This is a genomic window from Micrococcus sp. TA1, from assembly GCF_014199555.1.
Classification (GTDB): Bacteria; Actinomycetota; Actinomycetes; order Actinomycetales; family Micrococcaceae; genus Citricoccus.
The window spans coordinates 115,344-168,312 of sequence record NZ_JACHNW010000003.1 but is presented as its reverse complement, the minus strand read 5'-3'; the positions used below and the strand labels follow the sequence as shown (position 1 = coordinate 168,312).

Below are 52,969 nucleotides of genomic sequence, written 5' to 3'. Positions count from 1 at the left end.
CCGCCGTCACCCTGGCCGGGCCGCGGGTCTCCCAGCAGGGCTGGGACCGTGCCGCGGTGGAACGCTGGGCCGAGGCGCACGGACGGACGGTCGACTGGCCGGACGCGCCGGAGCAGACCCCCGCGGACCTGCAGCCCGCCCTCTGGACGTTCTGACCGCGCACCCGGCGGCGTCCGTCCTCCTGGTCGCGTGTGCTCCCGGCCGCGTGCCCTCCCGCACGGTGTCCGGTCAGGTGTCCGGTCCGGGTTCCAGCGTGTCCCCCGGTGCGTCGGAGGAGCGCCGCGAACCGCGTCGGCCGGCGATCACCAGGTCACCGGCAGTGCGCGCAGTCCGAAGACCACGTGGGACGAGCGGAACTCGACCTCCTCGAACGGGACGGCCAGGGCCAGCCGCGGGAACCGACGCAGCAGGGCCGGGAACGCGATCCGCATCTCCATCCGGGCCAGCGGTGCCCCGATGCAGTGGTGCACGCCGTGTCCGAAGGCCAGGTGCCCCGGGGCGCCCCGGGTGATGTCCAGCCGGTCCGGGTCATCGACCAGGGCCGGATCGCGGTTGGCGGCGGGCAGTGCGCACACCACCAGTTCGCCCTCGGGGATGGTGTGGCCGGCGATCTCGACCTCGGTGGTCGTGGTCCGGGGGATGCCGGCATGCACGATGCTCAGCCACCGCAAGAGCTCCTCCACCGCCGGGCCGACCATCGCGGGGTCCTCGCGCACCAGCGCCAACTGCTCGGGGTGGCGCAGCAGAGCCAGGGACCCCAGCCCCAGCATGTTGGAGGTGGTCTCGTGGCCGGCGATCAGCAGCAGGCTGGCGAGGCCGACCAGCTCGTCCGTGCTCAACTCGTCAGCGTGCTCACGCACGAGCATGCCGAGCAGGTCCTCGCCCGGTGCGGCCTGGGCGCGGGCGACCAGCTGCGCCATGTACTCGCGACCCTCCCGGGAGAGCGCAAGGAGTTCCTCGGGCGGGGTGGAGATGTCCAGCTCCCGTTCGGTGCGGTGCTGGAACTCCGCGCGGTCCTCGAAGGGCACGCCGAGGAGCTCGCAGATCACCAGCGACGGAATGGGCAGGGCGAAACCGGCGACGAGGTCCGCCGGCGCTCCGGCCTCCTCCAGCGCGTCGAGGTGCTGTCCCACGATCTCGATGATCCGTGGCTCGAGCCGGCGCATGCGGCGTGCGGTGAACTCGGGAGTGAGCATGTGCCGCAACCGGGTGTGTTCCGGCGGGTCGTGGGCCAGCAGCTGACCGGCCTGCATCTGGGCCTGCTCCTCGGGGCTCAGGGGGCGGCCCCCCGGCAGCTCGAACGAACGCTGGTCGGCGTTGCTGAATTGGACGGGATCGGACAGCACGGCGCGGACGTCCTCGTACCGCGTGACCAGGTATCCGGAGATCCCCAGCCCCGTGTCGACCTTGCGCACGGCACCGTCGTCCCGGAGCCTGCCGAGGTCCTCGACCGGATCGAATTGTTCTCGCCGCATGTGCAGCGGCGTCACTGCCGGGGACTCAGCCATCCCGCGCCACCTTCTGCTCTGCCTGGCGCATACGCTACCCACCCCTGCGGCGGCCGAACAGGGTGCGGTGACCGGCAGATCGACCCCGTCCGTCAGCGGGGACCGGACTGGGACCGGGGCGGGCCCCCGGCCGTCACGGGCCCCGGCCATTCCGGGGCGAGCATCCCGTAGACGAGGGTGTCCGTCCACTCGTCCTTGATCAGCCAGTCCTGCCGCAGCAGCCCCTCGCGGCGGAAGCCCAGGCGCTCGCAGAGCCTGGCCGAGGCGGCGTTGCGGGCGTCCATCCGCACGCGCACCCGGTGCATGCCGTAGTGGCCGAAGGCCAGGTCCAGCACCGCGCGGGCGGCCTCGGTGGCCAGCCCGCGTCCACCGGCGTCCGGGTCGAACACCCAGCTGGCCTCTCCCAGGGACAGCGAGTCGTCCACGGCCCACAGCGTGATGTCCCCCACGACGGCGTCACCGCCTTCCGTGTCCCGCTCCACGGCCACCAGGCAGACCGCGAACCCGGCCGCGGTGATGTGTAACCGCCCCCGGCGCCGGCCGACCTCGTCGCGGGCCCTCGCCGCGTCCCACGGGCCGTCCAGCAGGTAGCGGGTGGTGTCCTCCCGTCCGTAATAGCGCAGCAGCCCGCCGGCGTCGGCGTCGCGGAGGTACCGCAGCTCGAGGCGCTCGGTGCGCAGCGGCACGGGGGGCGGCGGGGCCGGCGTCGGGCGCGCGGGTGTCACGGCCGGCTGCTCACGCGGGGCCGCGACCGGGTGCCCGGTCCCGGGCGGCACGGGGCGAGGGTGCTCACGGGCCGGTGGCGGCCCGGTCACCGGCGAGGGCGCGGGTGAGGTCCACGAGGCGGCGCAGGACCTTCTCGAGGGAGCGGTCGTGGTGGTCGGTGAGGGCCAGCTCGCCACCGGGGAAGTCCATGCGGCGGACCAGGTTCACGGAGTCGCCCACCACGTGCATGTTGTAGGCAGCGGTGGTGATCCGCCAGGCCTCGTTGGCCCGCACGCCGCCCAGGCCGCCGTAGGCCACGATCGCCAGGGTCTTGTCCATCCACTGCCTCGAGAGCAGGTCGTAGGCGTTCTTGAACGCACCCGGGATGTTCCGGTTGTACTCGGGGCTGATGAAGACGAACCCGTCGCACTCGGCCACGGCGTCGCGCCAGCGGTGCACCTCGGCCGGACCGTCCTCGGCCTGCGCCCAGTTCTCGTCGGTCATCACCGGCAGGTCGAAGTCCCGCAGGTCCAGGACCGTCCACTCGACGCCTCCCGGGACGGAGGAGGTGTCCAGGGCGCGGGCGCGGTCGGCCACCCAGGCCCCCACGGACGCGCCGAGACGTCCTGGGCGTACCGATCCGATGACGATGCCGATCCTCATGCCGGGTCCTCCTGCGTGACTGGGGCGGATGTGCTGGCGGTGGGGGGGTTCCAGTATCCAGACTAGGGGGTGTGGGTCCGGTGAGCGGTCCGGCCCGTCCGACGTCGAAAGGCACATCATGGAACCCATCCGGCAGCAGTGGGGCGGCACCGGTGCGCTGATCGACGACCCGGTCGGCACCATCATCCGCCCGCACCGGGACTGATCGCGGTGACCGTGGTCTCCGGCACCGGATCCGCGCGGAGCTCGCGACGGGCACCGGGGTGGTGGGCCGACGCGGGGCGGGTGGTGTTCCTGCTGGCCGCGCTGCTGTCCTTCACCGGCAACGGGCTGAGCTTCTACATCGGGTCCTGGAAGGACTCCGCCCTGCCGGTGCATGCCGGCTTCGCGGGTGGCTTCGCCGGCGGCTGGGAGCACGTGGTGAACCAGCCGACCTACTTCACCTTCCTGTCCAACTTCCTGGTCGGCCTCACCTCGCTGTTGCTGGCCATCCGGCCGCACCGGACGTCGGACCTCTTCCACGCTGCGCGGATCGCCGGGGTGGTGTGCATCGTCATCACCGGGGTGGTGTTCAACGTGCTGCTGCGGGATGCCGACCCGATGACCCGGGTGGAGCAGGTCAATGACACCATCCAGCACGTCATCACCCCCCTGCTCACGCCGCTGGTCTGGCTGCTGCTGGACCGGAGGGGGCAGGTGACGTGGCGGCGGATCGGCCTGGCGTCGCTGATCCCGCTGGCCTGGCTGGCGTTCACGCTGCTGCGTGGGCCGTGGCTGGACTGGTACCCCTACAGCATCATGGACGTGCCCCGGATGGGATATTCTGGTGTGTCTGTCTACCTGGCGGCCATCCTGGCGTTCTTCTTCGCGGTGGCGGCGCTGATGTGGGTACTGGACCGGCTGGTGATCACCGGGAAACGGAGGTAGGGCCCTGTGAGGATCGCCGTCCTGGCGCACATGCACTACGCGATCCGGCCGCCGTACGCCGGCGGCCTGGAGATGCACACGGACCTGACCGTGGACCACCTCGTCCGGCTCGGCCACGAGGTGACGGTCTTCGCCAAGGAGGGCACCCGCACGGCCGGCACCGTGGTGCCGCTGGTCGCGGAGGACTTCGATCCCACGGTACGCACGGAACAGGACGTGGTGCGCCGCCGCGCGGTCCTGGTCGCCGCCATGTCCGAGGCCTGCCGGCAGGTCCGCGACGGAGACTTCCACGTGGTGCTGAACAACTCGCTGTCCCCGGTGCCCCTGCTCGAGTTGCGCGAGGCCCCGATGGTCACCGTGCTGCACACCCCCGCCACGCTCACCGAGGTCCTCGCCGTCCTCGACGACCCCGCCTGGACACCCCCGCCGAACCATCGCTGGCTGTCCGTCTCGGCGGCCAACGCGCTGGCCTGGAACCACCGGCTGCCGCGGATCGCGGTGGTCGCCAACGGCATCGAGCACTCCCGGTGGCACAGCACCGTCCGGCCCGTGCCGGGACGGGCCGTCTGGTCCGGGCGGATCACGGGGGAGAAGGGCCTGCACCTGGCCATCGAGGCGGCCCGGATCGCCGGGCTCGAGCTGCACTTCGCCGGCCCGATCTCCGACCGGGACTACTACCGCGACGCCGTGGAGCCGTTGCTGGGCGAGGACACCGTCTACCGCGGGCACCTGGGCCACGGTCAGCTGCCGGACCTGCTGGCCTCCGGGGAGGTCTACCTCGCCAGCCCCCTGTGGGCCGAGCCGTTCGGCCTGGCCACGGTCGAGGCCATGGCGATGGGCACGCCGGTGGCCGCCTTCCTGACGGGTGCCCTCGGGGAGATCGTGGGTCCCCGGGCCGGGGACCTGGCCATGCACCACTCGGCGGAGGCGCTCGCGGACGCGGCCCGGGTGGCGCGTACCAGGGACCGGGGGCTCGTACACCGCTGGTCCCGCCGGTTCAGCGCCGACCGGATGGTGGCGTCCTACCTCGGCTTCCTGCACGAGGCCGCCGAGCGTGCCGGCACCCTGCCGGCCCTCAGTCCCGGCTGGACCCCCTACGGGGACCAGCTGACCGCGCAGGTGCGGGACTCGATCGATGCCCCGCCGACCGGCCCCGACGACGACGGCTCGCCGGCCCTGCAGTCCGTCCAGACGGTGCAGTGAGCCCGGTCCCCGCATGAGCCCTGTCCCCGCATGAAACCGGTCTGCTCGTGAGCACCTCCCCGTCCCGCCCCCGGGTCCTCTACTACGCCCACGACCACGGCCTCGGCCACCTCCACCACGCCGCCCGCGCCGCCGGGACCGGGGCCTTCGACCTGACCGTGGCCACCTCCGCGGCCCGCGCCGCCGAGGTGCTGCCGGCCGCCACCGGGCTGCGGATGCTGCCCTCCGACGTCGTGCCCGGGCATCGCCAGCCGTCCGGATCCCGGCTGCACTACACCCCCACCGGTCCGGTCATCCGGGACCGGTTCGCCGCCCTGCTCGAGGCGGCCCGCACGGTGCGGCCGGACGTCGCGGTGGTGGACGTGTCCGTGGAGACCGCCCTGTTCCTGCGCCTGGCCGGCTACCCGGTGATCCACCGGCGCATGCACGGAGACCGGACGGACCCGGGCCACGAGCTCGTCTACGCCGAGTCAGACCACCTGATCGCGCACTACGGCGCCGGACTGGAGGAGCCGGGCTGGCGCCGGCGGTTCGGGGCGAAGACCACGTTCCTCGGTGCCCCGGACACCTCCGGCCGGCTCGGCCGGCGGGCCGGCCCGCGCGCCGGTGCCCCCTCGGCCGCCCGGACCACGAGGCCGGAGATCGCCGTGGTGACCGGCACCGGAGGCGGTGGGGTCCGGCTGGCCGACCTCGCGCGTGCCGCGGGCCAGGTGCCCGGCGCCCGTTGGCACGTCTACGGGCCGGTGCGCGGCGCGGACGGCGCCGTGCCGCCGAACATGGTGCTGCACGGCTGGACCGACGACGTCGCCGGCCGGATGCGCGCGGCGGACCTGGCGGTGGTCTCAGCCGGGTACAGCGCCGTGGCCGACGCGACGGGATCGGCCCGGCCCGTGGTGCTGGCCCCGGAGGAGCGCCCCTTCGACGAGCAGGACCACTTCGCCGCCGCCGCCCAGGCCGCGGCCGGGGTGCCCTGGTGCCGGTGGGGGGACGAGTCCGCGGACTGGGTCGGCGCCGTGGAGACGGCCCTGCGGGACCCGGCCTCGGCGGACCGGCTGGCGGCGGAGGTCCTCACGGAACCGGGGGAGTACCGGCACCGCTGGGAGGCCGCGGTGGGGCAGGTCCTCGGCTGACACGCGCGGCCACGGGGGTGCGGCGGCCGGGAGCCCGCCACACCCCACCGGCGGCTAGCTGAGGGTGGCCGTGTCGATGACGAAGCGGTACCGCACGTCCGAGGCGAGGACACGGTCGTAGGCCTCGTTGACCTGGTCGGCGGAGATGACCTCGATCTCGGCGCCGATGCCGTGCTCGGCGCAGAAGTCGAGCATCTGCTGGGTCTCGGCGATGCCCCCGATCATCGATCCGGCGAAGGAACGCCGGCCGCCGATGAGCGCCCCCGCGTTCACCGGCAGCGGCTCGGCCGGGGCCCCGACGTTGACCATGGTCCCGCCCACGGTCAGCAGGCCCAGGTGGGCACTGACGTCGATCGGGGCGCTGACGGTGTTGATGATCAGGTCGAACGAACCGGCCAGATCCGTGAACGTCTCCTCGTCGCTGGTCGCGTGGTAGTGGTCCGCACCCAGGCGCAGCCCGTCCTCCTGCTTCCTGAGCGACTGGGACAGGACGGTGACCTCGGCGCCCATCGCGTGCGCGATCTTGACGGCCATGTGCCCGAGGCCGCCGAGCCCGACGACGGCGACCTTCTTGCCGGGACCAGCGCCCCAGCGGTGCAGGGGCGAGAACGTGGTGATCCCGGCACAGAGCAGTGGGGCCGCGACATCGAGCTCGATGCCCTCCGGGATCCCCAGCACGAAGTCCTCGGTGACGACGATGTGGGAGGAGTACCCACCCTGGGTGATGGTCCCGTCGCGGTCGGTGACACCATAGGTGCCCACCATGCCGTCGAGGCAGTACTGCTCATCACCGGCCGTGCAGTTCGTGCACCGTCCGCAGGAATTGACCATGCAGCCCACCCCGACCCGGTCGCCGACGGCGTGCCTGGTCACCTCGGGTCCGACCTCCGTGACGATGCCGGCGATCTCGTGGCCCGGGACCAGGGGGTAGGACTGCGGTCCCCATTCGCCGCGCACCGTGTGGATGTCGGAATGGCAGATCCCGGCGTACTTGATATCGATCAGCACGTCATGGGCACCGACGGCGCGGCGTTCGATGGTGATGGGGACGAGGTCCGCGGCCGCGGCGGGGGCGGCGTACGCAAGGGCGGTGGTGGTCATGGGTTTCTCCTTGTGGGGTTCGTGTGGTGCCCGGGGGTGGCCAGGCGATGGTCTCGGCGGGTCGGCCGGGTGGGCAGGTGGAATCAGCGGACCCCGGGATCCGCGGACTGAGGGTCGTGGTGTCTAGCCCCTCCCGGGCTTCTTGAGGTCGTCGGCCAACGCGCGCGCCTCGTCCAGGAGCCGCTCGGCCCTGGACCGGTCACCGGCCTGGATGGCCTGCCAGTACTCGATCTTCACTCCGACGTACCGGCTCCGGAGGGCGACGGCTCGTGCCTCGGCCTCCAACCGCTCCCGCTGCGCCTGCAGCAAGGCGATCTGCTCGGGTGCCGCAGCCGGCCCGAGCCGGCCGTTGGCCAGGTAGCGGCGCATGTCCGCCACCGACATGCCCGTCGCACTCAGGCATGACACCCAGGTGAGCAGGTCCAGGTCCTCCTCGGTGTAGACGCGGTGCTTGCTGCTGGCACCCCGGCCGATCGGGGAGATCACTCCGATGGACTCGTAGTAGCGCAACGTGCTGGCCGGCAGTCCCGTCAGCGCCGCCGCTTCCCTGATCGAGTACGTGTGCCTGATGCCGGGTGCGCTCACCCCGTCAACGATAGGAACTTCAAGTGCTTGAAGACAAGGAGCCCGAGTCAGAAGGCCGCGGCCGGTTGCCGCGTTGCCTCGACCTCCGCGTCCGTGGGCGTCCGCAGCACGGCCAGTCGGTCGCCCTCGGGGTCCCAGTCGACCAGCCCGAGGTCGCGGAACTGTCCGAGCCAGCCCTCCATCGGCCAGCTGCCGTGGACCTGAAGGAACCGGCGGGCATTGACGAGGATGTCGGCGAAGTGGTGCAGCGGGGGCCGGTGGACGCCGTGGTGCTGGTGGAACACGGTGGCCCGGGAGGACCGCAGGGCCAGGCCGGCGTCGCGGGCGCGGAACGCGATGTCGGTGTCCTCGGCGCCGTAACCGCTGAAGGCCTCGTCGAAGCCGCCGAGCCGGTCGAGGTCCGCCGAGCGCACCGCCAGGACGAGTGTCCACACCAGGTGCCAGTCGTCCGTCGGTCCCTCGCCCAGGTGCGCCCGTGCCGGGTGGGACACGGAGAGCTCGCGCAACCGGTCGTCGTCGGGAAGCCCGGTGGCGGCGCCAGACTCCTGCACCCACTCGGGGACCAGGTAGCGCGGGGTGCCCATGACGAGCGTTCCCGGATGGGCCCGGACCGTCTCTGTCAGGGTTCCGACGGCGGCGGCGGACGGGATGCAGTCCACGTCCAGGAACACCAGGACCTCACCACCGGCCAACCGGGCCGCCCGGTTGCGGGCCGCGGCCAGCGGGAGCGTGCCGGGGGCGTCCACGTGCGAGGTCACCACCGGCAGGTCCGTGGCCGGCACCACGCCGTCGGGCTGGTTCATGAACACGACCACGACCTCGTCCGGGCGCGGGGTGGCGCGTTCCAGCCCGGCGATCACGCGGGCCAGGTGCTCGTCCCGGCCGCCGGTGATCACCAGGACGGAGGTGGTCGTCGTCGGGCCCGCCATCAGGCGCCCACGGTCTGCCGTGACCTGGCCGCGGCCAGGGCGCGGGCATAGAGGCGTTCGTGCTCGGCGGCCACCGCCTCGCGCTGGGCCCGCCGCGCCGATCGGTCGGCCGGCCGGATCGCGTCGCGGCGGTCGAGCAGGGCCAGCACGGCATCGGCCAGGGCGGCGGCATCGCCGGGGGCGAAGGTCTCGATCGCGGGGGAGGTGGCCTGGCCGGCGAAGCACCCGAGGTCCGGTACGGCCACCGGCACGCCGAGGTCCCGGCACATCTCCAGCCAGCCCGAGTGGGTGCCGAAGGCGTAGGGCAGCACGGTCACGTCCAGGGAGCGCAGGTCGGCGTGCAGTGCGTCGTCCCCGAGCCGGCCGTGCTCCCAGAGGTCGAAGCCGTACGCGGCGCACTCGGCCCGCAACCGCCCCAGAGCCTCGGCGTCCTGGGGGTCCTCGCGGACGTCCACGCGCACGCGGGCCGCCACCCCGCGCCCCCGCAGCCGGCGCACGGCCCCGGCCACACCGGGCAGGGCCGAGAAGGGATCGACGTTGGCCCGCAGGTCCTTGGCGTTCACCCCGATCACGATCTCCCGGTCCGCGGCCGCGGACCCGGGGCCGGCCCACCGGGCGCGTCGGCGTCCGGGGCGGTCGGCGGCCCGGGCGGGAATCCGGTCCAGGGGCACGATGTGCGGATGGGGCACCACGGTGGCCGCCCGGTCCCAGCGCGCCAGGATCTCCGCGGCCGCCGGACGGGTCAGCGTGAGGACCTCGTCGGCCGCCGGGATGAGGACGTCCAGCTGGGCCAGGTGCCGGGAGCGGTCGGTGAAGTGGGGGTTGTGCAGGTCGTGCACCGTGACCACCAGGGCGGAGCCGGCCGCGCGCAGCACGTAGACCACCTGCTGCAACTGCTCCGGGGTGTAGGAGTCGAAGCCGAAGTGCACGTGCAGGACGTCCGGCACGTTCTCGCGGAGCCAGTCGGCGTCCAGCGCGCGGGGCGGCCACCACTGGCCGGCCGGGGCTCCGGGGACGGGCGGGTCGGGACGGAGGGCGTAGACGGGCGGGCGGTCGGGCGGCAGCACGTGACGGCAGTAGGGGTGGTCGGACGGCACCATCTGCACCGTGTAGTGATCGCTGGGTGCCACCCGTCTCCTCTCGCGGTCCTGCCCGGGCCGACAGGGCACGGATCACCAGCATACTGTTGGAGGATCACGACGACGGCGGCACGGGCCGGCCGACCGGACGGCACCCGCGTGCCGCACCGGGGAGGGCCGGGACGGCCGGTGAGGGGAAGCCATGGGGGAAGACCAGGTCCCGGCGGACGCCGGGCGGGCGGAACACTACGCCGAGTTCTACGGCGTGCGGGAACTGCCCGGGCCGGAGGTCCTCGTGGTCCTGGGCAACTGCCAGTCCGAGGCGCTGCGGCAGCTCATCTCCTCCGGCCCCACGTCCTCGGCGGTGCCACCGAGCGTGCGGATCCCGCCGGTGTTCGAGCTCACCGCACAGGACCTGCCGCGCCTGCACCGCGTGCTGTCCAGGACCTCCGTGCTGGTGGCCCAGCCCGTGCGGGAGGACTACCGGGGTCTGCCCCTGGGCACCGGCCAGCTCGCGGAGCACCTGCCGGACGCGGCCACGACGGTGCGGATCCCGGCCCTCTATGACAGCTCCCTCTTCCCCTGGATGGTCACCATCCGGCACCCCGACCGGCCGGACGAGGACCCGCCCGTGGTGCCGTACCACGACCTGCGGACCCTTGCCGAGGCGGCCGCCGAGCTCGACGGCGGCTCGCGTGCCCCCGAGGAGCCGGCGCCGGTCCGCCTGCCCCTGGCCCCGGAACGGATCCGAGGACTGGCGCAGGCGTCCCTCGACCGGTTGCGCGAGCGCGAACGGGCCCACGCGACCCTGTCGGTGGCCGACCGGATCGCGGGACTGGCGGTGCCGGCCTTCCACACCATCAACCATCCCGCCAACGAGGTGCTCGCCCTGCTGGCCTCCGCGGTGCGGGCGGACCTGGGCGCCGACCCCGCCGTCACCGTGCCCGCCAGGACCCTGCTGGGCGACGTCCTGGCTCCGCTGGAACCACAGGTCCTGGCGGCCCTGGAGGTGACGGGACCGTCGCGGTCCGGCTGGACGATCCACGGGGACGAGGTGAGCGACGCGCTCGTGCGCTCGGCCCACCTGGACTGGTACCGGGAGAATCCCGAGGCGGTGCGGGCCGGCGTCGAACGCCACCGGCGGCTGCTGGCGGACCTGGGGCTGGGAGCATGAGCGGGCCGGAGGCACCGGACCGGACCGGGGGCCGGGACGGCGGGCGGCCGCATCGACCCCCGACGTACGTGGTGGTCGGGCCGGAACGGCACGGGGTCGTGCAGCACGCCCTGTCGATGGCGGAGGCCCTGCACGGGATCGGCGTGGACGTGCCTGTGGTCCGCCTGCCCGATGCCGCCGCGCTGAAGGACTGGTTCGCGCACGGGGGTGACCACGGCGGGCCCGTCCACCTCGACGTCACCGATGCCCTCTTCGGGGCCACCGCGAGCGAGGCCGCGGACGCGCTGACCGGCAGCCTGCCGGCCCGGACCACGTTCACCCTCCACGACGTGCCACAACCGGCCGAGGGTGCCGGCAGGTTCGCCCGGCGGGCGGTCGCCTACGCGGCCCTGGCGCGGTTCTCGTCCGGCACCGTCGTCTCCAGCCGGCACGAGCTCGCCCTGCTGGCCGCGCTGGAGGCCGGTGACGGACAGGACTGGCCCGGTGTCACGGCGGTGATCCCGCTGCCGGTGGAGGACCGCCGCGGGACGGCGACGGCGAGCAGCCCCCGGGAACCGGTGAACGGGCCCCTCGAGGGCCTGGGCGAGGACGTCGTCCTGCTCGGCTTCCTCTATCCGGGCAAGGGACACCTCGAGGCCGTGGACGCCCTGGCGCTGCTGCACCGCCGGGGCGTGCCGGCCCCGCACCGGGTCACCGCGCTCGGTGCGGTCTCGAGCGGCCACGAGGGCCTCGTGGACGAGCTGCAGGACCGCGCGCGGGCGGCCGGCGTGGGGTTCCGGGTCACGGGCTTCGTTCCCGAGGAGGACCTGGACGCCGCCCTGAGATCGGCCGGCATCCCGGTGGCCGCGCACCACAACGTCTCCGCCTCGGGATCCCTGGCGGCCTGGATGTCCGTGGGGCGGCGCCCCGTGGTGCCGGCCTCCCGGTACACGCGGGAGATGGAACGGCTCCGTCCGGGCACGCTGCACCTCGTGGACCCCGGAACCGCGGATTCGTCCCTGGTGGAGGCGCTCGCGGAGGGCATCGCGGACGCCGCGGCACGGCCGCAGCAGACCTGGGTGGACCCCGGGACCACCCTGGCCCCCGGGCCCGAGGACTGCGCCCGGGCCCTGGCCGCCTTCTGGCAGCGGGTGCACTCGTGAACCGTCCCGCGCGGACGCCGGTCCCGGGCAACCGCTGGGACCTGCTGCCGGACGCCGGCGGGGACCCGGCGCAAGGGGACGAGGGGATCCCGGAGGTGTCCGTCGTGGTGCCGTACTACCGGGACCAGGCCGGACTGGACCTGCTGCTGGCCGCCCTGGCCCGGCAGGACCTGCCCGCCTCCCGGGTGCAGGTGGTGATCGCCGACGACGGTTCGCCGGAGCCCCCGCGCCTGCCGGACCGGTTCCCGCTCGACGTGCAAGTGGTCCGCCAGCCCGACGCCGGCTTCCGCGCCTCCGCGGCCCGCGCGCTGGGCGCCTCGGTCGCCGAGGGGGAGGTGCTGGCCTTCCTGGACGGGGACATGATCCCGGACCGGGACTACCTGCGCCGGGCGCTCCGGTTGCCGTCGCGCTCGCCGGAGGCCGTCGTCGTCGGACGCCGCCGGCACCTGGACCCGGCACTGCTCCAGACCGGCTGGCAGCCGGGGGATCCCGTGCCGCAGGACCGCGTGCTGGAGGACCCGCAGTGGCTCGAGCGGGCCTACGCGGGCTCCCGCGACCTGCTGGACGCCGACTCCACCGCCTACCGGTTCGTCATCTCCGCGGTGCTCACCGTCTCCCGCCGGATCCACGACGAGGCCGGTGGCTTCGATCCGTCCTTCGTCGGCTACGGCGGGGAGGACTGGGAGTTCGCCCACCGGTTGTGGCGCACCGGGGCACTGCTGGCCCACGAACCCGCCGCGGTGGCCTGGCACGCCGGTCCGGACTTCGCCGGCCGCGAGGACCCGATCGCGGCCCGCCGGGTAAAGAACCGCGAGGCGCTCGTGCTGGCCGGCCGGATCTCCGCGCCGACCGCGCGCGGCTGGTCGCTCGGCCTGCGGGGCCGGACGCGCCTCGCCCTGGTGCTGGTGATGCCCGGCGGCCGCGTCGGGGCCGGTGCGGACGCCCGCGGCACCGTGGGGGCGGACGGGTCCGATGAGGCGGGCGGCGACGGGGGCGCGGCCGCCGTCGTGCTGTGTGCCGATGCGCTGTTGCAGGCCTTCCCGGGCGCCTCGCTGACGCTGGTCGGGGGCGTGCCGGACGGGGCGGGGGTCCTGGTGCAGGACCCCCGGGTGTCCGTGGCGCGCGAGGTGATGGAGCCGGGAGCGGGGGAGGAACCGGACTGGCTGCTCACCGTGACCTGCCCGGTCCGTCCCGCGCGGGGAACCGGGCGCCCGGATCCCGCCGCCGTGCAGGAGCGGCTGCTGGCGGCCGAGCGGGCCGGCCGGGACCGGATCGAGGTCACCGGGCCGGCCGGCGTCGTGGCCACCCTGGTCAGTTCGCGGGCGCGCTGGCGCCGCCGGCGATGGGGGGCCGAGGACCCGACCCCGACCACCGTGGTGGACCTGGCCGGACTGGGCTGGGAGCCGACGGGCGAGTCCCCGGACCTGGAGGCCTGGTGGGGCGGCTGGGGCTGAGCACCGGCAGCACGAGGGCCGGGCTCCGACCGGGCGGGTAGCGGGACCGGAAGGCGCGGGGGCGCGCTCAGCCCTGGAGCTGGCGTACCTCGACCCGCTGGCCGCAGGCTGCGGAGGCCCGGGCCGCGAGGTCGTGGACCTGTTCCGCCACCGCGACCTCCACGACCCACAGTCCGCCCAGGTGCTCCGAGGCCTCGGCAAGGGGACCCGGCGTCACGGTGGGCTCGGCGCCCTCGGTCCCGGCCACCACGAAGGACTCCTCGGGGGCCGTCAGGCCGCAGGCGAAGACCCACGCCCCCTCGGCCTGGAGGAACTCGTTGAACTCGCTGACCGCCTGGAACGCCGCGTGCATGGCCTCCTCGGAGTCATAGGGGCCGAGGGGCCGCAGCTGGGTGCCGGGGGCATGCCAGACGGAGATCATGAACTGGGGCATGGGGGTGCTCCTGGATCGGGGAGGTCCACTGTGGCGGGTGGACGGGAGTTGTCCCTCAGGATGTCACCGGCGCGCGGCCGTTGTCTCCGGTGGAGGGCCTGCGGGCCTCACGCCTGGGCGAAGACCGCGGTGACGGGCTCCTCGCCGTCCACGTACTCGAGCTGCTTGCCGATCGAGTTCCCGGTGGACAGGGCCACGCGGATGGTCTCCGCGACGTTTCCACGGGAGGTGTCCCGCAGCTCGCCGACGGTGGAGGCGGTGGCCCGTCGGATGCGCCCGGTCGGCTCGTCCGTGGTGAGGGCACCGGGGCCGAGGATGGTCCAGTCCAGCGCCGAGTTCCGCAGGTGCTCGTCGGCGGCCGCCTTGGCCGTGGCGTACGGGTAGAAGGAGTCGTCCTCCGGGATGCCGTGGTCCGGGCGGGCGCCGAGGTAGGACACCATGACGTACCGCGTCACGCCGGCCTGCTGGGCGGCATCCATCGAGCGGATGGCCGCGTCCCGGTCCACCGCGTAGGTGCGCTCCGGATCGCCACCGCCGGCCCCGGCGGCCCAGACGATTCCATCGTGCCCGGCGAAGGCCCGGGCGAGCTCGTCCTGGGAGGCGGTCTCGACGTCGAGCACCAGCGGCGTGGCGCCGGCCGCCTCGATGTCCGCGGCGTGGTCGGGGTTGCGGATGACCGAGGTGACCTCGTGGCCCTCCCGGGCCAGCAGGGGAGCGGTGCGCAGGGCCACCTTGCCGTGTCCGCCGATGATCAGGTACTTCGCCATGGTGTTCTCCTTCGCTCAGGGGTGTGCGTGCCGTGGTGCCCACTGTTCCATCACCCGCCGGAGGCCTCCAAAGGATTCGGCCGGGGGCAGAATAGGGGTATGCCTGCTGCCCTTCCCTCGTTGCGTACCACCTCCCGGGTCCTGGCGGCCGCCGCGGCACTGCTGCTCCTGGCGGGCTGCTCGGCTCCCGACGCCGGCCCCGGGACCACGTCCGCCACCTCCCCGGCGGCCGCGCCGGCCGCGCCCGGTGTGGCGACGGACCCCGCGGGGGCCGAGGCCCTGCTGGACGAGTACGGCATCGACGGCGGGAGCGTGGAGGAGGTCGTGGAGGCGCTGGACGCCACGCACGCGGACCGGGACAAGGGCCTCGCGGCCTCGGTGACCGCCGGCCAGGTGGTGCTGGCCGACGAGGACCGCCAGGCGGCCCTGGACGTGCCGCAGGACCGGTTCTACCTGGCGGTCGCGCCGTACGAGACCACCACCCACGACTGCTTCCACCACAGCCTGTCCGGTTGCCAGGGCGAGCTCGTGGACACCCCCGTGCACGTGACCGTCACCGGCGCGGACGGCACCGTCCTGGTGGACGAGGAGCGCACCACCTACGCCAACGGCTTCGTCGGCCTCTGGCTGCCGGCGAACATCGAGGGGACCATCGAGGTCCGCGCGCAGGGCGGGACCGCGACGGCGGACATCGCCACCGGCGCCGACGACCCGACCTGCCTGACCACCCTCCGGCTCACCTGAACCACTCCCTGGACAGCATCCCCATGACGTGGCAGTCGACCCACTGCCCGTCGAACCGCAGGGCCTCGCGCAGCGTGCCCTCGTGGGTGAAACCGGCCTTCTCGTAGACGTGCCGGGCCCGCGGGTTGAAGTCGTAGACCTCCAGGCCCACCCGGTGCAGGTGCTGGGCCTCGAAGGCGTGCCGGAGGGTCAGCCGGACCGCCTCGGTGCCGAGTCCGCGGTCCCGGGCCCCGGAGATCCAGATCCGGAAACCGCAGGAGAGGTTGTCCTCGTCGAGCTCGTTGAGCACCGACTCCCCGACGATCCGTCCGGAGGACCGCTCCCGGATGGCCCAGACGATGCGGTCCCGCGCGTGCGACCAGCGATCGTAAACCTCCTCGAGCTGTGCCACGCTCCACGGCGAGGCGGCCGCGGGTCCGGTGGCGGAGGAATGCACCGAACCGGTGAGCCGCCCGACCTCGGGATCGGACAACAGCCCGTGCAGGGTGGCGGCGTGCTCGCGGACGGCTGGCACCAGGCGCACGAGCTCACCCTCGAGGGCGGTCTTGACGGAGAAGTCCGGAGCGCGGGTACCGCTGGGCGGCGCGGTGACCGCGGCAGGGGCTGCGCCGTCGTCGGGGACGGGGTCCATCAGATGTTCGAGCCGTCCGGTGGCAGGTCGGCCGGCGGCTGGGAGGAGCCGCCGCCGTCCGGCGACGGCGGGCAGTTCAGCCCCAGCGTGTAGGCCGTCATGGACAGCGAGCCGTAGGAGTAGCCGTCCACCAGCACGTCCAGGCCCGGTTGCGCGGTGTCACCGGTGCCGCTGGTGCCACCTGTGCCCGCGGCGCCCGCGAGCCCGGCCAGGTACAGGGACGGGATGAAGTGGTCCGGGGTGGGCACCGCGTGGTTCCAGTCCGCGTGGGCGTCCAGGGTGGGCATCTCGGTGGGATCGGTCAGCAGGCGTTCCTTGGCGTCCTCGTTGAACCGGTGCGCCCAGTCGAAGCCGTCGTCGGTGCGCCTCCAGTCCATGCTGCGCAGGTTGTGCACGATGTTCCCGCTGGTGATGATCAGGATGCCCTGTTCGCGCAGCGGGGCCAGGTCGGCCCCGAGCCGCAGGTGGTAGTCCAGGGGCTTGTCCGCGTTGATGCTCATCTGGACCACGGGGATGGAGGCGTCCGGGAAGGCGTGGGTGAGCACGGACCAGGTGCCGTGGTCGATGCCCCAGCTGTCCACGTCCGCGCCGACCCACGTGGGGTGGACGGTGTCACTGATCTCCTCGACGAGCCCCGGCAGGCCGGGGGCGGGGTACTGGACGTCGAAGAGCTCCTGCGGGAAGCCGTAGAAGTCGTGGATGGTGCGCGGGTCCGGCATGGCGGTGACCGCGGTGGCGTTGATGTACCAGTGCGCGCTGACCACCAGGATGGCCCGCGGGGTGGGCACGGCCTCACCGAAGGCCTTCCACGCGGAGGTGTAGCGGTTGGTCTCCAGGGCGTTCATGGGATTGCCGTGGCCGAAGAAGGCGGCGGGCATGACCGTGGGCGTCGCCGGGTCGGTGGTCGTCTGGCTCATGGGGCCTCCGGGGTTCGGGGGATGACCTGCGGGTGGTCGCGGCCTGCTGCGGTCATCGTCCCCCGTGCCACCGGGCCGGGGCAAGGCCGGTGGACACGCACCGGCGGACCTGCGGGGAGGACCACTGGAGGGGGCACTAGCATCGGGCCAGGACGGTCCGTCGTCACCGTGACGACCGGTGACCGCCCCCGTGGCTCCGGGGGCCCGGACGATCGAGGACGAGCAGGGAGGAAGCGGCATTGATAACCGTCGAGAAGGTGCTGCGCCTCGGGGAGCTGGGCCTGGAGACCCTGGTCGAGGGGGTCATGAACCGCGCGGTGGCCTGGGTCGCCACGACCGAGCTGACGGACCCCACCCCGTACCTCAGCGGCGGGGAGATCGTCCTGTTCACCGGGATCACCAGTCCCACCGACGGCCCGTCCTGGAGCAGTTACGTCCGGCGGCTCGACGACCGGGGCGTCGTCGCCCTCGGGATGGGGGTGGGACAGCGGCTGACGTGGCCGGAGGTGCCCGAGGACCTCATCGAGGCGGCCCGGGGCACGGGACTGACGCTCTTCGCGGTGCCGGAGAAGACGACCTTCCTGCAGGTCATCCGGGCGGTGGCGGAACTGCGCGCGGCCGAGGAGCGCGCCGCACTGGAGACCAGCCTGGCCCATCAGCGCGCCCTGACCCGGGCGGCCACGGCCGTCGACGGCTCCACCCAGGTCCTCAGGACCCTCGCCACGCTGCTGCCCGGGGCGTGGGCGGCCGTCTGCACCGCGGACGGGGACGTCCAGGAGCGCTCCGCACCCGCCATCCCGCCCCTGCCGACCGACCGCCCCCTCGCGCAGCTCATCGGTCGCCTGCGCGACGGCGGGCTGCGGGGAGCCCTCCGGGAGACGGGTCCGGACGGCACCGTGGTCATCCACCCGCTGGGCGTCCACGGCGATCCCCAGGGATACCTCGTCGTCGTCCTGCCCCACCCCCTCGACCAGGCGCAGTCGGGCACCATCTCGACCACGGTGGCCCTGCTCTCCCTGCACGCCGAGCGGACCGCGGAACGGCAGCTCTCCCGCCGCCGGATCCGCGCCGGTGCGGTCGCACTGCTGCTTGGCGGTGACCTCCGCGCCGGCGACGCCCTGCTCTCGGTGGCCGGTGACGAGGGCTGGGGCCGAGGGGCGCGCGGGATCCGCGTCTGCGTCCTGCGCGGGGCTCCCGAGCTCATCCGGGAGGCAGGCCGCCGGATCGAGGGCCATACCGACCGGACCGGTCACCGGATGCTCTTGGGGACCCCGGTGCCGCGCGACGACTCGGAGGAGGAGGCCCCCGTGCTGGTGGAGGACACCCCCGAGGACCTGTCGGTGCTGCACCAGGTGGTGGCCACCGCGGGCCTGCGGGCGGGGATCGGGGGCAGCGTGACCGTCGACGCCGCCGCCACCAGTCACACCCAGGCGCTCCACGTGCTGGAGCGCACCGCCGCGCAGCACCGCGTCGGTTCCTGGGACGACCTGGCCGCGGGAGGGATCGCCGGACTGCTGCCGGCGGAGGCCGCCCGGGCCTGGGCCCGCGAGCTCCTGGACCCGCTCACCGCGCAGGGTCCCACCGGGCAGCGACTGCTGGAGACCCTGCGCGTCTTCCTGGCCCACAACGGCAACCGGCGCCAGGCGGCCGAGGAGCTCGGTGTCCATCGGAACACCCTCCTGCACCAGCTGCAGTCCGCCGAGCGCGCGCTCCAGCGGTCCCTGGAGGACCCCCAGTTGCGTGCCGACCTCTGGATCGCGCTGCACGTGACCGAGGGACCGGGCCTTCGGTCCCGGCCGGGCCCGGGTCGTCCAGCCTGACGGGCGGTGGGACTATGCCACGTGCACACCACCGCCCGAGAGATTGTGCACTACGTCACGTGATCACTGTCTAGGCTCGCCCCAGGAGTCCGCCCTGCCCACCGCGGGGCGCCGTCACATCATGAAAGGCCGGTTGTCATGTCCCTGACCGTTTCCCCCTCCCTCCCGACCTTCGACGCGCGGCTGCCCCAGCGCCGCGAACTGCTCACCGAGGTCCCCGGCCCCCGCTCGCGCGAGCTGCAGGAGCGGCGCGATGCCGTGGTGCCGCGTGGCCTGGTCTCGAGCCTGCCGGTCTTCGCCGAGGACGTGGACGGCGGCGTGATCCGGGACGTGGACGGCAATTCCTTCATCGACCTCGGCTCGGGCATCGCGGTGACCAGCGTCGGCGCGTCCTCACCGGCGGTGGCGGCGGCCGTGGGGGCACAGGCCGGCCGCTTCACCCACACCTGCTTCATGGTGACCCCGTACGAGGGTTACATCAGGGTGGCCGAGGAACTGGCGCGGTTGACCCCCGGGGACCATGCCAAGCGGACGGCCCTGTTCAACTCCGGGGCCGAGGCCGTGGAGAACGCCGTGAAGATCGCCCGCCTGGCCACCGGTCGCCAGGCCGTGGTCGCCTTCGACCACGCCTACCACGGGCGCACCAACCTCACCATGGGCCTGACCGCCAAGACCATGCCCTACAAGACGCACTTCGGCCCCTTCGCCCCGGAGATCTACCGGATGCCCATGAGCTACCCGTACCGCGAGGAGAACCCCGGACTGACCGGCCCGGAGGCGGCGCGTCGGGCCATCACTCAGATCGAGAAGCAGATCGGGGCGGAGTCCACCGCGGCGATCATCATCGAACCGATCCAGGGCGAGGGCGGTTTCATCGTTCCCGCCGAGGGGTTCCTGCCCACGCTGGCGGCCTGGGCCCGGGAGAACGGCGTGGTCTTCATCGCCGACGAGGTCCAGGCCGGCTTCTGCCGCACCGGGGCCTGGTTCGCCTCTGAGCACGAGGGCGTGGTGCCCGACCTGATCACCATGGCCAAGGGCATCGCCGGCGGCATGCCGCTCTCCGCGGTCACCGGCCGGGCCGAGCTGTTTGACGCCGTCCACCCCGGCGGGCTCGGCGGCACCTACGGCGGCAACCCGGTGGCCTGCGCCGCCGCGCTGGCGACCCTCGAGACCATGCGAGAACTGGACCTCTCCGCCCGGGCGCGGGCCATCGAGGCGATCGTCGTCGGCCGGCTGAGTGCACTGGCGGAGGAACTGGGCGGTGCGCAGGGCCCGATCGGTGACGTCCGGGGCCGCGGGGCGATGCTCGCGATCGAACTGGTGAAGCCCGGCACCACCGACCCCGATCCCGAGTCCACGAAGGCCGTGGCCGCCGCCTGCCTGGCCGAGGGCGTGCTGATCCTGACCTGTGGCACCTATGGCAACGTCATCCGCCTCCTGCCGCCCCTGGTCATCGACGAGCAGCTGTTGCAGGACGGCCTCGAGGTCCTGGAGGCCGCGCTCCGCGGCGCCAGCCGCTGAGTTCCCGTCGCCCCGTCACCCGCCGCCTCCGAGAGGACCGCGGCGGGTGACGGGGGCGAGGGCAGACTGACCCGCATCCTGCGGGCTCCACCGAGGGGGTTGTGCCGGGCGCATCATGCGCCGGGCACAACCCCCTCGGCGTTCCCGGGGCGGTGGCCCCGGTTGGATACGCAGTAGCACTCAGGGTGTCCCGTCGAGGAGAAAAATCACCCCTTGCGTAAACATCTAAGACTGTTAGTATTTCCCCATGGTTCGGAATGTGGCTCGCATCACATTTCGCCCGGCAACCGGACAGGCTGTGAGGAAACACCCCTTCAGACCCGCCTCGTTGCTGGGATTCCCGGCCTCTTGGACACTGCCCGCCACACGTGGGCGGTGACCTCTTAACCGGGAGGAAACACGCAGACCTCTAGTAGAAACACACCTTTGGTTTATTGAATCCACGCACCTCCACCGGCGGGTACGCCGTCGACGAGGTCATCCGGGGAAGCGCGAATCCCCGCGCCCTGCAGCTTTTCACCGTCTCAGCCGTCCAACGGCTCCAGGCAAAGGACTGAACATGGATCATTCTCCCGCAGGATCCGCACCGACACTGCCGGTCGCCGACGAACCCCAGGAGTACCGCAGCGAGTTCAAGCGCGAAATGGGCTTCTGGGGCAACCTGGCCCTCGGGTTCACCTACCTCTCTCCCGTCGTGGGTGTCTACACCACGATCGGTGCGGCCATCGCGATCTCCGGTGCACCGGCCTTCTGGTGGCTCGTCATCGCCGGCTTCGGCCAGCTCCTGGTCGCCATGGTCTTCGGGGAGGTGGTCTCCCAGTACCCGATCGCCGGTGGTATCTACCCCTGGAACCGCAAGCTCTGGGGCCGCAAGTGGGGATGGATGAGCGGCTGGGTCTACGCCGTCGCCATCTGTGCCACGATCGCCTCGGTCGCCTACGGCGCGGGCCCCTTCCTCGGCAGCCTGCTCGAGGTGGAGATGTCCCCGCTGGCCAACGTCATGCTCGCCCTGGGCATCCTGGTGATCGCCACGCTCATCAACTACGGCGGCACGAAGCTGCTGTCCAAGGTGGCGTTCTTCGGTTTCGTCGCCGAGATCGTCGCGACCGTCGTGATCGGGGCCTGGCTGCTCATCGGCGCCCGCAAGCACGACCTGTCCGTGCTGTTCACCGACTTCCGGCCGGCCGACCTGCAGGGGGACGCGCCCTTCGCGATGGCCTTCATCGGCGCGGCCATCATGGGCATCTACCTGTACTACGGCTTCGAGGCCAACGGGGACGTCGCCGAGGAGGTCGTGGACCCGGGCCGGGTCATCCCCAAGGCCATGCGCATGACCGTCTACATCGGCGGCATCGCCTCGATGTTCATCGCGCTGGGCCTCATCCTCGCCATCCCGGACTTCCGCGCCGTGATGGACGGCACCGCCACGGATCCCATCGGCGAGCTGTTCCTCAGTGTCTTCGGCGCGCAGGGATTCAAGATCGTGCTCGTGGTCGTCCTGGTCTCCTACCTCTCCTGCACCATCTCCCTGCAGGCAGCGGCCTCGAGACTGCTGTTCTCGATGGGCCGGGACCGGCAGCTGCCGGGTTCCGCGCTGCTGCGCCGGTTCAGCGAGCGCCGCGCCGTCCCGCCGTACTCGCTGGCGGCCGCCGGACTCCTTCCGGCCGCGTTCGTGGTGATCTCACTGCTGAGTGCGGATGCCCTCCTCGCCATCGTGTCCTTCGCCGCCCTCGGCATCTACCTGGCCTTCGCCTCCGTGGTCGCCGCCTACCTCCGTGCCCGGTTCAAGGGCTGGCAGCCCAGCGGTCACTTCCGGATGGGTCTCTGGGGCATCGTGGTCGGCTGCGTCGCCCTGGCCTATCAGCTGTTCGCGATGTTCACCCTCGTCCAGCCGATCCCCGGTGCCGTCTGGTACGAGGCCTGGCTGGTGGCCCTGGTCGCCATCGTCGTCCTGGTCGTGGGCCTGGTCTACATGACCTCGGCCCGGCCCTACCTCAACGAGCCCGCCAGCCTGGCGGACGGCCGGGACTACGCCGAACCGATCTCGCCGACGGAGGAGATCGTCGACATGGCGGTCCGCATCGACGGCGGCACGCCCCATCCCTATCCGCACCGCGATTCTCCCCGGGACGGACTCCACGCCGGCGCGCAGGCGTTGGCACCCGATTCGCTGACCCCCGACCCGTCCTGAGACCGGCACCCGAAAGGACCACCCCATGACCCTCACCACCGCCCACGACGTCCCGTACCTGGACATGTCGGACCCGCACTTCGCCATGGCCTCGGAGGCCGTCCGCGACGCCCGGGACGCGAACTGGTACGCCCGGACCAACTACGGCCTGGCCGTCCTGTCCTACGAGGACGTCTCGTCGCTGATGAAGAGCCCGAAGCTGATCCAGGGCTCGGCGGCCTGGCCGGAGCACAACGGCGTGCACAGCGGCGTCTTCCACGACTGGTGGAAGCGCAACCTGCTGGTCCTGGAGGGGGAGGACCACCACCGCATCCGCCGGCTGGCCAACCCGGCCTTCTCCCCGCGCAAGATCGCCGCTCTCGGGGATCGCTTCGAGTCGCTGGCCAACGAGCTGATCGACGGCTGGATCGAGGACGGCCAGGTCGAGTTCGTGGAGGGCTTCGCCGCCCCCTTCGCCACGCGGGTGCTGTGCATCATGCTCGGGATCGACGAATCCGAGTGGGGGACCATCAACCGCCTGGCCTCCACCGTGGGGGCCGCCCTCGGCGTGACGATCAAGGAGGAGATCGACGAGGTCGATGCCGCCCTGGTCGAGCTGCAGGAGTACGCGGAACGCCTGATCTCGGACCGCCAGCAGAACCCGAAGGACGACTTCGTCACCCGGCTCGTGGAGGCCAACCGCGAGGGCGACCGGCTGACCGACCCGGAACTGCGCAACCTGCTGGTGCTGCTGATCTTCGGCGGCATGGACACGACCCGGAACCAGCTCGGGCTGGCGATGCAGTCCTTCATCCGTCAGCCGCACCAGTGGGAACTGCTCGCCGAGCGGCCCCGGGAACTGGCCAAGGCCGCCGTCGAGGAGTCCCTGCGCGTCAACCCCACCACCCGCTGGGTGACCCGTGAGGTGGCCGAGGCCTTCGAGCACAAGGGGCTGGTCTTCGAACAGGGCACCACGGTGCACATGTTCACCTACGCCTCGGGCACCGACCCGGAGAAGTTCGCCAACCCCGAGCGCATCGACCTGGAGGCCGAACACGCGCCCCACTACGCGTTCGGTGGGGGCGTGCACCACTGCCTGGGCCACTTCGTCGCCCGCTCCGACATGCAGGCCGCCCTGCCGGCACTGGCCACCCGGCTGACCAACCTGAGCGTGGTGCCGGGCGGGGACGAGTGGATGCCGGACTCCGGCAACACCGGTCCCGTCCGCCTGACCATCGCCTTCGACCGCCGTGCCACCACGGCCGACGGGCAGCAGACGGCCTGAGCCCGACGCACCGGACACCCCCAGAGGAACAGATCCATGAGCACGACACACGTTGACAGCAGCCGCGAGGCGGCACGCGCCCCCCGAGACGAGGAGCAGAGCATGAAGGTCTGGGTCGACCGCACCCTGTGCGAGAACCACGGGCAGTGCGCCATCGCCGCACCGAACACGTTCGAGATGGACGAGGAGGGCATCCTCCAGTACACCGAGGGCTTTCCCGCGGGCGAACTGGAGTACATCGAGGACGCCATGGACGTCTGCCCGGTCCAGGCGATCTTCCTCAAAGGGGACCAGTGAGCCGTGAGTGAGCACCAGGAACCGCGCATCGTCGTCGTCGGGGCCTCCATGGGAGGGCTCCGGGCCGCCGAGCAGCTCCGCGCCGCCGGTTGGGACGGGGCCATCACCGTGGTCGGCGAGGAGGTCCACCCTCCCTACAACCGGCCACCCCTCTCCAAGGAGCTGCTGGCGCATCCCGGCTCGCCCGAGGACGCACTGGCGACGGTAGCACTGCGCCAGCGTCCGACCATGGAGACGGTGGACTGGCGGCTGGGCGTCCGGGTGGTGGCCAGTGACCTCCAGGGCCAGACGGTGACCCTGGCCTCGGGGGAGCAGCTGGCCTATGACGGCCTCGTGATCGCCAGCGGCATCCGGCCCCGCCGGCTGCACGTCCCCGGACCCACGGTCGGTCGCCACGTGGTGCGGACCCTCGAGGACGCCCTCGGCCTCCACCGGCAGATGCGCCCCGGAGCCCGCGTCGTGGTCGTCGGCTGCGGGTTCATCGGCTGCGAGGTCGCGGCCACGGCCCGCGAGCTGGGATGCGAGGTCCACCTCGTGGAGGGATCCCGTGGCCCGATGCACCGGGTCCTCGGCGAAGAGGTCTCCGTCATCATGCGCGACTGGCTGGTCGGCCGGGGGATCCAGATCGTCACCGGGCACTCGGTGGAGGAATACCTCACCGCCGAGGGCATCCAGGACGACGGTGGCCCGGCCCTCGCGGCCGGGGTGCGCCTGGCGGACGGGACCGAGATCCAGGGGGACGTCGTGGTCGAGGCCGTGGGCTCGGTGCCGAACACCGAGTGGCTGGAGGGCAACGGACTGGACCTGACCGACGGCGTCGTCGTGGACGATCGCCTGCGCGTGGCCGGGGCGGGGCACACCGTCGCACTCGGGGACATCGCCCGGTACCAGGACCCGTGGGCCGAGGGCGAGATGCGCCGGGTCGAGCACTGGCAGGGTGCCATCGACATGGCCAAGACGGCGGCCAGGACGCTCGTCGCGGACCTCACCGGTTCCGAACCGCCGGCAGCCTACGCGGCCGTCCCCAGCTTCTGGAGCGACCAGTTCGGCATCCGCATCCAGGGCATCGGCGCACCCCACCGGGCCACGGGCCTGGCGGTGCTCGAGGGATCACTCGACGCCGTCGAGGACGGCGTGGTCATCCGCTACGACCGTGACGGCCTCGCGGTGGGTGTCGTGACGATCGGCCTGCCGGCCGGGCGTCTCGTGCACTTCCGCAAGCTGCTCGGGCAGCCCACCCCGATATCCGACCGGACGGCCGAGACCGTCGGCGTCGCCTCCTGACCCCTGCGGTGCCCGTCCGGGCTCCGCTGAACAGATCGGAAAGACCATGACTGACACCATCGACCGCACCGTGGGCGTCGAGCCCCACCTGGACCTGCTGGACCACACCGCCAGGACCAACGGCTGCAACCTCACCGAGCTCTACCAGGAGCGCGTGGGCACCCTGCTCCAGGACAACGACGCCTTCGCCCGGCACCAGCAGGCGAACCTGGCCGAGGAGACGGTGGCCCGGATCACCGAGCAGATCGAACGGTCCGGGGTGAAGTACCTCTACTACATGCTCCCCACCCTGCACTCCCGGACGGTGGCCAAGATGGTCCCGGCCAAGCACATCGTGCGCAACCTGGAGAAGGGCATCAGCTTCCATCGCACGGCGTTGTCCGACCTGCAGACCGACATCTTCGGCAACCTGATCGGCGGTGGGGTCGAGGCCAAGGAGTTCGTCGCCCTGCCCCAGGCCGAGACCTTCCAGCAACTGCCCTGGGACCCCGAGATCGGCCGGATCTTCTGCGCGGCCTACGAGCCGCCGCACCTGCCGGTCGTGGGGGGGCGCCCGCTCGCCGTGGACGCGCGGGCGAACATGCACCGCACCCACCAGCTGCTGAAGGACACCTTCGGGCTGACCATGAAGTCCGGCACCGAACCGGAGATGACCTGGCGCGGGGACACCATCAAGCCCGTGCTGGTCCCCGGCCACAGCCCCGCCTACCAGGTCGAGAACCTGGAGACCATGCGTCCGATCTACAAGCGGATCGAGGAGTACGCCGATGCGCTCGGCTTCGACATGATCGAGGGCGACTACGAGGACCAGGGACAGATCGAGCTCAACTGGAACTTCGACGACATCGAGCTGACCGCCGACCGGCTGGTGACCTACCGGCAGATCTGCTCCCAGGTGGCGCGCGAATTCGACGTCGAGGCCAGCTTCATGCCCAAGCCGTACCTGGGCTCCATGGGCAACGGCTGCCACCACAACATCAGCCTGTGGAACCAGGAGGGCGAGAACACCTTCATCATCGACGGCGTCCAGGAACTGCACATGTCCCAGTTGGGGCGGTGGGCCATCGGGGGCATCCTGAAGCACGCCCCGGGCATGATGCTCGTGATGGCCAGCACGGTCAACTCCTACAAGCGCTTCTGGGACCCGGGCCAGTTCGCCCCGGCGCGGGCCGACTGGGGCCTGGACGACCGTGCCAGCCTCGTGCGCATCTCGGCCAACGGCCGCGCCGAGGTCCGCGTGCCGGACGCGGCCGTCAACCCCTACCTGTCCCATGCCCTGCTGGTCGCCTCGATCGCGGACGGCATCGGCAACCGGATCGAGCCGCCGGCGCCGGGCGTGCGGGGCGAGGCCCTGCCGTTGTCCCTCGGTGAGGCCATCGAGGCGTTCCGCGCCGATGAGTACATCCAGCGCAGCCTGCCGCAGGACCTGGTCCAGTTGCTCCTGGACACCAAGTCCGACGAGTGGGCCCGCTATTGCGGCGCGGTCACCGAGTGGGAGTACCAGCAGTACTGGCAGGCGATCCCGTGAGCCGGGCGACTCACCAGGACGCCGTGGCGGTGGCGTCGGCGGGCACCCTGGAGCGGGGAGTGCTCCGCCTGGCCTGCATCGACTCGGAGGCGCACCCGTTGTTCGACCTCTCACCGGACGGAGGGCGGACGAGGACCGGTTACGAACCGGACGCGGCGGCCCTGGTCGCCCAGGAGGCCGGGGCATCGATCGAGTGGACGGTGCTGCCGTGGGACCAGATGCTCACGGCCGTACGGGACGGGCGTGCCGACGCCGTCTGGTGCGGCCAGGGGATCATCCCCTCCCGCCAGGAGCAGGTGGACTTCACGCGACCGTACGCCATCTTCAACGAGTCGGTGCTGGTGCGTGCAGACGACCCGGCGCAGGGCCCGGGGGACTTCTCCGGGCGCCGGGTCGCGGCGATCGAGGGCAGCGCCAACATGCGGCTCGCGGAGACCTTCCCCGGAGCGGTCCTGGTGCCGTTCGCCTCCACGGACGACGTGTTCGGTGACATGATCCGTGCCGTCCGGGACGGGAGCGTGGACGCGATGGTGGACGACGACGTCGTGACCGTGCCCCTGGGTGAGGACCCGGACTTCCGGATCGCCTTCACCGCACCCACCCGCAACCCCTGGGGGGTGGGCGTGGCCAAGGACCGGCCGGACCTGCTGCGGTTGCTGGACGAGGCGCTCGCGCGGGTCATCGCCTCGGGCCGCCTCGAGGCGGCCTGGGACCGGTGGATGCCGCACCTGCCCTTCCCCCAGTCGCTGCACGAGGGCAGGCCGTCATGAGCGGGCAGGTCCACCCCGACGAGGCGCGGCCTCCGCTCATCGCGGTGCCGGCCATGTGGTCCGACCAGATCCGGGGACTGCGCTTCTCCGGTTCCGTGGTGGCCAATGCCGTGCTGGAGGCCATCGTCCGGGCCGGTGGCGAGCCCGTGCTGGTCTTCCCCGGCCGTGCCTTCAGCCGGTGGGACCTCATCGACGGCCTGGTGCTGCCGGGCGGCTCGGACATCCAGCCGGGGCGCTACGGTCAGCCGGCCGCCGAGGGGCTGACCCTGACCGACTTCCGCGGACAGGACGACGCCGACGCCCGGGCGATCGCCTGGGCCGAGCAGTCCGGGGTGCCCAGCCTGCTCATCTGCCGGGGCATGCAGCTGTGGAACGTGGAGCGCGGAGGCACCCTGGTGCAGCACTGGCCCGCCGAGGCTCTGCAGCACACCGGCACCGTACACGACATCGTGGCCGACCCGGCCAGCCGCCTGGGAACGGCCCTGGGCGGAGCCTCCGGGGTGGACGTGTCGAGCTACCACCACCAGGCGGTGGACCGCATCGGGGACGGGCTGGAGGTCGTCGCGCGTGCCCCCGACGGATGCGTGGAGGCGCTCGAGGACCGCAGCCTCGAGATCGTCGCGGTCCAGTGGCATCCCGAGGACCGCGCGCAGACGGTGCACACCGACCAGGCGCTGTTCGACTGGGTGGTGGAGGCCGCCCGCAACCGCCGCGATGCCAGGGCAATTCCCGGCCACGCCCGGGGGGCCGCGCCGACGCCGTACCGTCAGCATCAATCGACCCGGCCGCTCCGGCCCCGACGACAGGAGGACCCGGTCGCATGACCGCCACCGACGACCTGGTACTGAGGCCGCAGGACGTCCTGCCCTCGCCCCTGGAACTGCCGCACGCGGACGTGGACATCGCGGTGGTGGCCCAGCTGAACCTCCCGGGCCAGACGGAGGAGACGTACGGGCTGCTCCAGCGGTTCACCCGGCTCACGCTCGAGGAACTGCGCGACGCGGGGGCCCGGCCCGTGCTGGTCGACGTCAGTGCCGAGGAGGAGCCGGACTACGAGCTCATCCGCCGGGCGCACGGGGTCATCGTCCTGGGCGGTGGCGATGTGGATCCCGCGTTCTACGGCGTCCACGAACCGATCCCGAACGAGTTCGGCCGTGATCCCCGCTCGGACGAGCGGCAGCTGAGGATGATCCAGGGCGCCATCGAGGACGACGCGGCCCTGCTGGCGGTCTGCCGCGGCTCCCAGCTGCTGAACGTGGCGTGCGGGGGGACGCTGGTCCGGGACCTGCAGCCGGGGACGCTCCACCACGGTACCGAGGGCGCGCCCATGTTCCTCGACGAGCAGGTCGAGCTGGCGCGGGACACCCGACTGCATCAGGCCTACGGGCGTGAGCGGCTCACGGTGCGCAGCGGCCACCACCAGGCCGTCGACCGCGTCGGGGACGGGCTGCGGGTCGCGGCCCGGGCCCTGGACGGTGTCGTGGAGGCGACGGAGCGCGTGGACAACACGTGGATCGTCGGCGTGCAGTGGCACCCCGAGGACAGCGATGGCGCCGGAGACGACCGGTTGCTGCTCTTCAACGCCTTCCTGGATCAGGCGCGGGCCCGGTCCCGTTCTCGGGTCTGATCCCGCCGCGCCCTCAGGCGGACCGCTCCGCGCCCCACTGCACGGCCAGCGTCGGCACCCGGGTGGGCAGGCTCATCCGGGTGCCGGTCTCCGGGCCCTGCGGGAGCCGGTCGCCGGGCAGGTAGTGCGCGGAGTTCGAGCAGACGATCCTGTCCTCGGCGGTCACCAGGGCCACCGCGACGTCCAGTCCCCGGCAGCGGGACAGCACGATGCGCTCGAGGGTACTGACCGGGATGTCCGCGCCGGCGACCCCCACGAACACCCCGCCGCCGGCGATGGGCACCGTGGCGGTGAGCACGTAGTCGTCCACGCCCAGGTAGTCCAGGTAGGGCCCTGCCAGCGTGGGGCCACCCGTTCTGCGCGGGGTCTCGAACCAGGGCAGTCGCATGAAGTCGTAGTACTCGGTCGAGTCGGTGTCGTAGACGAATCCGTACGGCTCGAACCCGCCCGCCTGGCTGCGCACCTGCCACTGGATGAGCTGCTCGGCGATGGCGATCCGGTCCGGGTCGAAGATGAAGCCTGCACCATCGGCCATCCTCCGCCGGGACAGCAGGCCGATGGCCTGGTCCCGCATGGCCCGCAGCTGATCGTCGTCGAACGGGCCCACCCGGTCCGTGCCCCCGACGGGGCCGGGGGAGGCCACCGCGGCCCGGACGGCCTCCGCCATGTGCTCCAGGTCGGCGTACAGGTCGTCGAACTCGGTGGCCAGGGATTCACGCAGGGACCTGACATCGTCAAGCTCGGTCATGGGATCCGTCCTCCTGGGCTCCGCGCAGGGCAAGCGTCAGCTTCTGGTCGATCATGTGGAAGGTGTCCGCCGCGATCCGCCGGCCGGTCACCAGCGCCGCCGCCTCCGCGTCCCTGCGTTCGAGGGCGTCCGCGAGCTGTTGCAGGGGTTCCAGGGCCGTGCGGTGGTCGCGCGGGGAACCGACGGGCGCCCACAGCAGCTCACCGATCTCCAGCTGCAGTTGCAGCTCCAGTCCGAGCAGGCGCCGGGACTGCGCCATCACGGCCAGCTCCAGCCAGATGCGGCTGTCCGCGCGAGCCCTGGCCGCAGGGTCCTGTGCTGCGGCCAGCGCGCTGACCAGCCTGCGGAACCGCTCCAGGTCGCTCTCCACGGCCCGCGACGCCGCCAGCCGGGCGCTCGCGGTCGAGACGGCCGCCCGATGATCGCCGATGTCACGGAGCTCCACGACGGACAGGGCGGAGAGCCGCTCCCTCATCGCGCCGGTGGAGACCTCGGGCAGCGACACCACGAACGTGCCCCCATGCCTGCCCCGGCGGGTGTCCACCAGGCCCTCGGCGCGCAGGGTGGCCAGCGCGTCGCGCACCGTGGTGGGTGAGACGCCGAAGGACTCGGCCATCTCGAGCTCGCTGGGGAGGCGATCACCCTCCGTCAGCAGTCCCACGGACATGGAGTCCCGGAGCCGGTTGGCGATCGCCTCGGCACGGTCGACCTCAGGCAGGGCGCGGTAGATGTGGTCCCTCAAGGCAGTGCGGTCGGCGATCACGCGTACCGGAGCGGTCGGCGCGTGGGCCGGGTCCAGGCCACTCGACTCGGAAGCCAACCTGTTCCTCTCGGTAGACATGTCGACGGGGGTGCGGTCCGCCGCGGGAGTCCGAGGGCGACGGGTGGGTACCACCGAGGATAGGTCATGGGCGGAGCCCGCCTGCCGTGACCGGCCGTGCGCGCGCGGTGGGCGGGACGCCTCTGGGCGTGGCAGAAGATCCGAGCAAAAGAATACTTGTAGAGGATATGATCCGTCGAGGGTCGAGCGAACGGCCGGAGCGACCCCCGGGGTCACAGCCCGTGCAGCTGGCGCATCACGGGTCGACGGTCACGGCGGTCGGGCTCCCCAGGAGGCCGTCAATCCGGGCCCTATCTAAACATCACGAACAGATGTTATGTTGGGCGCACGTCGCCTGTGATGCCCGTCACGCGCGGCATTCCCGTATGCAGCGCCCCAGCCTTCGATGAAACGGAGCCCCTCCATGTCGACCACCTATGAAACCCTCGACCCGTCATCTAACACGGTCGTCGCGCGCTTCGACGCCGCGGCCGATGACGAGGTGCAGGCGGCGCTCGAGGCAGCCCACGGGGGTTACCTGCGGTGGCGCGAGACCCCGTTGGGCGAGCGTGTGGCCATCCTGCATCGCGTGGCCGGGATCTATCGCGAGCGCGCCCAGGAGCTGGCCGAGCTGATCACCCTGGAGATGGGGAAGCAGATCGACCAGGCGCTGGGAGAGATCGCGGTGTCCGCGGACATCTTCGACTACTACGCCGCCAACGCCGAACAGTTCCTCGCACCACGCCGCCTTCCGGTGGACACGGGCACGGCTGAGGTCCACCTGCAGCCGACGGGCGTGCTGCTGGGGATCATGCCCTGGAACTACCCGCACTACCAGGTCGCCCGCTTCGCCGCTCCCAACCTGGCGCTGGGCAACACCGTGCTGCTCAAGCACGCGGCCAACTGTCCGCAGTCCGCGCTCATCATCCAGGACATCCTCCGCGATGCGGGGCTGCCCCGCGAGTGCTACATCAACCTCTTCGCCACGCATGACCAGCTCTCCACCGTGATCGCGGACCCCCGGGTCCAGGGGATCTCACTGACGGGCAGCGAGAGGGCGGGAGCCATCGTGGCGGAGCAGGCGGGCCGCCACCTGAAGAAGGTCGTCCTGGAGCTCGGCGGGTCCGACCCCTTCATCGTCCTCGACGACGTCCGCCTGGAGGACACGATCGAGGCGGCGGCGAGCCGGCGGTTGGCGAACGCGGGTCAGGCCTGCACCTCGCCCAAGCGGTTCATCGTCGTCGAGGAGGTCTACGACCGGTTCGTCACCGGGCTCAAGGAGCGCTTCACCGATGTCCGCGTGGGGCACCCGGCGCAGCGTGACACGGGCCTCGGCCCGGTGTCATCCTCGGCGGCCCGGGATGAACTCGTGGAACAGATCGAGGACGCGGTCGCCCAGGGGGCCACACTCCACGTGGGCGGCGAGGCACGCGGGGAGGGGTTCTTCCTGACACCGGCCCTGCTCACCGACATCCCGCGGCAGAGCCGGTTGTGGCACGAGGAGGCCTTCGGGCCGGTGGCGTCCGTGTACAAGGTCGCCGACGCCGACGCTGCGGTCGAATTGGCCAATGACTCCCCCTATGGGCTGGGCGCGGCGGTCTTCGGTGCCGATCCGGTGCAGGCCCAGGACGTCGCCCGGCGCCTCGACGTCGGCATGGTCTTCATCAACAGCAACACCGAGTCAGAACCGCACCTGCCCTTCGGGGGAGTCAAGCGCTCGGGCTACGGTCGTGAGCTCGGCCCCCTGGGCATCGAGGAATTCGCCAACAGGAAGCTCATCCGGGTGTCCGATCCCCTGGCCGGCTGAGCCTGCCGCGGGCGGGGTCGGACACCTGTTCCCCGGGCCTGGACGACAGGCCGGACCCGACGTCCGGGTCCGGTCCGTCGATCTCCGTGCGTCCGGGGACGGGCGATGGCGGACGCCTGGGTGAAGCAGCCGGTCCGCTCGCGGAATATGTGGGCCCCTCCGGGTGTTTCAGGCGGGCGGTGTTAGAGCCAGCTCTCCTGGCCACCCCCTGCCGCATGTGAGGAGACCCCGATGGCCACCGATTACGACGCGCCACGCAAGAACGAGGACGAGCTGTCCGAGAGCTCGATCGAGGAACTGAAGAGCACCCGCACGGACACCCAGTCCGCGGCCGTCGACGTCGACGAGACGGAGGCCGCCGAGGGCTTCGAGCTGCCCGGCGCCGACCTGTCCGGCGAGGAACTGATGGTCCGGGTGGTCCCCGCCCAGGCCGATGAGTTCACCTGTGCCTCCTGCTTCCTGGTCCGCCACCGGTCCCAGGTCGCCAAGGAGAAGAACGGCATGCTCTACTGCACCGACTGCGAGGGCTGAGCGGCCCCGCTCACCCGCCGCGGCACTCAGCGCGACCGGGACTCCAGTTCCTCCACGGCGTTGACGGCGGCGAACCGCGACGGACAGTGGTGGTAGGCGACCGTGCGGGGGACGTCCCAGGCATCGCCCCGGCCGGCCCGGCGTACCTCGTCATAGAACGAGGACAGCCAGAACCTGTGGGTCTGGCTCGCCGGGTTGTAGTCCCCCGTGCCGTCGTTCATCGCGCTCCCGCACACCTGGCTGCGCAGCTGGAAGGTATCGGTCTGCGTCAGGTCCAGGCCCGCGGCCTCCAGGTCTGCCTCCCAGTCCTGGGTGAACATCATGCCGCTGTCCCGGACCACGGTCAGGAACTCCCAGTCGGGATTCACGGTCCGGGTCCATTCCGGGGCGGGGGCGGCGGCGGTCACGGTGACCGTGGGATGCGGCTGGGCCGTCGCGCTGCCCGTGGCACACCCGGAAGCGGCCAGCACGGCGGATGCCAGGACGAGGACCATCACGGTGCGGTTGCTGGACTTCACGAACGCGGTTTCCTCTCGGACAGTTGGGTGCCTGGCGCGCCGGTCGCATAATGGTTCCGTCCATCGCGGCGCCGATGGGCGAATGGGCAGCGGGGCACGACTGAAGACATGCGCAGACGCCGCCCTGACCTGGGCAAGGACGGCCCGTCGCGCCACCATGGCGCGCCGATCACCACGGTATGGAGGTGCCCGCACGGTCACACGCGTGCGGGGTACCCGACTGGCACGTGGGTATGCTCCAGGGGCCGAAGGTGCCCATGTCATCACCTGTCATCACCGGGGTTGTCCTGCCGGTGGGTCACGTCGGAGGGCCTGCCGCGCCGGAGTCCCGGGTGGGCGTGCTCGGCGCCGGCACTGCGTCGGGGTCCCGTCCACCCCCGGACCGGGTGGCGGTGGCCGGAGCCTCGTCTCGATCGGCCGTGGCGGGCGCCGGTGCGGCAAGCACCTCGAGGGCCACCAGCGCGAGCAGCACGAGGAGCAGGACGGTCACGATGACGGCGGGGCTCGGCCGGTCCATGACGATGACGATGAACGCGCCCAGGGCGATGACACCGATCCGCAGCGGGCGACGGTAGGAGGCCAGCGCGTGGCCCACGCGCTCCCCGGCCAGGCCTCCCGGGCGGCCGGTCGCGGCGCGCAGGCCGTCGAACCCGGAGGCGATGCCCCTGCGCAGGGTGGTGGCGGCGACGGACGGGCCGGTCAGGTAGGCCGCCGTAGCGAGGATGAGTGCTAGCACGAACACGGCGCGCATGCTCGTCCGCAGGAACCGGACGACGGTGTCGAACGCCGCCGCCGCAGTCTCCCGGGGCAGCAGGTCCGGGGGGATGGATCCCAGGTACACCTCCCGGGCGATCAGCACCGCCGTCCCCAGCAGGAGCATCCCCGCCGCGACCCCCAGTCCCGCGCCGATCGCCGCGCGGCGGCGGCCGCGGGCGAGCAGGATGCCGCTCGCGAGCACGGCGAGGGCGACGAAGGGCAGGGCCGCGCCCAGCGCGTTCAGCACCGCGAAGACGCGCTGGGCGGCGGGGAGGTTGGGCAGTTCCAAGAGGACGAAGGACGTGTGGACCTCCGGGATCCGTGCGGCCACCCCGATGCCGCGGTCGACCAGGCGCTCCTTGACGACCTCGACGAACGGTGCGATGTCGAGCGCCACCTGGCCGTCGGTGATCTCCACACCCTCACGGGTCTGGCCGGTGAGGGTGGCGACGAGCTGGGCGTGCACGGCCCGGTTCGCCTCCGCCCACACGGTGGCGAACCGGTCAGAGGAGACGACCCGCAGGACCTGGTCCTGCAGGAAGGTCTGGACGCCCTCGGTCATCGGCACGGCCAGTCCGGTGATGCGGTCTTCAACCCGGGGCGGCAGGTCGGTGCGAGCGGTCAGGGACTCCAGCGCGGTCTGGGTCACGCCTGGGACATCGAGTTCCTCGAAGACCCGCGCGGTGATCGTCCGGGACAGTGCCTGTTGCAGGGCCGGGTCCTCGATGAGGGGTCCGACGGTCTCGACGTAGGCGTCCGTGTCGGTGACCTGGGTGTCGAGCCAGGTCGCCACGACCGACAGCGGCGCGAGGATGGAGCCCAGGATGATGAGGATCGTGGCACCGATCGTGCGGAGCCGGGACGTCCAGCCGGCACCCGGCCGGGTGGCCGTCCCGGTGCTGGACTCCTGGGCGGCCCGCAGCGCCGCGACCTCGGCGCGGAGCCGGATCAACTCCTCACGGTCGGACGCCGACTGCTCGGTGCTCATCGCCCCTCCCCGGATCGTCATGGGCGGCACGCCGGCCCGTCACGCATTCCCTGTGCCGCTCGGTTCCTGGGGGACAGTGTGCGCTCCGCGGTGGAACGGCCACGGTCCTGTCACCCTCTCCGGGGGAGGCAGCCCGACGACGCCGTGGTCCACGCCTTGACACTGACGCCGCCGCAGGCAGAAGGTGTGCTCCTCGTGCGGGTGACGACGGAGGACTCCGTCGCTCTGCCTTTTGATTGGAGCACGTCATGGTCATCCTGCATACCGTGATCGCGATCGTCGTGATCGTCGTGCTGATCATCTGGCTGAAGGTCGACCCGGTGATCTCCCTGGTCATCGGCTCGCTGTACCTCGGCCTGGCGACCGGCGTGGGTTTCACCGCCACGATCGAGGCGATCGCCAGCGGTTTCGGCGAGATCATGGCGGAGGTCGGCCTGCTGATCGGCTTCGGCGTGCTCATCGGCGCGCTGCTCCATGCGATGGGTGCCTTCCAGAAGATGGTGACCCTGCTGGTCAACGGCGTCGGGGCGCGGCGGCTCCCGTACGCGTTGACCGCGGCGATGTCGACGATCTTCCCGTCCATCTACGTGGACGTGCAGGTGGTCCTGGCCGCGCCCGTGGCGCGGTCGACCGGCCCCTACATCGGCCCGATCGGACTGCCGCTCATGGCCGGTGCGCTGGGAACCGGGATCTTCGCCGGGTACGTCTTCGTGGTCCCCGGCCTGGCGGCCGTCTCCATCGCCGGACTGATGGGTATCCCGCTCGGCACCTGGCTCCTCTACGGCTTCGTGCTCGGCCCGCTGACCGCGATCGCGACGACCCTGGTCTTCCGGCAGCTGCTGCGCGGAGGGTACTGGAAGCAGCCCAGGGACGAGAGGGTCGACGCGGCCATGGTCGAGCTGGAGACCACCGAACTCGTCACGGAGGACAGCCGGACGCCCCCGCTGTTCGTCAGCCTGCTGCCCATCCTCGTGCCGCTGCTGCTGATCGCCTTCGGCGCCTTCGCCGAGCTGTTCGGGTTCTCGAACGACGTCATCGCCTTCCTCGGCAACGCCAACCTGGCGCTCTTCATCGGCCTGCTCGGTGCGTACCTGCTCTGCCGGCGCGTCCTCGGGGCGGACGGGACGGGGGCGGCGATGAGCGAGGGATTCCACACCACCGGTGAGATCCTGCTCATCACCGGCATCGGTGGATCCCTGGGTGCGGTCATCGGGGAGACCGGACTGGACACGATCATGGCGGGGCTCTTCACCGCCGAGGCCGGGGCGCCGGCCATCCTCAGCATCCTGCTGGCCTGGTGCATCGCCGCGGCGCTTCACCTGGCGATCGGTTCCGTCTCGGTCGCCGCGATCACCGCCGCCGGGATCATCGGCCCGGTCCTCGGCTCGATCGACGTCTCACCGATCGTCATCGGCCTCGCCATCGCCTCGGGTTCCATGTTCGCCCTCCAGGTCAACAGCAACTTCTTCTGGATGTTCAAGGCGCTGCTCGGGCTGTCCACGCAGGGCACCTTCAAGACGCTGACGATGGTCACCTCGATCGCCTCGGTCGTCTCCCTGCCCCTGGTCATGGCGGTGGCGCTGTTCGCCTGAGCACCTGCCGGACCGCGACTCAGGCCGTGGCAGCGCGTGACGACCGGGAGCAGGCCACCGCCCAGGTGCGGCGCCGGAACGCTGCCGCCGCCGTTCCCGGGACCCGTTCACCCCGGCCCGGGGCCACCGAGGAGCTGTGCCGCCAGGCTGCGGGCACGGGTGAGCCGGTCCTGTGAACCGTCGAGCCCGCGATGCGCCACCGCCCCCTCCAGCAGCAGGAACAGGTGCTCGGCCAGCTGGCCCGGCTGGGAGACGCCCGGGTCCTCGGCGACGAGCTCCTCGAGCCGCTCTCGGACCAGCCACTTGTGGCGGCGCACGACCTCGTAGGCCGGGTGGGATCCCGGCAGCTCGGCGGCCGCGTTCAGGAACGCGCAGCCCCGGTCGGACGTCGGGGCGTCGTCGAGATAGGAGTCGAACACCGTGAGGGCCCTCGGCCGGGGAGCCGCCTCGATGCGCTGCGCCCACAGCGACCACCACTGGTCGTGCCTGCGCTCCAGGTAGGCGGCCACGAGCGTGTCCTTGGAACCGAAGCGGTCATAGAGGGTGCGCTTGGTCACGCCTGATGCGGCGGCGATCGTGTCCACGCCCACCGCGTGGATCCCGTGCCGGTAGAAGAGCTCGGACGCGGTGTCGAGGATGCGGAGGGCGCCCGGCGTGAGCCGCACCTGCGGATGTTCGGCTGTGCCCACGGTCCCTCCCTTGACTTCACCGAACCTTGACTTCACCGATCAGTATACCTAGTGTCGTGACACCTTCACCGATCTGTGAACAACACGGGGGCTTGCCCCCACGGTCCCTCACCCCTCCGACCAGGCGAGGACTCCACATGAGCTCCCACACCCTGAAGCCCCGGTCCGGCGTCGGCCCCACCCTGCTCTCGCCCACCCGTGCCCTGGCACTGGCCGCGGCCGGGATGAGCCTCATCGCCGTCTGTTACGGTCTGGCCCGGTTCGCCTACGGGCTGTTCGTGCCGGCCTTCCGGGAGAGCTTCGCCCTGGACGCCTCCGCAACGGGGGTGATCGCCTCGGGCAGTTACGTCGCCTACTGCGCGGGCATCCTCGCCGCCACACTGGCCACCCCGTGGTGGGGTGCCCGGCGAACGGCCGTCCTCGCCGGCGTGCTGGCCACGCTCGGCACCGCCCTGATCGCCCTGACGCCGGGGGTCGTGCTCCTCGTCGCGGGCGTGATGCTCGCCGGAGCCAGTACCGGTCTCGCCTCGCCTCCGCTGGCCCACGCCATCGCCCGGCGGGTCCACCCCGGGGCGCGCAGTCGCCTGCAGACGGTCGTAAACGCCGGCACGGGACTGGGCGTGCTCGTCTCCGGCCCGGTCGCCCTGCTGGCGGGCGAGCACTGGCGGTTCGCCTGGTGGGTCTTCGCGGGGGCGGCGGCCCTGGTCACCGCATGGGCCGCCGTGGCGGTCCCGTCCGGCCCCCGGCGGGCCGCCGCGGGGGTCCCGGTGCCGCGGCGGGCGCTCCCGGGAGGCGGGCGACCACCCGCGGGCGCCGCACACCTTCTCCTGGCGGCTGCGGTGGTGGGCGGTTCGAGTGCCGCCACCTGGACCTTCGGGCCGGACCTGTTGACGAGCGACGGCGGCCACGGCCAGTCGTTCGCCACGCTCGCGTGGATCGTCCTCGGGGCCTGCGGGCTGCTGGGGGCGGTCACGGGTGATGCCACGCAGCGCTTCGGACTGCGCACCGTCTGGGCGTGCTCCCTGGTGGCCCTGGGCGCCGCCACGGCCGTCCTCGCCGCCGCCCCGCAGGACCCGGTCGTCGCCCTCCTCGCCCACGGGGCCTTCGGCGGCGTCTACATCGTCCTGACGGGTGTCCTGCTCCTGTGGGGCGCCCAGGTCTTCGGGCGCGAACCGGCGCGGGGCGTCGGGCTGGCGTTCCTGTTCCTCGCCCTCGGGCAGGGCGGTGCCGCCCCGCTGCTCGGGGTCCTGGCCGACCAGGCCGGTCTGCCGGCGGCCTTCTGGGCGGCGTCGGGAATCGCCCTCCTCGGCCTCCTGGTCCCGGCCGGGGGTCAGGCCCCCAGTCGGTCGGCCGGGGTGCGCGGCAGCACCACGGGGTGGCCCAGCAGCGGATCGGGCACGACGTCGGCGTCCAGTCCGTAGACCTCCTCCAGCAGGGCGGGGGTCAGGACCTGCCCCGGTGGGCCCGCCGCCACGACCTGGCCGTGGGCCATCGCCACGACGTGGTCGGCGCTGCGGGAGGCCACGTTCAGTTCGTGCAGCACCGCGACCACGGTGGCCCGCTGCCCGGCCACCGTGGGGTCCGGCAGGGAGCGGACGAGGTCCATCAGCTCGACCTGGTGGGACAGGTCCAGGTAGCTCGTCGGCTCGTCCAGCAGCACCACGGGGGTCTGCTGGGCCAGGACCAGGGCCAGCCAGGCGCGCTGCCGCTGCCCGCCGGAGAGCTCGGAGACGTCCGCGCCGGCCAGCTCCACGAGGTCGGCCAGCTCCAGGGCCCGGGCGATCGCCTCGGTGTCGGTGGCCGTCCGGGCACCGAACCAGCCGCGGTGCGGGTGCCGTCCGCGGTCCACCAGCTGTTCGACGGTCATCCCGTCCGGGGCCACCGGGGACTGTGGCAGCAGGGCCACGGTGCGCGCGTAGCTGCGCGCGGGCCAGTGCTCCGCGGACCGGCCGAGCACCTCGAGGGTGCCGGTCAGCAGGGGCAGCTGGCGGGTCAGCCCGCGCAGCAGGGTCGACTTGCCGCAACCGTTGGCGCCGATGATGGCCGTGGTCTGCCCGCTCGGCAGGTCCAGGTCCAGGGGCTGCCCGGGGCCGACCACCACGCGGTCGCCGTAGCCCAGGGTCACCCCGCGCAGGCGGATCGCGGGTGGGGGGCCTCCCGGTGACGACGGGCCCGCCGTGGTCCCGTCCGTGGCCTCCGGCACCGCACGCGCTCCTGAGTCCGTGTCCATTCAGCTCCTCCGTCCGGACCGCACCAGCAGCCACAGCATCAGCGGCGCACCGGCCGCTCCGGTCAGCACGCCCGTCGGCAGCCGGGCCCCGCCGAAGGCCTCGGCGGCCAGGAAGTCCGCGGCCATCACGATCACCGCGCCGCACAGGGCGGCGGCCGGCAGGGACGGGCGCCCGCCGGTCAGCCCGCGGGCCACGGGGGTGGACAGCAGGGCCACGAACGCCAGCGGGCCCGTGGCGGCGGTGGCCGCCGCGGCCAGCAGCGCGCCCACCGTCAGCGCCCCCAGTCCGGTCCGCCCGGGCCGGGACCCGAGCCCGTGGGCCAGTTCCCCGCCCAGGTCCGCCGGGGCCAGCCGGGCGTGCAGCATCCCCCCGGCCGGCAGCAGGACGGCCAGCAGCACGGCCAGCACCACGATCCGCTCCCACGTCACGGCGTTCAGCGACCCCGCCGTCCAGATGGCCGCGGACTGCAGGTCGTGCTGGTTCAGGGACAGCATCACCCCGGACAGCACGGCCTGGCACAGCGTGGCCACGGCGATGCCGGCCACGATGAACGTCGTCCCGCCCAGCGCCCCGGCGAGTCCACCGGACCCGGCGGAGGGGCCCCCGCCCAGGCGCCCGCCGGAGCGCCCGGCGGTCGAGAAGCCCAGCACCACCGCGGTCGCGGCCAGCCCGCCGATCAGGGCTGCCACCGCCATGCCGGCCCCGCTGCCGGCCTCCGCGCCGAACGCCAGCATCCCGACGGCGGCCACGGCGGCCCCCTGGGTCACCCCCAGGATGTCCGGGCTCGCCAGCGGGTTGCGCAGGGTCCGGCGGAACAGGGCGCCGGCGGCGCCGAACCCGGCCCCGGCCAGGGCGCCGGCCACGGCCCGCGGCAGCTTCTCCTGCAGCACGATGAACGAGGCCCCGGGAATGGTCTCACCGCCCAGGATCGCGAGGAAGTCGGGGATGGTGACGGTGTACCCGCCGAGCAGCACGCGCACGCCCATCCCCAGCACCAGCGCGACTGCCAGGGCCAGCGTGACGGTCACGAGCCGGCGCCGGGACCCGGACTGCAGGGCGCGCACGGCGGCCAGCGCGTCCGGGGCCGCGGAGGAGCCCGGCCGCCCGGCCGCGGCCCGGGTGGCCTCACCCGTCAGGGCGCTCACAGGGACACCGCCCTGCGGCGCAGCAGCACCAGGAGCACGGGCACCCCGATCAGCACGGTGGTCACGCCCACGTGGATCTCCTGTGGGGCGATGACCACCCGGCCGGCCAGGTCGGCCGTCACGAGCAGGACGGCGCCCCACAGGCCACAGCCGACCACGAGCACGCGGGTGGAGGCCGGGCGGAACCGGCGCAGGGCGTGCGGGACGAGCAGGCCCACGAACACCACGGGCCCGGCCAGGGAGGTGGCCGCGGCGGTCAGCAGGACGGTCGCGCCCAGCAGCGTCATCCGCAGCCGCTCGGGACGGGAGCCCAGCCCGTGGGCGAGCTCGTCGCCGAGGGCCAGGGCGTCGAGACCGGGAGCGGCCACGAGGACCATGAGGATGCCGACCACGACGACCGGGGCCAGCCACGCCGCGTCCTCCAGGGAGGTCCGCGCCACCGAGCCGACCGTCCAGAACCGGAAGCGCTCCAGGACGGCGGGGGAGAGGATCAGCAGGGCGCTCGTGGCCGCGGTGCAGCCGGCCGTGACGGCCGCCCCGGCCAGCACCAGGGACAGCGGGCCGGGGGCGGCACCGGTGCCGGCGCCCAGCCGGGAGGCCGCGGAGGCCACGGCGTAGACCACGACGGCGGCCAGCACCGTCCCGAGGATCGCCAGGACCACGGCGGTCCCCAGCCCGGACGGCAACCCCGCCCCGAGCCCGAGGGCCACGGCCAGTGAGGCGCCGGCCGTCAGGCCCAGCAGGCCCGGGTCGCCCAGCGGGTTGCGGGTGGCTCCCTGCAGGGCCACCCCGGAGACGGCCAGGGCGGCGCCGACCAGGATCGCGGTCACGGTGCGCGGGATGCGGGAGAGCACGGCGGCCGCGTCGATGTCCCCGGGGGCGGTGCCGGTCCCCGTCAGGAGGCCGGCCAGGGTGTCCACCGTGGTGGAGGGAACCACGGAGCGGGCCCCGAGGGCCAGGGCGGCCAGGCACGCCAGCACCAGCACGACGGCGGGGGCCACCAGGAAGGTGACCGGCCGCCGTCGTGCCGGGCGGGGTGCCGGGGGTCGCGACACCCCGGCCGGGGCGGGGGAGGGCCGGCCGGCGCTCATGCCGCGCCCCGACGGGACGGGGGGTGGCTACTCAGGGGAGCCGCCCGCCTTCTGCGCGGCCTCGGTGATCTTCGGCAGGGCGTTCTCCAGTGCCCACGGGATGGACAGCGGGGAGGACGCCGAGATGGACAGGACCTCCTGCTCGTCGGTCTGCAGGACCAGGGTCCCGTCCTGGACCGCCGGGATCGAACCCAGCAGCGGGTCGTTGGCGATGGCCTGGCCCACGGACTCGTCCGCGGCGGAGGATACGAAGATGTCCGAGTCGAGTTCGTCCGCCCGCTCCGGGGACCAGGTGATGTAGAACGCCTCCTGGGCGGCCTCGTCCTCGGCGACCACCGGTGCCAGGTCCATCCCGAGCGCGGAGAGGAACTTCGGGCGGTTGTCCGTGGCGGTGAACAGGTAGACCTGGTCCGCGGCGGCCGGGTCCACGGTGCCGTAGAGGAAGGTGGTGCCGGCCAGTTCCGGGTGGTCCTCGGCGGCGGCGGCCAGCTGTCCCTCCACGTCGGTCACGACCTGCTCGGCCTCGGCGTCCTTGCCCAGGGCCTCGCCGATGATCCGGGTGGAGTCCTGCCAGGGTGTGCCGAAGGCCGCGGTGCCCTCGGGATAGGCCACGACCGGGGCGATCTCGGAGAGCTTGTCGTACTGCTCCTGGTCGATGCCGGAGTAGGTCGCCAGGATCACGTCCGGTTCGGTGGCCGCGATCGCCTCGTAGTCGATCCCGTCCGACTCCGAGTACTGCTCGGGAGCCTCGGCGCCGAGCTCCTCCAGCTTGGCGTCGAACCAGTCCGTGGACTTGTTCTCGTTGCCGCCGTACTCCGTGGCGGCCACGCCCACCGGCACCACGCCCAGGGCCAGCGAGATGTCCTGGTTCACCCAGGAGACGGTGGCCACGCGCTCGGGCTGGGCCGGGATCTCGGTCTCACCGAAGGCGTGCTCGATGGTGCGGGGGAAGGCCGCGTCGGCGCTGCCGGCATCGGCGGCCGTGGCGGCGGGCGAGGTCGGCTCGGACGAACCCCCCGCCGGGCCGGTGGAGCAGCCGGCGAGCAGGGTGGCGCCGAGGGCGAGGGAACCGAGGACCAGGGCGCGGCGCCGGGTGGTTCCGGCGCGCGGGGAGACGGGCGAGGTGGGGGAAGAGGGCACGTCGGGTGGCCTTTCGAGAGTCACAGGAGGGCCTGCGGACGGACCGGCAACGGTGTGGAACCGGCGGGCGAGGACGGTGCCGCAGACCAGGTCAGGTCATTTGCCAACATCGCTATTGCCTATTTCCCGGAGGTTAGCCTAGCCTAACCACGTGGTGCAAGAAGCCGTGCGGGGCTTCGCCCACGTGGTCGGGTCCATGGTGGACGTGCCCAGTGACCGCGCCGGTCGCATTCCTCTTCGGGGCCGGCGTGGTCACTGGCCACACCCGCGCCTCGAGGGACCGGGGCCGGCGTGCGTGCGGTGCGCGCGGGCCGGAGCGACTAGCGTGGAGCGGGTGAACACCCAGCATCCCGCCCGCGATGACCACGGCGCCCAGGTCTCCTCCATGTTCGACGGCATCGCCGGCCGCTACGACCTGATGAACCTCGTCATGACCTGGGGTCAGGAGCCGCGGTTCGTGCGCCGCACCGTGGAACGGGCCGAGCTGCCGGAGGCGCCCGTCGTGCTGGACCTGGCCACCGGCACCGGGGACATCGCCCTGGAGGTGCTGCGCTCCCACTACGGGGCCCGGATCACCGGGGCGGACTTCGCCCCCGAGATGATGGAGGTCGGCAAGGCCCGGCCCGGTGGTGACCAGATCACCTGGGTCGAGGCGGACGCCATGGACCTGCCGTTCGAGGATGCGTCCTTCGATGCCGTCACCCACGGGTACCTGCTGCGCAACGTGGCCGACATCCCCACCACGCTGGCGGAGCAGTTCCGGGTGCTGCGGCCCGGCGGGAGGATGGTGGCCCTGGAGACCTCCCCGGCACCGGAGAACATCATCAGGCCCTTCTCCACCGCGTACATCAAGCACGTGGTGCCCCGGTTGTCCCGGCTGATCACCGGTGACTCCTCCGCCTACGAGTACCTCTCTGCCACCACCCGCGGCTTCAAGACCCCGGCCCAGATCCAGGACCTGCTCGAGGACGCCGGCTTCGTGGACGTGGGCCACGAGACCCACCTGTTCGGAACGATCGCGATCCACTGGGCGACCAAGCCGGCCTGAACCGCGCCGCCGGCCTGACGGGCCGCTGCCCGCCCCTACCCGGTGCCGGGCCGGGAGTCCTACGCTGACCGTGGACAGTCACCGGGCGGAGAGCCGCCGGTCCCTCGGGGACCCGGCCGCCCGGCGCCCCCACGGGAAGGGTCGGCAGCGATGACGGAAACCCCGGACAGGATGGACGCGGGCCGGGACGTGCTGATCCCGGCCGCGCACGCCGGGCTAGCAGGTCGCCTGCACCTGACGGCCCCGAACGCCCCCGTGGTCATCTTCGCCCACGGCAGCGGCAGCAGCCGGCACAGCACGCGCAACCGGTACGTCGCCTCCGTGCTGCAGGAGGCCGGCCTGGGAACCCTTCTGCCGGACCTGCTCACGGAGGAGGAGGCAGGGGACCGCCAGAACGTCTTCGACATCCCCCTGCTCGCCCAGCGCCTGACCCTGGCCGAGGCCTGGGTGCACCAGCACCCGGAGGCCAGATCCTCCCCGGTCGGGTTCTTCGGGGCCAGCACCGGCGCCGGTGCCGCGCTGTGGGCGGCGGCCGAACCCGGGACGCGGGTGGGCGCCGTCGTCTCGCGGGGCGGGCGGCCGGACCTGGCGGCGCCGCGGCTCGAGCAGGTCACGGCGCCCACGCTGCTGATCGTGGGCAGCCTGGACCACCAGGTGCTGGAGCTCAATGCCCGTGCCCAGACGCAACTGCACTGTGAGAACCGGCTGGAGGTGGTGGAGGGCGCCACCCACCTGTTCCCGGAGCGCGGCACGCTCGAGCAGGCCGCCCGGCTGGCCCGAGACTGGTTCATACGACACCTGAGGAGCAGACCGTCATGAGCGAGCAGACACCGTCCGGATCCACCACGCCCCCTGACCGCCACGATGAGGCCGTCCCCACGGAGAAGCAGAAGTTCGGGGGCATCAAGTTCGGCGTGGCCTTCTTCGGATGGCTGGCGGCCACCGGTATGGCGGTGTTGCTCACCGCGCTGTTGTCGGCCCTCGGGATCGGGGTCGGGCTGACCGCCGAGACCGATCCCAACCAGGTCGCAGAGCAGGCCACGGAGACCGCGACGACGGTGGGTCTCGTGAGTGCGATCGTGCTGGCGCTGATCGTGTTCATCTCGTACTTCTGCGGCGGCTACGTGGCCGGGAGGATGGCCCGTTTCGACGGGGCCAAGCAGGGCCTGGCCGTGTGGCTGTGGGCGATCGTCATCGCCGTCATCCTGGCGCTCGTGGGCCTGGTGGCCGGCAGCCAGTTCGACATGTTCGGCCAGTTCAGCGGCCTGGCGGGTGTGCCCGTCGACCCGGCAAGCCTGACCGCCGGCGGCATCATCGCCGTGGTCGTCGCCGCCGTGCTCGCCCTGGTCGGAGCGGTCCTGGGCGGACTCGTCGGGATGCGCTACCACCGCAGGGTGGACCGGTACGCCCTCGGCACCCCTCCCGTCCAGGGCACCTGAGTCCGGTCGAGCCGTGGCCGAGTCCCTAATCTTCGGCGTCATCGCCTCCAGCGCGCTCATCATCGGCGCGCTGATCGGCGTGCGCTTCGACCTGCCCAAGCGCGTCCTGGCCATCCTGCTCTCCTTCGCCGCCGGCGCCCTGATCACCGCACTGACCTTTGAGCTGTTCGAGGATGCCTACGAGCGCGGGGGCATCTGGCGAGCGGTCATCGGCCTGTTCGTCGGTGCGGTGGTGTTCACGGTCCTGAGCGCGCTGCTCGACCGCTGGGCGCAACCCGGTCCCTCGTCCGAGGACGCAGAGCTGCGGCAGGGCAGCGCCAAGCTGGACACGGATGCCGCGGCGCAGGACAGACCGCCCACGGCGGCCTCCGCCAGCGGAGCGGCGGGGCTCGCCCTCCTGGCGGCCGTGACCCTCGACGGTGTCCCGGAGAACGTGGCGCTGGGCGTCTCGCTCTCGGAGGGCACGGGCGGCATGGCCCTGCTCGCGGCCATCTTCGTGTCCAACCTCCCGGAGTCCCTGGTGGGGGCGGCCTCGATGCGGGAGCGGGGCATGCCCCGGGGCAGGGCCGTCCTGCTCTGGACGGTCTGCGCCGCACTGCTGGTCGTGGCCGTCGTGATCGGTGCGGGACCGCTGGCCAACACTGACCCGGAGACGATCTCCCTGCCCCTGGCCTTCGCCGCCGGGGCCGTCATCGCCTCGCTCGCGGACACCCTGATGCCGGAGGCCTACGAGCACGGCGGCCCGGCGGTGGCGGTGAGCACCACGGCCGGCTTCGCCCTGTCCTTCGCGCTGTCGCTGGCGTGAGGACGGGGGGCGTCATCCCCCTGGAGCGCCACCGTCCGTGGATGCGGGCTCGCCGGGCGCAGGGTCGCCAGCCGTTTTCCTTCCCGTAGGCCCAACCTAGACTGGAGGCGCGGCCGTTGCGTCGTAACGGCTGACCTCTGGGAGGCATGCCATGCATGAGTACGAGAAGATCCATCCCCTGGTCAAGGACAACACCGGCCTGTCCTTGGGGTACCGGATCCTGTGGCGGATCCGGCACGCGGCGAACGACGTCTACGGTCCGGCCAGCCGCCAGCCAGGACTGAACCCCCGCGAGCAGCTCAGGGTGGAACGGGCCCAGCGTGTCGCCACGGCGTACCGGATGCAGGGCAAGGAGCCCCCGCCCAACGTCCGCCGGGCGGCCGGCGAGGACGTGGACGGCGACCCGGACGCCATCCAGCGCCATACGACGCCGCCCAAGCCCTTCCAGGAGGGATACCGGTACGTCATGGTCGACGAGGACCAGACGGCCGATCCGGACAATCCGGCCAAGGGCACCTGAGCGGCCGCAGTACGATCAGGAGAGCGCCGGCCGCGCTTCGCGCCGGCGTGGATCGCCATGACATCACCATGGTGGGCTGATCGACTGAACGGGGACTGACCGGCCGCCGGCCGGGAGAGAGGGGCGGGGGTGACCGAGACGCGCCCCGTGCCCCGGGTCACCGGTTTCCTCACCGCACTCCTCGCCTTCTCCGCCGTCAACGCCCCCACCGTGCTGTATGCCACCTGGCGTGAGCAGATGGGGTTCCCCGCCACGGTCCAGACCCTCGTCTACGCCGTCTACGTCGCCGGGCTCATCCCGGGACTGGTCCTGGCGGGGCGATGGTTGCGACGATGGCCCCCGCGGACGCTCATGACCTGGGCCGTGGCCGTCTCCGTGCCGGCCTCCCTGGCGCTCGCGCTGGCCGCGGGGCCGGGGGCGCTGATCGCGGGGCGTGCCGTCCAGGGACTCGCCCTCGGCGTGATCATGACCGCCAGCAGCGCCGCCCTGTACCAGGCCGCTCCGCCCCGGCCCCGCCCCTTCACCGCCCTGCTCGTCACCCTGAGCGCGATCCTCGGTGCCTGCCTGGGTCCCCTGGCCGCAGGTCTGCTGGCAGACGCCACCGGTGGGACGGCCGCCCCCATGGCCGGAGCGGCGATCGCCCTGGTGGCCGTGCTGGTGCTGCTGAGGGCGTACGGGGCCACGCCGGTGGCGTCGCAGGGTCCCGGCGCCGAGGACCCCGGCCGGAACGCGACGGCCGCCGACCGGGCCCCGGTGACCGACGGCGTGGCCGAGTCGGCCATCGATCCGTCCGCCCGGACGGGGACGCCGACGGCCGGTGGGGCGGCGTCCGGGAGGGTGCCTGCCGAACCGGGGAACGCCGACCCGCAGCCGCGCAGCCACCTGATGATCAGCCTGACGGCCGCGACCAGCTGGTCAATGATCGGGCTGTACCAGTCCGTCGGACCGGGACTGATCGGAGCGGCGCTTCAGGTGGACAGCCTGACCGCCCTGGGCGGGATCGTGGCCATCGTCCTCGGGGTGGCCGGCCTCGTGCAGGTCCTGTCCAGGGACATCGCCTACCCCGCGGCCCGGCGTCTCGGTCACGTCTTCGTGATCCTGGGGATCGCCGGCTTCGCCGCGATGCTGGTGACCGGGCAGGTGTGGCTGGCGCTGGTCGCCTCGGTGGGGGCCGGCGTCGGGCACGGGTTCACCTACCTGAGCGCCACGCAGGAGATGGGCGAACTGGTGCGCCACCACCCCGCACGGGCCGGTTCCCTGATGAGCCGGTACTTCGCGATCGCCTACCTGTGCATGGGCGGGTTCTCCGTGGGCCTGGGCATCGTGGGCGACCTCTGGGCGCTCGTGCCGGCCGCCCTGATCCTGCTCACCGCCCTGGCCGCCGGCTGTGCGGTGATGCTGTTCTCCCGCAACCGTTGATCAGCCGGGGCCCGTGGGCCGTTCCATGCCTACCTCCTGACCGGCCGGGGACGGGCGGTGGGCCGGCGTTCGGCCCGAGAGGCGGCGGACCCGTGTTGCGGGGGCCCGCCTCTGCAGTGGGACACCACCGGGTCCGTCCACGTCAATCCGGGTCTGACCTCCGATTCGGCCGCCGGGATGGTTACCATCGTGGATGTGACGGTGAAGACGGTGGATCGCGGGGAGGCCGCCCGGGTACGGGCGCTGCATGAGCTTCGAATACTGGACACCCCCCAGGAGGAACGCTTCGACCGGGTGGTCCGTATGGCCCGGGACATCTTCGGGGTCAAGGCTGCCGCGGTCAACCTCGTCGACGCCGACCGGCAATTCACCAAGGCCGGGGTCGGCCTCGGGGGTGCGGTCGAGACGGCGTGCGAGGACGCCATGTGCGTCTTCACCGTCCAGGCCGATGACGAGCTGATCGTCGAGGACGCCACCCGGGACGGCCGCTACCGGGACCACTCCTTCGCCACGGGGGAGGAGGGCTGGCGGTTCTACGCCGGGCACCCGTTGCACGCCCCCGGGGGCGAACCCGTCGGGGCCCTCTGCCTGGTCGACGACAGGCCGCGTGAGATGACGGACCGTGACCGCCAGCTGCTGGCCGAGATGGCCGGCTGGGTGGAGAGCGAACTGGCCCGGCAGGTCGAACTGGACGAGGCGGCCGAGGTGCAGCAGATCCTCATGCCGCACACCCGCCCGGACCTGCCCGGCTGGGAGGTGGCGGGCCGGTGCGTGCCGACGCGGGACATCGGCGGGGACTTCTTCACCTGGCAGGAGCTGGACGACGGCCGCCTCCAGGTCCACCTGGCGGACGTGATGGGCAAGGGCATCGCCGCCGCGTTGCTGGCCGCCTCGGTGCGGGCCATGCTGATGGGTGCCGCCCAGTTCAACGACCAGGACGGCACCGTTCACCGGGCGTCGCTGGCGGCCGAACAGATGCTGGAGGACGCTCGGGCGTTCGTCACTGTCTTCTCGGCCCGGCTCGATCCGGCCACCGGGGTCCTCGAATTCGTGGACGCCGGCCACGGGCTGGCCTTCATCCTGGGCCAGGGCGGGTATCGCCGGCTGGCGCTGTCCGGTCCGCCCATGGGAGCCCTGCCGGGAACCCGGTGGACGGTGCAGACCACCACGCTGGAGCCCGGGGAGACCCTGGTGGTGATCTCGGACGGCTATCTCGACTTCTTCCCGACCCTCGAGGAATCGGTGGACTTCGCCTACCGCTCGGGACTCCATCGCCTCGGGGCCGCCGAGTTGGTGGAACGCATGACGGCCTACGCCCGGGGCCGGGGCCATGATGACGACCTGACCATCCTGGCCGTCAGCCGTGACGAGCACGGCTGAGCACCCGGGATGAACGAGGAGGGGGACACTCGATGACATTCCGGCACTTCACGGTCCGGCTGCTGGTGATACTCACGCTGATCCTGGGTGTCAACTACGTGGCGTGGCGGTGGCTGGAGTCCCTGAACTGGTCGGCCTGGTGGATCGCCGTGCCGCTGGTCCTGGCCGAGACCTACAGCCTGATCGACGTCACGCTCTTCGGCCTGACGGTGTGGCGCGTCCGGAACCGCATTCCCCCGGACCCCGCGCCGGGCCTGACGGTGGATGTCTTCATCACCACCTACAACGAGCCGGTCGAGATGGTGGTGGAGACGGCCCGGGCGGCGCGCGAGATCCGGTATCCCCACCAGACCTGGATCCTCGACGACGGCGCCCGTCCCGACATGCGGACGGCCGCCGAACGGGAGGGCATCGGTTACCTGACGCGCAGTATCGACTGGCAGGACCGGCCCCGCCACGCCAAGGCGGGCAACCTCAACAACGCCCTGATGGCCACGGAGGGCGAGTTCCTGCTCATCCTCGACGCCGACCAGGTCCCCGCGCCCGAGATCCTGGACCGGACGCTGGGCTACTTCAACGACCGCCGGGTCGCCCTGGTGCAGACCCCGCAGTACTTCGTCAACGTTCCCGCCGACGACCCCCTGGGCAGCCAGGCACCCCTGTTCTACGGCCCCATCATGAGCGGCAAGGACGGCTGGAACGCGGCCTTCTTCTGCGGCTCCAACGCCGTGTTGCGCCGCGAGGCACTGATGCAGCTCGGCCTGGTCCGGTATGTCCAGGAGGTCCAGCGCGTCGTCCGCCGGGCGCTGGACTCGGTGCGGTCGGCCATGCGCAGGGCCCGCCGCTCGCCCGAGGCGGCCGACCCCGTGGTGGCGGGGGTCCTCGATGAGGTGCTGGCGGCCACGACCCGGGCCCGGGCCGAGCAGAAGGCCGGTGTCCCCCTCGGCGAGGTGACTTACCGGCTGCAACGGGAGGTCCAGTCGGCGACCCGCTCGCTGGTGGATCGGGACGTCCGGGCGATCCGGGCCGACCTCGAGGAGATCTCCGCGATGGGCCTGCGCGGCGATGGCGGGCCGGAGCACCATGAGAAGCTCGAGTCCGCCCTGGACCAGCTTGCCGGTCGTGAGTGGTCACCCTTGGGCGCCCTGGAGTCCGTGGACGAGGTACTCGGCGCCGTGGCCGTGGACCGGCCCGACGAGGCGCAGCCGATCATGCCGCTGGCCACGATCTCCGTGACCGAGGACATGGCCACCGCCATGCGGCTGCACGGGCTGGGCTGGCGGAGCGTCTACCACCACGAGATCCTCGCCCACGGGCTGGCGCCCGAGGACCTGAAGACCATGCTGACCCAGCGCCTGCGCTGGGCGCAGGGAACCATCCAGGTCATGCTCCGCGAGAATCCCCTGGTGCAGCGCAATCTCTCCTGGGGGCAGCGCCTGATGTACCTCGGGACGATGTGGACCTACCTCTCCGGCTTCGCCACGGTCGTCTACCTCGCCGCGCCGATCATCTTCCTGGTACTCGGGGTCCTTCCGGTCACCGCCTTCAGCGCGGACTTCTTCCTGCGCTTCATCCCGTTCATCGTGGTCAACCAGTTGCTGTTCCTCGTGGTGGCCCGGGGCGTGCCAACGTGGCGGGGGCAGCAGTACAGCCTGGCGCTGTTCCCCACCTGGATCAAGGCGTGCACGACCGCCGCCCGCAACGTGTGGTTCGGCCGTCCACTGGGGTTCGCCGTGACACCCAAGGTGCGTCAGGACGGCGGGCCCGCCTGGCACCTGATCCGTCCCCAGCTGGTCGCCATGGCGCTGCTGGCCATCGCGCTCGTGGTCGGGGCGGTCCGTCTGGCGACAGGACTCAACGAACCCGTGGGCACACTGGTCAACGTGGTGTGGGTAGTGTTCGACCTGGTCGTGATGAGCGTGCTCGTCAGGGCCGCGCGATATCGCGGGCACGAGGCGAACGAAGGGACAATCGATGCAGTACACCGCTGAACAGGGCCCCACCCACACGGTGATCAGCCCGACCGGCCGGCTCAACATGGTCGCCGCCCCCAGGCTGCGCCAGGTGGTGGCCGACCACGTCGCCCAGGGGCACCACCGCGTGGTGGTCGACCTGGGTGGTGTCGACTTCATCGACTCATCCGGTCTCGGTGCCCTCGTGGCCTCCCTGAAGACCGCCCGGAGCGCCGGTGGCGACCTGCGGATCGCCGCGCTCGGTGCCCAGGTGCGGATGGTCCTGGAGCTGACCGGCCTGGACACGGTGCTCACGCCCTATGCCGACGCCGCGTCCGCCTTCCGGGATGACTGACCCCGTCGTCACGCGCTCCCGGCGGGGCCCGGCCACGAGCCAGACCGTGGAGGCCCTCCAGGATGACCTGGAGGCACTGTGGGACGACGCCTGCCACGTGGCCGAGCGGGAGCGCATGGCGTTCACCCTGGCCGTGGTGGAGGCCGCCAGCAACGTGGTGGACCACGCGGTGCCCAGCAGTCCGGCGGGTGTGCACCTGTCCGTGGAGCTCACGATCAGTCCGGACCGGTTGACGGCGGAGATCTACGAGATCAACGCCGAGCCGGCCCGCATCGACCTGGAGGAGAGCCGGCGCATGGACACCCTGGCCGATTCCGGCCGGGGGCTGGCACTGATGCGCACCCTGCTCGACACCGTGGTCTACGAACGCCGCGACGGCACCAACGTGTGGGTGCTCTCCAGGACCCGCGCCCCGCATCGTTGACCCCGGCCGCCGCGGTCACGGACACCGGGGCAGCCGGATGCCTGGTCCGACGGCGACGGGGGCTGCGTCACCCCTTCACAGTCTGGGCACAGGTAGGACAGAATCCCCTGACAGGATAGGGGTTTGGACTAGGACGTGGGCACCCCCGTCCTTCCACCCGTCCGCCTCTAGGAGCGC

General features: G+C 72.3%; 51 protein-coding genes. 31 read left to right on the top strand and 20 right to left on the bottom strand.

Annotation, left to right across the window (positions count from 1 at the left end):
* Window positions 1–302: 302 nt before the first annotated feature.
* From GGQ69_RS14480 to GGQ69_RS14470, 3 genes are all read right to left on the bottom strand, one after another.
* Complete coding sequence (locus GGQ69_RS14480) at window positions 303–1,508, bottom strand: cytochrome P450 (RefSeq protein WP_183529771.1); 1,206 nt, start codon at window positions 1,506–1,508, stop codon at window positions 303–305.
* Between the two features lie 92 nt (window positions 1,509–1,600).
* Window positions 1,601–2,233 carry a GNAT family N-acetyltransferase gene (locus GGQ69_RS14475; protein ID WP_298043459.1) on the bottom strand — a complete coding sequence of 211 codons (633 nt, stop codon included), beginning with the start codon at window positions 2,231–2,233 and terminating at the stop codon, window positions 1,601–1,603.
* 64 nt (window positions 2,234–2,297) lie between these two features.
* Window positions 2,298–2,876, bottom strand: coding sequence for an NADPH-dependent FMN reductase (locus GGQ69_RS14470; RefSeq protein ID WP_183529769.1), 579 nt, complete (start codon window positions 2,874–2,876; stop codon window positions 2,298–2,300).
* A 210-nt stretch (window positions 2,877–3,086) separates the two neighbouring features.
* On the opposite strand from GGQ69_RS14470, the gene GGQ69_RS14465 reads away from it, so the two are divergent.
* From GGQ69_RS14465 to GGQ69_RS14455, 3 genes are read left to right on the top strand one after another with little or no spacing between them, the layout of a single operon-like run.
* Complete coding sequence (locus GGQ69_RS14465; protein WP_183529767.1) at window positions 3,087–3,803, top strand: Pr6Pr family membrane protein; 717 nt, start codon at window positions 3,087–3,089, stop codon at window positions 3,801–3,803.
* A gap of 6 nt (window positions 3,804–3,809) precedes the next feature.
* On the top strand, window positions 3,810–5,006 hold the full coding sequence (locus GGQ69_RS14460) for a glycosyltransferase (RefSeq protein WP_183529765.1): 1,197 nt from the start codon (window positions 3,810–3,812) through the stop codon (window positions 5,004–5,006).
* A 47-nt stretch (window positions 5,007–5,053) separates the two neighbouring features.
* Window positions 5,054–6,136 carry a glycosyl transferase gene (locus tag GGQ69_RS14455; protein ID WP_183529763.1) on the top strand — a complete coding sequence of 361 codons (1,083 nt, stop codon included), beginning with the start codon at window positions 5,054–5,056 and terminating at the stop codon, window positions 6,134–6,136.
* A gap of 54 nt (window positions 6,137–6,190) precedes the next feature.
* On the opposite strand, the gene GGQ69_RS14450 is transcribed toward GGQ69_RS14455, so the two are convergent.
* The 4 genes from GGQ69_RS14450 to GGQ69_RS16630 form a co-directional block, all read right to left on the bottom strand.
* On the bottom strand, window positions 6,191–7,237 hold the full coding sequence (locus GGQ69_RS14450) for an NAD(P)-dependent alcohol dehydrogenase (RefSeq protein WP_183529761.1): 1,047 nt from the start codon (window positions 7,235–7,237) through the stop codon (window positions 6,191–6,193).
* A 123-nt stretch (window positions 7,238–7,360) separates the two neighbouring features.
* A complete protein-coding gene (locus tag GGQ69_RS14445) occupies window positions 7,361–7,822 on the bottom strand; it encodes a MerR family transcriptional regulator (protein WP_183529759.1) in 462 nt (153 codons plus the stop codon).
* A 47-nt stretch (window positions 7,823–7,869) separates the two neighbouring features.
* Window positions 7,870–8,751 carry a glycosyltransferase family 2 protein gene (locus GGQ69_RS16635; RefSeq protein ID WP_255459758.1) on the bottom strand — a complete coding sequence of 294 codons (882 nt, stop codon included), beginning with the start codon at window positions 8,749–8,751 and terminating at the stop codon, window positions 7,870–7,872.
* Window positions 8,751–9,881 carry a glycosyltransferase family 1 protein gene (locus GGQ69_RS16630; protein WP_255459757.1) on the bottom strand — a complete coding sequence of 377 codons (1,131 nt, stop codon included), beginning with the start codon at window positions 9,879–9,881 and terminating at the stop codon, window positions 8,751–8,753. The genes GGQ69_RS16635 and GGQ69_RS16630 overlap by 1 nt, the downstream gene beginning before the upstream one ends.
* A gap of 151 nt (window positions 9,882–10,032) precedes the next feature.
* Between GGQ69_RS16630 and GGQ69_RS14435 the strand changes: the two genes are divergently transcribed.
* The 3 genes from GGQ69_RS14435 to GGQ69_RS14425 are packed head-to-tail and all read left to right on the top strand — an operon-like array spanning window position 10,033 to window position 13,600.
* Window positions 10,033–11,004, top strand: coding sequence for a WcbI family polysaccharide biosynthesis putative acetyltransferase (locus GGQ69_RS14435; protein ID WP_183529757.1), 972 nt, complete (start codon window positions 10,033–10,035; stop codon window positions 11,002–11,004).
* Window positions 11,001–12,146 (top strand): hypothetical protein, encoded by a 1,146-nt coding sequence (locus GGQ69_RS14430; protein ID WP_255459756.1) that lies wholly within the window; start codon window positions 11,001–11,003, stop codon window positions 12,144–12,146. Before GGQ69_RS14435 ends, GGQ69_RS14430 begins: the two co-directional genes overlap by 4 nt.
* Entirely contained in the window at window positions 12,143–13,600 is a 1,458-nt protein-coding gene (locus GGQ69_RS14425) for a glycosyltransferase (protein WP_298043470.1), read from the top strand. The genes GGQ69_RS14430 and GGQ69_RS14425 overlap by 4 nt, the downstream gene beginning before the upstream one ends.
* Before the next feature lie 67 nt (window positions 13,601–13,667).
* Here the strand turns inward: GGQ69_RS14425 and GGQ69_RS14420 are convergent, their stop codons facing one another.
* Window positions 13,668–14,033 carry a YciI family protein gene (locus tag GGQ69_RS14420; RefSeq protein WP_183529755.1) on the bottom strand — a complete coding sequence of 122 codons (366 nt, stop codon included), beginning with the start codon at window positions 14,031–14,033 and terminating at the stop codon, window positions 13,668–13,670.
* Window positions 14,034–14,140: 107 nt separating this feature from the next.
* Window positions 14,141–14,800, bottom strand: a complete 660-nt coding sequence (locus tag GGQ69_RS14415; protein WP_183529753.1) for an SDR family oxidoreductase — start codon at window positions 14,798–14,800, stop codon at window positions 14,141–14,143.
* Between the two features lie 99 nt (window positions 14,801–14,899).
* Between GGQ69_RS14415 and GGQ69_RS14410 the strand changes: the two genes are divergently transcribed.
* Window positions 14,900–15,544: a CueP family metal-binding protein gene (locus GGQ69_RS14410; protein WP_183529751.1), complete on the top strand. Its 645-nt coding sequence runs from the start codon at window positions 14,900–14,902 to the stop codon at window positions 15,542–15,544.
* Here GGQ69_RS14410 and GGQ69_RS14405 read toward each other — a convergent pair.
* The gene (locus GGQ69_RS14405) at window positions 15,537–16,175 is read right to left on the bottom strand and encodes a GNAT family N-acetyltransferase (RefSeq protein ID WP_183529749.1); all 639 of its coding nucleotides are present in this window, start codon (window positions 16,173–16,175) and stop codon (window positions 15,537–15,539) included. The genes GGQ69_RS14410 and GGQ69_RS14405 overlap by 8 nt on opposite strands.
* The gene (ygiD, locus tag GGQ69_RS14400) at window positions 16,175–17,092 is read right to left on the bottom strand and encodes a 4,5-DOPA dioxygenase extradiol (protein WP_221243825.1); all 918 of its coding nucleotides are present in this window, start codon (window positions 17,090–17,092) and stop codon (window positions 16,175–16,177) included. Before ygiD ends, GGQ69_RS14405 begins: the two co-directional genes overlap by 1 nt.
* Before the next feature lie 239 nt (window positions 17,093–17,331).
* On the opposite strand from ygiD, the gene GGQ69_RS16735 reads away from it, so the two are divergent.
* From GGQ69_RS16735 to GGQ69_RS14350, 10 genes are all read left to right on the top strand, one after another.
* Window positions 17,332–18,912, top strand: a complete 1,581-nt coding sequence (locus GGQ69_RS16735) for a PucR family transcriptional regulator (protein WP_183529747.1) — start codon at window positions 17,332–17,334, stop codon at window positions 18,910–18,912.
* Between the two features lie 138 nt (window positions 18,913–19,050).
* Complete coding sequence (gene gabT, locus GGQ69_RS14390; RefSeq protein WP_183529745.1) at window positions 19,051–20,433, top strand: 4-aminobutyrate--2-oxoglutarate transaminase; 1,383 nt, start codon at window positions 19,051–19,053, stop codon at window positions 20,431–20,433.
* Between the two features lie 559 nt (window positions 20,434–20,992).
* On the top strand, window positions 20,993–22,624 hold the full coding sequence (locus GGQ69_RS14385; RefSeq protein ID WP_183529744.1) for an APC family permease: 1,632 nt from the start codon (window positions 20,993–20,995) through the stop codon (window positions 22,622–22,624).
* A 25-nt stretch (window positions 22,625–22,649) separates the two neighbouring features.
* Window positions 22,650–23,888 carry a cytochrome P450 gene (locus GGQ69_RS14380; RefSeq protein WP_183529742.1) on the top strand — a complete coding sequence of 413 codons (1,239 nt, stop codon included), beginning with the start codon at window positions 22,650–22,652 and terminating at the stop codon, window positions 23,886–23,888.
* 36 nt (window positions 23,889–23,924) lie between these two features.
* A complete protein-coding gene (locus GGQ69_RS14375; RefSeq protein WP_255459755.1) occupies window positions 23,925–24,185 on the top strand; it encodes a ferredoxin in 261 nt (86 codons plus the stop codon).
* A gap of 3 nt (window positions 24,186–24,188) precedes the next feature.
* Complete coding sequence (locus GGQ69_RS14370) at window positions 24,189–25,469, top strand: NAD(P)/FAD-dependent oxidoreductase (protein ID WP_221243824.1); 1,281 nt, start codon at window positions 24,189–24,191, stop codon at window positions 25,467–25,469.
* Between the two features lie 46 nt (window positions 25,470–25,515).
* Entirely contained in the window at window positions 25,516–26,997 is a 1,482-nt protein-coding gene (locus GGQ69_RS14365) for a glutamine synthetase family protein (RefSeq protein ID WP_183529741.1), read from the top strand.
* Window positions 26,994–27,767, top strand: a complete 774-nt coding sequence (locus GGQ69_RS14360; protein ID WP_370577199.1) for a substrate-binding periplasmic protein — start codon at window positions 26,994–26,996, stop codon at window positions 27,765–27,767. Before GGQ69_RS14365 ends, GGQ69_RS14360 begins: the two co-directional genes overlap by 4 nt.
* The gene (locus GGQ69_RS14355; protein WP_183529739.1) at window positions 27,764–28,591 is read left to right on the top strand and encodes a gamma-glutamyl-gamma-aminobutyrate hydrolase family protein; all 828 of its coding nucleotides are present in this window, start codon (window positions 27,764–27,766) and stop codon (window positions 28,589–28,591) included. The genes GGQ69_RS14360 and GGQ69_RS14355 overlap by 4 nt, the downstream gene beginning before the upstream one ends.
* Window positions 28,588–29,394 (top strand): gamma-glutamyl-gamma-aminobutyrate hydrolase family protein, encoded by an 807-nt coding sequence (locus GGQ69_RS14350; protein WP_183529737.1) that lies wholly within the window; start codon window positions 28,588–28,590, stop codon window positions 29,392–29,394. The genes GGQ69_RS14355 and GGQ69_RS14350 overlap by 4 nt, the downstream gene beginning before the upstream one ends.
* 13 nt (window positions 29,395–29,407) lie before the next feature.
* Here the strand turns inward: GGQ69_RS14350 and GGQ69_RS14345 are convergent, their stop codons facing one another.
* Both GGQ69_RS14345 and GGQ69_RS14340 read right to left on the bottom strand, forming a co-directional pair.
* Entirely contained in the window at window positions 29,408–30,142 is a 735-nt protein-coding gene (locus tag GGQ69_RS14345) for a hypothetical protein (RefSeq protein WP_183529735.1), read from the bottom strand.
* The gene (locus GGQ69_RS14340; RefSeq protein ID WP_183529733.1) at window positions 30,129–30,962 is read right to left on the bottom strand and encodes a FadR/GntR family transcriptional regulator; all 834 of its coding nucleotides are present in this window, start codon (window positions 30,960–30,962) and stop codon (window positions 30,129–30,131) included. The genes GGQ69_RS14345 and GGQ69_RS14340 overlap by 14 nt, the downstream gene beginning before the upstream one ends.
* A gap of 424 nt (window positions 30,963–31,386) precedes the next feature.
* On the opposite strand from GGQ69_RS14340, the gene GGQ69_RS14335 reads away from it, so the two are divergent.
* Both GGQ69_RS14335 and GGQ69_RS14330 read left to right on the top strand, forming a co-directional pair.
* Window positions 31,387–32,769 carry an NAD-dependent succinate-semialdehyde dehydrogenase gene (locus tag GGQ69_RS14335; RefSeq protein ID WP_183529731.1) on the top strand — a complete coding sequence of 461 codons (1,383 nt, stop codon included), beginning with the start codon at window positions 31,387–31,389 and terminating at the stop codon, window positions 32,767–32,769.
* Window positions 32,770–33,000: 231 nt separating this feature from the next.
* Window positions 33,001–33,300 (top strand): DUF4193 domain-containing protein, encoded by a 300-nt coding sequence (locus tag GGQ69_RS14330; RefSeq protein WP_010145591.1) that lies wholly within the window; start codon window positions 33,001–33,003, stop codon window positions 33,298–33,300.
* A gap of 26 nt (window positions 33,301–33,326) precedes the next feature.
* Here GGQ69_RS14330 and GGQ69_RS14325 read toward each other — a convergent pair whose 3' ends face one another.
* Window positions 33,327–33,818, bottom strand: a complete 492-nt coding sequence (locus GGQ69_RS14325) for a hypothetical protein (protein WP_183529729.1) — start codon at window positions 33,816–33,818, stop codon at window positions 33,327–33,329.
* 298 nt (window positions 33,819–34,116) lie between these two features.
* The gene (locus tag GGQ69_RS14320; protein ID WP_183529727.1) at window positions 34,117–35,562 is read right to left on the bottom strand and encodes a hypothetical protein; all 1,446 of its coding nucleotides are present in this window, start codon (window positions 35,560–35,562) and stop codon (window positions 34,117–34,119) included.
* A 248-nt stretch (window positions 35,563–35,810) separates the two neighbouring features.
* Here GGQ69_RS14320 and GGQ69_RS14315 point away from each other — a divergent pair, with 248 nt between their 5' ends.
* Window positions 35,811–37,154 carry a GntP family permease gene (locus GGQ69_RS14315; protein WP_183529725.1) on the top strand — a complete coding sequence of 448 codons (1,344 nt, stop codon included), beginning with the start codon at window positions 35,811–35,813 and terminating at the stop codon, window positions 37,152–37,154.
* Window positions 37,155–37,261: 107 nt separating this feature from the next.
* Here GGQ69_RS14315 and GGQ69_RS14310 read toward each other — a convergent pair whose 3' ends face one another.
* Window positions 37,262–37,843, bottom strand: a complete 582-nt coding sequence (locus GGQ69_RS14310; RefSeq protein ID WP_370577198.1) for a TetR/AcrR family transcriptional regulator — start codon at window positions 37,841–37,843, stop codon at window positions 37,262–37,264.
* Window positions 37,844–37,980: 137 nt separating this feature from the next.
* Here GGQ69_RS14310 and GGQ69_RS14305 point away from each other — a divergent pair, with 137 nt between their 5' ends.
* Entirely contained in the window at window positions 37,981–39,264 is a 1,284-nt protein-coding gene (locus tag GGQ69_RS14305; protein WP_183529723.1) for an MFS transporter, read from the top strand.
* Here GGQ69_RS14305 and GGQ69_RS14300 read toward each other — a convergent pair.
* Genes GGQ69_RS14300 through GGQ69_RS14285 form a run of 4 tightly spaced genes read right to left on the bottom strand, consistent with a single transcriptional unit; the run spans window position 39,174 to window position 43,450 of the window.
* Window positions 39,174–40,073 (bottom strand): ABC transporter ATP-binding protein, encoded by a 900-nt coding sequence (locus tag GGQ69_RS14300; protein WP_221243823.1) that lies wholly within the window; start codon window positions 40,071–40,073, stop codon window positions 39,174–39,176. The two genes, GGQ69_RS14305 and GGQ69_RS14300, sit on opposite strands and share 91 nt — an antisense overlap.
* The gene (locus tag GGQ69_RS14295; protein ID WP_370577197.1) at window positions 40,074–41,219 is read right to left on the bottom strand and encodes a FecCD family ABC transporter permease; all 1,146 of its coding nucleotides are present in this window, start codon (window positions 41,217–41,219) and stop codon (window positions 40,074–40,076) included.
* Window positions 41,216–42,310 (bottom strand): iron ABC transporter permease, encoded by a 1,095-nt coding sequence (locus GGQ69_RS14290; RefSeq protein ID WP_255459754.1) that lies wholly within the window; start codon window positions 42,308–42,310, stop codon window positions 41,216–41,218. The genes GGQ69_RS14295 and GGQ69_RS14290 overlap by 4 nt, the downstream gene beginning before the upstream one ends.
* Window positions 42,311–42,337: 27 nt before the next feature.
* A complete protein-coding gene (locus GGQ69_RS14285) occupies window positions 42,338–43,450 on the bottom strand; it encodes an iron-siderophore ABC transporter substrate-binding protein (RefSeq protein ID WP_183529721.1) in 1,113 nt (370 codons plus the stop codon).
* 334 nt (window positions 43,451–43,784) lie between these two features.
* Between GGQ69_RS14285 and GGQ69_RS14280 the strand changes: the two genes are divergently transcribed.
* From GGQ69_RS14280 to GGQ69_RS14235, 10 genes are all read left to right on the top strand, one after another.
* A complete protein-coding gene (locus GGQ69_RS14280; RefSeq protein WP_298043500.1) occupies window positions 43,785–44,498 on the top strand; it encodes a ubiquinone/menaquinone biosynthesis methyltransferase in 714 nt (237 codons plus the stop codon).
* A gap of 150 nt (window positions 44,499–44,648) precedes the next feature.
* On the top strand, window positions 44,649–45,317 hold the full coding sequence (locus tag GGQ69_RS14275) for a dienelactone hydrolase family protein (RefSeq protein ID WP_183529717.1): 669 nt from the start codon (window positions 44,649–44,651) through the stop codon (window positions 45,315–45,317).
* A complete protein-coding gene (locus tag GGQ69_RS14270) occupies window positions 45,314–45,937 on the top strand; it encodes a hypothetical protein (protein ID WP_183529715.1) in 624 nt (207 codons plus the stop codon). The genes GGQ69_RS14275 and GGQ69_RS14270 overlap by 4 nt, the downstream gene beginning before the upstream one ends.
* A gap of 13 nt (window positions 45,938–45,950) precedes the next feature.
* Window positions 45,951–46,742, top strand: a complete 792-nt coding sequence (locus GGQ69_RS14265; RefSeq protein ID WP_183529713.1) for a ZIP family metal transporter — start codon at window positions 45,951–45,953, stop codon at window positions 46,740–46,742.
* Between the two features lie 151 nt (window positions 46,743–46,893).
* A complete protein-coding gene (locus tag GGQ69_RS14260; RefSeq protein ID WP_183529711.1) occupies window positions 46,894–47,262 on the top strand; it encodes a hypothetical protein in 369 nt (122 codons plus the stop codon).
* 129 nt (window positions 47,263–47,391) lie between these two features.
* Window positions 47,392–48,681, top strand: coding sequence for an MFS transporter (locus tag GGQ69_RS14255; protein WP_183529709.1), 1,290 nt, complete (start codon window positions 47,392–47,394; stop codon window positions 48,679–48,681).
* A 195-nt stretch (window positions 48,682–48,876) separates the two neighbouring features.
* Window positions 48,877–50,061, top strand: coding sequence for a SpoIIE family protein phosphatase (locus tag GGQ69_RS14250; protein WP_183529707.1), 1,185 nt, complete (start codon window positions 48,877–48,879; stop codon window positions 50,059–50,061).
* A 32-nt stretch (window positions 50,062–50,093) separates the two neighbouring features.
* Window positions 50,094–52,052, top strand: a complete 1,959-nt coding sequence (locus GGQ69_RS14245; RefSeq protein ID WP_183529705.1) for a glycosyltransferase family 2 protein — start codon at window positions 50,094–50,096, stop codon at window positions 52,050–52,052.
* A complete protein-coding gene (locus tag GGQ69_RS14240) occupies window positions 52,036–52,368 on the top strand; it encodes an STAS domain-containing protein (RefSeq protein ID WP_183529703.1) in 333 nt (110 codons plus the stop codon). The genes GGQ69_RS14245 and GGQ69_RS14240 overlap by 17 nt, the downstream gene beginning before the upstream one ends.
* Entirely contained in the window at window positions 52,361–52,792 is a 432-nt protein-coding gene (locus tag GGQ69_RS14235; RefSeq protein ID WP_183529700.1) for an ATP-binding protein, read from the top strand. The genes GGQ69_RS14240 and GGQ69_RS14235 overlap by 8 nt, the downstream gene beginning before the upstream one ends.
* Window positions 52,793–52,969 lie beyond the last annotated feature (177 nt).

Bases quoted from the DNA above. Each gene is read 5' to 3' on its own strand.
- GGQ69_RS14450 (WP_183529761.1), bottom strand. From the start codon at position 7,237: ATGACCACCACCGCCCTTGCGTACGCCGCCCCCGCCGCGGCCGCGGAC.
- ygiD (WP_221243825.1), bottom strand. From the start codon at position 17,092: ATGAGCCAGACGACCACCGACCCGGCGACGCCCACGGTCATGCCCGCC.
- GGQ69_RS14350 (WP_183529737.1), top strand. From the start codon at position 28,588: ATGACCGCCACCGACGACCTGGTACTGAGGCCGCAGGACGTCCTGCCC.
- GGQ69_RS14365 (WP_183529741.1), top strand. From the start codon at position 25,516: ATGACTGACACCATCGACCGCACCGTGGGCGTCGAGCCCCACCTGGAC.
- GGQ69_RS14330 (WP_010145591.1), top strand. From the start codon at position 33,001: ATGGCCACCGATTACGACGCGCCACGCAAGAACGAGGACGAGCTGTCC.
- GGQ69_RS14260 (WP_183529711.1), top strand. From the start codon at position 46,894: ATGCATGAGTACGAGAAGATCCATCCCCTGGTCAAGGACAACACCGGC.
- GGQ69_RS14435 (WP_183529757.1), top strand. From the start codon at position 10,033: ATGGGGGAAGACCAGGTCCCGGCGGACGCCGGGCGGGCGGAACACTAC.
- GGQ69_RS14245 (WP_183529705.1), top strand. From the start codon at position 50,094: ATGACATTCCGGCACTTCACGGTCCGGCTGCTGGTGATACTCACGCTG.
- GGQ69_RS14275 (WP_183529717.1), top strand. From the start codon at position 44,649: ATGACGGAAACCCCGGACAGGATGGACGCGGGCCGGGACGTGCTGATC.
- GGQ69_RS14335 (WP_183529731.1), top strand. From the start codon at position 31,387: ATGTCGACCACCTATGAAACCCTCGACCCGTCATCTAACACGGTCGTC.
- GGQ69_RS14430 (WP_255459756.1), top strand. From the start codon at position 11,001: ATGAGCGGGCCGGAGGCACCGGACCGGACCGGGGGCCGGGACGGCGGG.
- GGQ69_RS14480 (WP_183529771.1), bottom strand. From the start codon at position 1,508: ATGGCTGAGTCCCCGGCAGTGACGCCGCTGCACATGCGGCGAGAACAA.
- GGQ69_RS14320 (WP_183529727.1), bottom strand. From the start codon at position 35,562: ATGAGCACCGAGCAGTCGGCGTCCGACCGTGAGGAGTTGATCCGGCTC.
- GGQ69_RS14300 (WP_221243823.1), bottom strand. From the start codon at position 40,073: ATGGACACGGACTCAGGAGCGCGTGCGGTGCCGGAGGCCACGGACGGG.
- GGQ69_RS14375 (WP_255459755.1), top strand. From the start codon at position 23,925: ATGAGCACGACACACGTTGACAGCAGCCGCGAGGCGGCACGCGCCCCC.
- GGQ69_RS14270 (WP_183529715.1), top strand. From the start codon at position 45,314: ATGAGCGAGCAGACACCGTCCGGATCCACCACGCCCCCTGACCGCCAC.
- gabT (WP_183529745.1), top strand. From the start codon at position 19,051: ATGTCCCTGACCGTTTCCCCCTCCCTCCCGACCTTCGACGCGCGGCTG.
- GGQ69_RS14355 (WP_183529739.1), top strand. From the start codon at position 27,764: ATGAGCGGGCAGGTCCACCCCGACGAGGCGCGGCCTCCGCTCATCGCG.
- GGQ69_RS14235 (WP_183529700.1), top strand. From the start codon at position 52,361: ATGACTGACCCCGTCGTCACGCGCTCCCGGCGGGGCCCGGCCACGAGC.
- GGQ69_RS14415 (WP_183529753.1), bottom strand. From the start codon at position 14,800: ATGGCGAAGTACCTGATCATCGGCGGACACGGCAAGGTGGCCCTGCGC.
- GGQ69_RS14380 (WP_183529742.1), top strand. From the start codon at position 22,650: ATGACCCTCACCACCGCCCACGACGTCCCGTACCTGGACATGTCGGAC.
- GGQ69_RS14290 (WP_255459754.1), bottom strand. From the start codon at position 42,310: ATGAGCGCCGGCCGGCCCTCCCCCGCCCCGGCCGGGGTGTCGCGACCC.
- GGQ69_RS14470 (WP_183529769.1), bottom strand. From the start codon at position 2,876: ATGAGGATCGGCATCGTCATCGGATCGGTACGCCCAGGACGTCTCGGC.
- GGQ69_RS14305 (WP_183529723.1), top strand. From the start codon at position 37,981: ATGAGCTCCCACACCCTGAAGCCCCGGTCCGGCGTCGGCCCCACCCTG.
- GGQ69_RS14315 (WP_183529725.1), top strand. From the start codon at position 35,811: ATGGTCATCCTGCATACCGTGATCGCGATCGTCGTGATCGTCGTGCTG.
- GGQ69_RS14385 (WP_183529744.1), top strand. From the start codon at position 20,993: ATGGATCATTCTCCCGCAGGATCCGCACCGACACTGCCGGTCGCCGAC.
- GGQ69_RS14405 (WP_183529749.1), bottom strand. From the start codon at position 16,175: ATGGACCCCGTCCCCGACGACGGCGCAGCCCCTGCCGCGGTCACCGCG.
- GGQ69_RS14240 (WP_183529703.1), top strand. From the start codon at position 52,036: ATGCAGTACACCGCTGAACAGGGCCCCACCCACACGGTGATCAGCCCG.
- GGQ69_RS14420 (WP_183529755.1), bottom strand. From the start codon at position 14,033: ATGCCCCAGTTCATGATCTCCGTCTGGCATGCCCCCGGCACCCAGCTG.
- GGQ69_RS14345 (WP_183529735.1), bottom strand. From the start codon at position 30,142: ATGACCGAGCTTGACGATGTCAGGTCCCTGCGTGAATCCCTGGCCACC.
- GGQ69_RS16635 (WP_255459758.1), bottom strand. From the start codon at position 8,751: ATGGCGGGCCCGACGACGACCACCTCCGTCCTGGTGATCACCGGCGGC.
- GGQ69_RS14410 (WP_183529751.1), top strand. From the start codon at position 14,900: ATGCCTGCTGCCCTTCCCTCGTTGCGTACCACCTCCCGGGTCCTGGCG.